The following is a 57,671-nucleotide window of genomic DNA, read 5'->3' as shown; positions in this document are numbered from 1 at the left end:
TCAGGATACGGACGACCCGCAACGGGTGTGCCGATGACAATATCATCCTGACCACTGAGCCGGGCAAGGACAATGCCCCAGCCAGCCAGTACGGTCATAAACAGGGTCGTATTATGGCGCTTTCCAAGGGTTTTCAGTGAAGACAACACGCGGTTATCGAGGTGGAAAGCAACCTGACTACCAACATAGGTTTGTACTTTTGGGCGAGGCCGGTCAGTCGGTAGTGTCAGTAAAACGGGAGCATCTTTAAGTTGCCTACGCCAGAAATCACGTTGTTCAGCAAGGACAGTTTCCTGCAATAATTGATGTTGCCAGACGGCGTAGTCAGCGTATTGAATGGGAAGTGCAGGCAAAACGGCAGTCTGTCCATTGAGCGCTGTACGGTAGAAAACCCCTAATTCCCGCACCAGTATTCCGATTGACCAGCCATCGGTAATAATATGGTGCAGGGTGATCAGCAAGATGTGTTCTTCATCTGCCAGTTGCAGCAATTGACCACGGATAAGTGGTCCACAGGCAAAATCGAAAGGCGTCTGAGCTTCCCGTTCAGCAATTTCGGCAACCCGCTGGTTCTTCTCGGCTGTATCAAGCAGGCGCAGATCATGGCTGGATAAGTTAAAGCCGATATCAGCAGCATCAATATGCTGATAAGGCTGGTTTCCATTTGAGACAAACCGAGTGCGTAATCCCTCATGACGGGCTACAAGATTATCAAGCGCGGAGCATAACGCCTGACGATGCAGTCTGCCGGTCAGGCGTAATGCTGCCGGAAGATGGTAAGCAAGGCTGGCGGCAGGATCGAGCTGACCAAGAAACCATAACCGTTGTTGTGCAAAGGATAAAGGTAGCCTCTGGCTGCGATCTGCCACGGCTATCATAGTTTGGTTAGTCGTATCAGCCTCAGCAATAGCCTGCGCTAAATCCATCAGGACTGGCTGGGCAAATAATTGTTGCAGAGGTAACTCGCGTTTCAGCATTTGACGCACGCGGGCAGCCAGTTGAACGGCCAGCAGAGAATGCCCGCCCAGCTCAAAAAAGTGATCATATCGTCCAACTTGTTCCAGCCCGAGTAACTCCTGCCAGATTTTCGCCAGAACAGTTTCTGTTTCACCAACCGGAGCCGCATAATCACGGGTAGCAATAGCCGATGAATCCGGAGCAGGGAGTGCCTTGCGATCCAGTTTGCCGTTAGGCGTTAACGGAAGCGCATCTAATATCACAAAAGCCGTGGGCAGCATATATTCAGCAAGATGTCGGGCTAGCTGCTGGCGTAATTCAGCAGGGCTCAGACTCACGCCTTCTTGTGGGCACAGATAAGCGACCAGCCGTTTCTGGCTATTTTCATTAATAACTTTTTCACGGGCGATAACGACGGCTTCCCGTACGCCGTGGCACAACATTAGCTGAGCCTCAATTTCACCCAGTTCGATACGGAAACCACGTATTTTCACCTGAAAATCATTACGGTTGAGATATTCAATATTGCCGTCGGGTAACCAGCGGGCAAGATCGCCGGTTTTATACATGCGGGTATGGGATTCCGTTGAGAACGGATCAATCAGGAAGCGTTCGGCGGTAAGTTCCGGACGATTCAGATAACCCCGGGCAATGCTGATGCCCGCAATATAAAGCTCACCGGCGACACCAAGAGGCACTGGACGGCAATATTCATCAAGAATATAGATCTGAGCATTGGCGATCGGGCGACCGATAGGCGGCAGAACCGGCCAGTGTTCAATTTCCTTGTCTAAGGTATAGGACGTGACAACGTGACTTTCCGTCGGGCCATAATGATTATGTAACCGACAATGCCCCGCACGTTGCAGAAAACGACGGATGGCCGGGGTGATACGTAATTGTTCCCCGGCAGTAATAATATGGGCCAGACAGGATATATCGCTCTCATGACTATTGCCTGCGCGATGGCTGTCGGCTTCGGCAAGGTGCTGAAGGGCAATAAAAGGAAGAAAAACGCGGTTAATCTGTTTTTGCTGAATCAGCCGCAGGAGTTGCAGAGGCTCCCGACGCAGGGTTTCATCAATCAGCACCAGACAACCGCCTTCACTTAGCGTAGTGAAGATTTCCTGAAAAGCGACATCAAATCCCAGTGCCGCAAATTGCAGGGTTTTACCGTTTCTGGTGAGGCCTGAATCAGCCTGACGCTGCCATTGTAGTAAATTTGACAGAGTCATCAGTGGCATTTCCACCCCTTTAGGTAATCCGGTTGATCCCGAGGTGTAAATCACATAAGCCAGATGGTGAGGCTTCAACCCCATTGCTTGTGTATCTGGATTATGATCCGGCTGCCCAGCCAGATAAGGCTGCGGCTCGTCAAGCAACACGATAGTACACTCAGGGTTTAATGTCTCCACCAGTGCCGTTCGGGTGAGTAAAACTGTTCGGGTGAGTAAAACCACCGAAGCTGAATCTTTCAGCATATAGGCCAGCCGTTCAGCCGGATAAGTCGGGTCAAGGGGGACATAAGCACCGCCGGCCTTGAGAATAGCGAGTAATCCCACTACCATCTCCGGGCTGCGTTCAAGATAGATTGCTACGCGTGTATCAGGGCGAACACCTTGTGTCATCAGATAGTGCGCCAGCTGATTGGCACGGCGATTCAGTTCTCCATAACTCAGGGTTTGATCTTCGAATTCCACTGCGATTGCATCAGGGAATTGTTCTGCCTGAGTCTCAACCAGCGGATGAATTAACGCATTTTGTGGGTAACTTACCTGTGTGGCGTTAAAATCCACCAGTAACTGCCGTTTTTCCGGTTCCGATATGATCGGCAGGGTAGCGATGGTTCTGCTTTCATCGCTTACCATCGCTGCCAGTATATTGGTGAAATAACCCGTCATACGTTCAGCCGTGGTGTGATCAAACAAATCAGAGGCATAGATTAAAGCGCCTGCCAGACCGGATTCAGTTTCTGTCAGCGACAGGGTTAAATCAAAATAAGCGCCATGATGAGACTGCTCAACCGATGAAAGCTGTAAACCGGGCAATACCAGTTTCTGAGGAGGCGTATTATTCAGTGTCAGCATTACCTGAAAGATCGGGCTGTAACTGAGGCTGCGCTCCGGCTGTAAGGTCTCCACAACCTGTTCGAACGGCAGGTTCTGATTGGCATAGGCTGCAAGCGATTGTTCACGAACCTGCGCCAGCAAATCTGTCACTTTGAGTTCGCGACTGAATTTGACACGCAATGCCAGTGTATTCGCAAAGAAACCAATCAGGCCTTCCAGTTCTTTATGCGGGCGGTTGGCAACCGGTGTGCCGATAACAATATCATCCTGCCCGCTCAGGCGGGCGAGTACGATGCTCCATGCGCTCAGCAGGGTCATAAACAGTGTGGTATTGTGACGCTGACCTAATTCCTTAAGCAATGTCAGTAAGCGGGCATCAAGATGGAGAGGAACCTGCCCGCCCACATAGGATTGTACTGCCGGACGCGGGTAATCAGCAGGCAGTGTCAATAAAGCCGGAATGTCAGCAAGCTGGCGACACCAGAAGTCGCGTTGTGCATTCAGGGCCACTTGTTGCTGCTGATCGCGCTGCCAGACAGCATAGTCAGCATACTGAGTAGGCAATGGCAGTAAGGGGTTATCACTACCGTCAAGAGCAGACAGGTAAAAATCTCCCAGCTCACGCACGAGTATACCCAGTGACCAGCCGTCAGTAATGATGTGATGCAGGGTGAGTAACAATACATGCTCGTCATCAGCCAGCTGAAGTAACTGCCCACGCATCAGAGAACCCTGTGCAAAATCAAAAGGTGTCCGGGCTTCGAGATCGACAAGTTCAGTGACCCGGCGGGTCTGTAAAGCCGGATCAAGCTGGCGCAGGTCATGGCAGGGCAGGGAAAAACCGATATCAGCGGGATCGATATGCTGGTAAGGATGCCCGTCGATGGAGATAAAGCGGGTACGCAGACTTTCATGGCGGGCAATCAGATGGTTGAGTGCGCTAGTCAGTGCCTGCCGATTAAGTAAGCCAGTAAGACGCAGTGCCGCCGGAAGATGGTAGGCGAGGCTGGCAGCCGGATCGAGTTGCCCCAGAAACCACAGCCGTTGTTGAGCAAAGGAGAGCGGCAGAAGCTGATTGCTGTTAGCGCTGGGGATAATGACTTGCGCTGTCGTTGCCGCATCAGCAAGGGTATGTGCTAATGCCACCAGTACTGGCTGGTCAAAGATTTTCTGTATGGGTAACTCACGCCCAAGCATCTGACGAATGCGGCCAGCAAGCTGAATTGCCAGCAGGGAATGACCACCGAGTTCAAAAAAGTGGTCATAGCGACCGACTCTTTCCAGCCCCAGCAGTTCCTGCCAGATTTGTGCCAGAACAATTTCAGTTTCACCAACCGGAGCCACGTAATTCTGAGTCACAATCGCGGAACTATCCGGTGCAGGAAAGGCTTTGCGATCCAGTTTACCATTTGGTGTCAGCGGGAATGCCTCTAACGTGACAAAAGCACCGGGCAACATATACTCAGCAAGATGCAGGGAAAGTTGCTGGCGTAGTTCAGCCGGGATCAGTTCAGTTCCCTCATGTGCACGCAGATAGGCAACCAGACGTTGCTGATTGGGTTCATCTTCACGTACCAGAACGACGGCTTCCCGTACACCGTGGCACTGTAATAACTGTGTTTCGATCTCACCCAGTTCAATGCGGAAACCACGCAGCTTAACCTGAAAATCATTGCGCCCGAGGTACTGGATATTTCCGTCCGGCAGCCAGCGAGCCAGATCACCGGTTTTATACATCAGCCCGTTCGGCTGGGAAGAAAAGGGGTCGGGCAGGAAACGCTCATCCGTCAGTTCCGGGCGATTCAGATAACCACGGGCTAACCCGGCACCGGCGATATAGATTTCGCCAGTGACACCTAACGGAACCAGTTGCCTGTCAGGGTTCAGAATATAGCAGCGGGTGTTGGCGATTGGACGCCCGATGATTGATACATCCGGTACGCCACGCTCAGCGTTATATTCATACCAGGTTGCGTCACCATTAATTTCAGATGAACCATAAAAATTGAACAATCGGAGCCACGGATAATTTGTCACTACCTGCTGTGCCAGTTCGGGTGCCAGTTGTTCTCCGCTGCAAATCAGTATCCTGACTGATTTCAGGGCATGCTCATTACTATCCTGTATTAGGAGTCTTAGCAGGGAAGGAACGACAACCAGTAAATTCACCTCAGCATGCTGTAAACCAGCACAGAAGCGGACAGGATCTTTGACCATATGGCTGTCGAAAACCACCAGCCGTCCTCCAGCCAGTAATGTTCCCAGTGTTTCTGTTACCGAATCCACAAAGCTGATACTGGTTTTCAGCGCGGTGATAAGCGGGAAGGTGACTATATCGTCCACAAACCATATATCGCGTACAAACCACAACAGCCGGTTACTCAGGGCATGGTGGCTGTTCATGACACCTTTAGGCACACCTGTTGAACCGGACGTGTAAACAACATAGGCCAGATGCTGATCCGTCATACCGGATATTTCCGGATTATGCTCTGGTTGTTCTTCCATAAATGGCGTCTGGATATCGAGCAGGACTTTCGGCAAAGATTCCGCAGAATTGGGTAGGATATCGGCGTGAATAACCTGACAGGTCGATAGCTGAAACAGTAATGCGACCGGAGCAGAGTCTTTGAGCATATAAGCCAGTCGTTCAGACGGATAGGTCGGATCAAGCGGCACATAAGCTCCACCCGCTTTGAGAATAGCCAGTAATCCCACCACCATTTCCAGCCCCCGTTCGACACAGATAGCAACCCGGTCATCAGGGCGAACACCCAATGCAATTAAATGATGCGCTAAGCGGTTAGCGTGGCGATTCAGCTCGCCATAACTGAGTGATTGCTGACCGTGTACCACCGCAATGTCATCGGGGTGATGCATGGCTTTGGTTTCAAATAGCTGGTGGATAAGTGCACTTTGTGGGCTGTCTGTTGGCAGGAAAAGCGCCTGAGTCTGATTGAAATCCAGCAATAATTGCTGTTGTTCCGAAGCCGGAATGACCGGCAACGATAAAATCGGTTGCTGAGGGTTATGAGACAGGGCATCAGCCAGACCACTGACCGCGGTGAGCAGGTACTGGAGTATACGGTCAGAATCGATTCCGGTTACGGTCTGTGCCTTCAACCGGAAATCTTCGCCTAAATCATCCACGGTGAGTGTGACAGGGTAGTTAGTCTGCTCTTCTGCTGCCAGAACCCGTATGCCTTCCCAGGTTGTACTGACTGTTTCTGTTTCATTACTCTGGCTATGCCGGTAATTCAGTAAGGCGCTGAACAGGGGCATCGGCTGAGCCACGCCACTGCATTGTTGTGCCAGTGATAGCGGAGCCTGTTCATGTTCCAGCAGATTAGTCAGATTGCGATAAGTGGCCTGTACGACTTCCTGAACACTTGCTGTTTTCTGCAAATTGCGGTCAGTCAGGGAAATCCGGACTGGTAGGGTATTGATAAACATGCCCAGTATGCGCTTAACCCCGGATATTCCCTGTAAACGGCCCAGTAATACAGAGCCAAAGACAACATCGTCATGACCGCTGGTATGTGCCAGCACCTGAGCCCATGCGACGTGGAACAGTACGCTGGGGCTGACACCCAGATGGCGGGCCTGAGTACGGATATGCTTTGCCAGAGCCGGATCAACCGCTAGATGAGACTGATGAATAACACGGTTATCGTTTGGTATTCTGACGATGCCGAATGGCGCAGTGGGTTCAGTAAAATCAGCAAGCTGGGTGCGGAAATAGTTCTCATGTACTGAAACCGGCACATTTAGAATTCGGGCGATAAAATCCCGGTAAGGTAGAGCCACTGGCAGTAATTCCGACTGCCCCTGCAATACCTGAGCGATTTCGGCAAAAATCAGCTCCAGTGTCATATGGTCGCTGACCAGATGGTGAAAACGCAGAGACAGCAGCCATTCATCCTGTGCTGCATCATAAGCAATATCAGCAGAGAATAACGGGGCGAGGTTCAGATTGAGGCGATTATGGTGCGGGTCAGTGTGAGCACTTAGCTGTGATAGCACTTCGTTTTCAGTTGTCGGTATGAAGTGATGAATATGCAGTGGTGCCCGACGCCAGACTACCTGAACAGGCTGAGCCAGATCCTGCCAGTAAGCAGAGGTGCGCAGAATATCATGACGATCGATGATGTGCTGCAATGCGGCCAGAAAGGTATCAAGGCGTTCACGGCTGTCAAAGGCCAGCAGGCTTTGCAGCAGGTAATCATCCCCATGAGTCTGCAATAAATGATGAAACAGAACCCCTTCCTGTAGCGGTGCCAGTGGGTAAATATCCTGTATATTGCTGACTCCGCCGGGAATGGTTGCGGCAATGGCATCTATCTCTGATTGTGACAGCGTCACCAACGGTAGCATATCCGGAGTAAGCGTCGTGCAGTCTGCGGTAATGAGGTTAGGGGGTACTACAAAAGCGGGAGTATCGCGCTGATAGACTAAAATCGCCTGCGCCAGTTCGCTCAGGATAGGGGCTGCAAATACATTCCGTACATCAAGCCGTAACCCAATATTGTGCAACCGGTCAATCATGCTGACAATCATCAGGGAATGCCCGCCGAGTTCGAAGAAGTGATCATGCCGACCAACTTTTTCCAGCCCCAGCAACGTCTGCCAGATCCGGGCTAACGCGATTTCCATTTCGCCTGCGGGGGCTTCATAGCCTCGGCTGATTACCGCTGACTGATCCGGAACGGGAAGCGCCTGACGATCCAGCTTGCCATTGGGCGTCAGCGGGAAGGCATCAAGGATGACAAAGGCACTGGGCAGCATATAATCAGCAAGGCGCTGAGCGAGTTGCTGACGTAATTGTGCAGGAGCCAGTTCAATGCCATCCTGAGCCAGCAGATAAGCAACTAATTGTTTCTGGCTGCCTGTTTTTTCCGCCGTAGATGCTTTTTCGCGTGCGATAACCACGGCTTCGCGCACGCCGTGACACAGCATCAGTTGTGTTTCGATTTCTCCCGGCTCGATGCGAAAACCACGTACTTTCACCTGAAAGTCATTACGACCGAGATACTCAATGTTGCCATCTGACAGCCAGCGACCCAGATCACCGGTTTTATACATACGCGCATTCGGAACAGGGGAGAATGGATCGGCAAGGAAACGTTCCGCCGTCAGTTCAGGGAGATTCAGGTATCCACGAGCGACTCCGGCTCCGGCAATATAAATTTCGCCAGTGACACCAGACGGAACCAGTTGCCTGTCAGGATCCAGAATATAGCAGCGGGTATTAGCAATTGGGCGTCCGATGACGGAGACATCCGGCACACCACGCGCTGCATCGTATTCATAACAGGTTGCGTCACCATTAATTTCTGCTGAACCATAGAAATTAAACAGCCGGAGCCACGGATAATTGGTGACGACCTGCTGTGCCAGTTCGGGTGCCAGCCGCTCTCCGCTGCAAATCAGTATCCTGACTGATTTCAGGGCCTGTTCATTACGAACCTGCATTAAGAGCTGTAAAAAGGAAGGAACAACGACCAGTGAATTCACACCATAATGCTGTAGACCTGTACAGAAGCGGGCAGGATCTTTCACTTCGTGGTTGTCGAACACCACCAGCCGTCCTCCCGCCAGTAATGTACTCAGAGTTTCTGTTACCGAATCCACAAAGCTGATACTGGTTTTCAGTGCTGTGATAAGCGGGAAGGTCACTATATCGTCCACAAACCACATATCGCGTACAAACCACAACAGCCGGTTACCCAGTGCATGGTGGCTGCTCATTACGCCTTTGGGAACGCCCGTTGAACCGGAGGTGTAAACGATATAAGCCAGATGCTGATCCGTTATGCCGGGTATCTCTGGATTATGCTCTGGTTGCTCCTCCATAAACGGCGTCTGGATATCAAGCATGATGACGGGCACTGTATTGGAATGAATGGCCTGACAGGTTGACGGCTGAACCAGTAATGCGACCGGAGCGGAATCTTTGAGCATATAAACCAGTCGTTCGGCCGGATACGCCGGGTCAAGCGGCACATAAGCACCACCCGCCTTAAGAATACCCAGTAATCCCACTACCATTTCCGGACCCCGTTCGACACAGATAGCAACCCGGTCATCCGGGCGTACACCTAAGGCAATCAGATGATGAGCCAGCCGGTTGGCGTATTGATTCAGTTCTGCATAGCTGATTACCTGATCCCCGTGGATGATGGCTGTAGTATCAGGGTGCTGTGCTGCCTGAGCTTCAAAAAGCGTGTGGATGAGAACATTTTGAGGGTTTTCTGTTTGGGGTGTTTGTGTTGCATTAAACTCCACTAACAATCGCTGTTGCTCTGAAGCTGACAGCATCGGTAATCTGGCAACGGGTTGCATGGCATCTGCTGTCATTGCCATCAGTACTTGTTTCAGATAACCGATCATACGTTCAATGGTGGCAGCATCGAACAGATCAGTGGCATATTCCAGTTCACCCAATAACCCGGCTTTGGTTTCAGTCAGCGATAAAGTCAGATCAAAATGAGTACTGTAACGTACCTGTTCCACCGGCGTCAGTTGCAGGCCGGGCAGGGTTAATGTTTTTGCCGGTGTATTATTCAAGGCCAGCATAACCTGAAAGATTGGGTTATAACTCAGGCTACGTTCGGGTTGTACTATTTCGACCACCTGCTCGAAGGGCAATTCCTGATGGGCATAGGCAGCAAGTGACCGTTCACGGATTTGTGTGAGTAACTCTGCAACTGTCGGGGATTCACTGAATGTGACCCGCAACGCCAGTGTATTGACGAAGAACCCAATTAAACTCTCAAGCTCATTTCCCGGCCGATTGGCGACGGGGGTGCCGATAACGATATCATCCTGTCCGCTCATTCGGGAGAGAACGATACTCCAGCCTGCCAACAGTGTCATAAACAGAGTAGCCTGATGGCGTTGTCCGAATAATTTCAGTGCCTCTGACAAGGATGCATCAAACTGAATTGGTATTTGTCCGGCGGTATAACCCGGACTGGCAGGACGAGGGCGATCGGTGGGGAGTGTCAGTAAAGCCGGTGCATCTTTAAGCTGACGGCTCCAGAAATCACGTTGTTCCGCGAGAACATCACCCTGTAACCAATTCCGCTGCCAGAGCGCATAATCGGCGTACTGAATAGGCAGTGGCGGGAGTGATGTATCACTATTATTTTCGGAGTCATTATTATCGGAGTCATTATTATCTGGGCCGCATTCCACGCGGTAAAGGGTGCTCAGTTCATGTGCCAGTACACCAATTGACCAGCCATCGAAAATAATATGGTGCTGAGTGAACAACAAGACATGATCGTCATCAGCTAATTGTAATAACTGACCCCGGATCAGCGGGCCTTGGGTCAGGTCGAAGGGGGTTCGGGCTTCAAGTGCGGCAATGTCGGCGATATGCTGCATATGCGTTTCTGAATCCAGCGTACGCAGATCCTGATAAGTCAGGGTAAAGCCCGTGTCAGCAGGGTCAATATGCTGGTATGGCTGACCTTCGGTAAGCATAAAACGGGTACGGAGAATTTCATGGCGGGCAACCAGCCGATTGAGGGTGGCTATCAGGGCATGGTGATTCAGTTGTCCGGTCAGGCGCAGTGACATGGGAATATGATAAGCCAGACTGGCCGCTGGTTCGAGCTGGTGAAGAAACCACAGACGTTGCTGTGCAAAAGATAATGGCAGGGGCAGATCACGGTCAGCGTGCTGAACAGGCGGTCGTTTCTGGTGCTGCTGAGTTTGTAATTGCTCTTTAAGTTTCTTTTTCAAAACAGCCCGTTTCAGATCCTCAAGATTCATATCGCTCTTTATCATTTGTCGCTGTCTCCACCTAACATTGCCATTAATTCCTCTGCGGACATTGAATCCAGTGTGTCCTGAAGGGAGTCAATATTGTTTTGTCCCACCGCTTCCTTTTGTGCTGCGAAAATGATTTCTGCCTGATCCGCCAGTCTGGGGGAAAGAAACAGTGAAGCGATGGGGATCTCAACCAAAAATTCATTCTGAATGCGGGTTGCAAGCTGACCTACCATCAGTGAGTGACCGCCCAGTTCAAAAAAATGATCAAAGCGGCCTACACGCTCCAGCCCCAGCAGGCTTTGCCAGATTTTCGCCAGTGTTGCCTCTTCTTCATCGTTCGGCGCTTCATACTGGCGCGTGACAATAGCTGACATATCAGGCGCAGGCAGTGCCTGACGATCCAGTTTGCCATTGGGGGTCAGCGGGAAAGATTCAAGCGTGACAAAAGCGCTGGGCAGCATATAGTCGGCAAGGTGTCGGGAAAGCTGCCGGCGCAGTTCAGTTGGAGTCAGTTCAATGCCATCCTGAGCAATCAGATAGGCAACCAGTTGTTTCTGTCCTGCCCCGTCTTCGCGACTCAGAACAATCGCCTCACGCACACCATGACACTGCATCAGTCCGGCTTCAATTTCGCCCGGCTCAATGCGGAAACCACGCAGTTTGATCTGTTTATCAGTGCGACCGAGGTAATCGATATTGCCATCGGCAAGCCAGCGCCCTAAATCACCGGTTTTGTACATACGGGCATCAGGGTCAGAAGAGAATGGATCAGTAATAAAGCGTTCCGCAGTCAGTTCGGGGCGATTCAGATAACCACGGGCAACGCCGGAACCCGTAATATAAATCTCACCGGCAACCCCGACAGGAACAGGCTGGAGCTGTTTGTCCAGAATATAGATTTGCCTGTTGGCGATGGGTTTCCCGATAGGGATGTTGATTTCATCTTCACTGGCTTTTTCTGCCATGAACGGTATTTCATAAGTAGTGGCAATCGTTGTGGTCTCTGTTGGCCCATAGGCATTAATTAAATGCAGTGAAGGATATTTCGCGCGGAAACGCATGGTAGTACGGGGGTTTGCTTGTTCTCCTCCGAACAGGAGATAGCGTAAACCTGATAATGCAGGTGTAATCAGGTTGGCATACTGATTAAATAACGCCGTAGTCAGGAGCAGAGCACTCACTCTCTCTGATGACAGGCGTTGACCAAACTGATCGGGCTGTAATAGGGCTTTTTCCGGAAATAGCAGAATACGTGCCCCATAAGCCAGACCTGCCCAAACTTCCCATATTGCCGCATCAAATGACACGTTGGCACAATGTCCAATGCAGTCATCCGGCCCGATATCGGTAAAACCATTGTTGATAACCAGAGAAACGACATTCCGGTGTTCGACCATGACGCCTTTCGGTTGACCCGTTGATCCTGATGTATAAATGATATAGGCCAACTGGCGGGATGTTAATTCCGCTGACTGAACATCAGGGTTTTGGTGTGGTAACAATGCAGTGGTGTCTGATTCATTGTCCAGCAGGATCACCGGTAGGGTGCTGTTAAGTTTGTTATGCCACGGAGCCTGAGTCAGTAAGGCAATTGGCGAAGCATCTTCAAGCATATAGGTCAGCCGTTCAGCCGGATAGTTCGGATCAAGGGGAACGCAGGCCCCACCCGCTTTAAGAATAGCGAGCAGGCCGACTATCAGTTCCGGGCTGCGTTCGGCACAAACCGCCACTCGATCATCCGGACGCACACCCTGCGCAATCAGATAATGTGCCAGACGGTTAGCACGCTGGTTCAGTTCCTCATAGCTGAGTGTTTGATCTTCATAAGTCAGCGCAACAGCATCAGGGCGCTGTAATACCTGAGCTTCAAACAGCTGGTGGATCAACTTATCCTGCGGGAAGTCCGCCTGTCCGGTTTTACCACGGGTCGCGTTAAAATCTATTAACAGCTGTTGCCGTTCGGTTTCCGGCAGAATCGGCACATGCAGGATTAATTGCTGAGGATGATGTGTCATAGCATCAACCAAACCCGTGATGGCGGTTTGCAGATAGCGAGCAATCCGAACAGGGTCGATACCCGCTACCGCGTGGACAGACAAGCGGAAGTCTGAGCCTAAATCATCTACTGACAGAGTGATGGGATAGTTAGTGCCTTCTTTAGCCGCGATAACCCGCATACCTGACCAGCTGTTTTTGGGCGTTTTTTCTTCACTGGCCTGAGAGTGGCGATAATTCAGCAAGGTACTGAATAGCGGTATGGCGTGTTCTACACCGCTGCAACTTTGTGCCAGTGTTAACGGTGCCTGTTCATGTTCCAGCAGTCTGATTAAATCCTGATAAGTATCCTGTACCACAGCCTGTACGCTGCGCTCTGCGAGGGAAATCCGGATCGGCAGGGTGTTGATAAACATGCCCAGTATATGGTCAGCTCCAGCTCCGCCTTGCAGACGGCCTGACAAAACGGAACCAAAAACTACATCATCTCGACTGCTGGTCTGTGCCAGTACCTGCGCCCATGCGACATGAAACAGGACACTCGGGCTGACTTTCAGTTGTCGTGCCAGTGCACGGATGGAACCCGATAACTCAGGAGAAAGCGGGAGGTGTGCTTCCGTAATAGCGTTATTCTGTTCTGCTTCTGGATCTTCGTTATTCGGTATTGAAAGCACACCAAATGGTGCAGTTGGCGCATCAATATCAGCCAGCCGGGAACGGAAATAATCTTCGTGTTCTGAGGTAGTCTCACTCAGCGTTCGGGCAATAAAATTGCGGTAAGGCAATACGGCGGGCAAGGCAGTTTCCTGCTTGTGTAAGATAAGTGCAATTTCATCGAAAATCAGTTCCAGTGTGACATGATCGCTGACCAGATGATGAAAACGTAATACCAGCAGCCATTCATTTTGTATCGTATCATGAGCGATATCAGCAGTGAATAACGGAGCACGGGTCAGATCGATACGATGCTGGCGTGGATCGGTGTGAGCCAGCAGTTGTACCTGAATATTATTTTCCGTATCTGGAGTGAAGACGTTAATTTCCAGTGGTGCCTGACGCCAGACGATCTGAACCGGATGCTCCAGCCCTTGCCAGAAAACACTGCTGCGCAGGATATCGTGACGGTTGATAACTAGCTGTAAAGCAGATAAAAACTGGTCAAGGCGTTCGCGGTTATCAAAAGCCAGCAAACTCTGTAACAGGTAGGTATCCCCCTGAGTCTGCATCAGATGGTGGAACAGAATTCCTTCCTGCAAGGGGGATAACGGATAAATATCCTGTACATTGCCAGCGCCACCGGACACAGTTCCGACAATGGCATCAATCTGAGCCTGAGATAATGTCACCAATGGCAGCATCTCAGGAACAATCGCAGTGCAATCTTCAGGGATCAGGTTCTCAGGCACAGCAAAAGAGTCAGTATCCAGGCGGAGAGCCTGCGCCATATCAGCGAGAACCGGCGTGGAGAATACGCTGCGGATATCAAGGTGCCAGCCAATACGGCGTAGCTCTTCGATCAGGCTGACAATCATCAGTGAATGACCACCCAGCTCAAAAAAATGGTCATGACGACTGATCTGCTCCAGTCTCAGCAGTTGTTGCCAGATTTGTGCCAGCGCCGTTTCTGTTTCCCCTGTCGGAGATTCATAGTGGCGAGCCGCGAAAGCGGAAGCCTCTGGAGCAGGAAGCGCATCACGGTCAATTTTTCCGTTAGCGGTCAGCGGGAAATTATCCAGCATGATAAAAGCACTGGGTAGCATATAATCAGCAAGGTGTCTGGCAAGCTGCTGACGCAATTCTGCCGGTTCCGGTATCACTCCCGGCTGAGGCTGTATATAGGCAATCAGCCGTTTCTGACTTCCTGTTTTAGCGCCTGTTTTCTCATCACCGGTTTCTTCACGGGCGAGAACCAGTGCTTTTTGCACACCATGACACTGGGAGAGACGGCTTTCAATTTCGCCCAACTCAATGCGGAAACCGCGTATTTTGACCTGAAAATCATTGCGACCACAGTATTCAATAGTGCCATCCGGCAGCCAGCGTCCCAGATCGCCGGTCTTATACATTCGTGCATCAGGCTCTGAAGAAAACGGATTAGCCAGAAAGCGCTCAGCGTTGAGCTGCGGACGGTTAAGATAACCACGGGCAACTCCTTCACCGGCAATATAAATTTCGCCCGTTACCCCAAGAGGAACAGGCTGTTTGCCGGAGTCAAGAATATAGATCTGAGTATTGGCAATCGGGCCACCTATCGGCATTTTTCTTTCATTTTCAGTATGACCGCTTTCGATAAAGGGGATTTCATAAGCGGTGGAAAAAGTAGTGGTTTCCGTTGGCCCGTACATGTGTAATAAATGTTGTGGCGGATGTTCAGCCCATAACTGAATAGCAGGGCGGCTATCGGCCTGTTCGCCGCCAAACAGAACATAACGCAGGCCTGACAATATTGGGGCGATGAAGTCGGCATACTGGTTAAACAGGGCGGTAGTCAGAAATAAAGCGGTGACACCTTCTGATGACAGACACTGGCCAAAACAGGTCGGTTGTAACAGCGTATTTTCCGGTATTAACAGAAGTCTGGCGCCATGTACCAGCGCAGACCAGACTTCCCACGCTGCCGCATCAAATGAAATATTGGCGCAATGGGCAACACAATCATCGGGAGTAATATCGGCAACGTTATTATTGATAAGTAAGCGAATTACGTTGCGGTGCTCAATCATCACACCTTTAGGCTGGCCCGTTGAGCCTGACGTATAAATGATATATGCCAGATGATGCGAGGTCAGACCTGATGTCTGAATATCCGGATTGTGAGTGGGATAGCCAGCCAGAGGTGCTTCCTGCTCACTCAATAAATTATCCAGCAAAACGACAGGCACAAAGGTGTCCAGTTTGTCGTACCATGCTATCTGCGTCAGCAGAGCTACAGGTCTGGCATCCTCCAGCATATAGCTCAGCCGTTCAGCAGGGTAATGAGGATCGAGTGGCACATAGGCACCCCCCGCTTTCAGTATGGCAAGCAGACCGACTATCAGCTCCGGGCTGCGTTCGGCACAGATTGCAACCGGATCGTCCGGGCGTATACCCAGTGCCAGCAGGTGATGAGCCAGACGATTGGCATGGCAGTTAAGCTCAGCATAACTCAGTGTCTGCCCCTCGTAGCTTATAGCGATAGCATCCGGGCGCTGTAACACCTGCGCTTCAACTAACTGGTGAATGAGCGCATCTTGCGGGAACGCTGTCTGAGTGGCATTGAAATCCACTAATAATTGTTGCCGCTCTGAATCTGGCAACATCGGCAATGTGTTTACGGGCTGGTTATCATCAAACACCATTGCAGCTAATACATGGGTTAAATAACCCACCATACGCTCAGCAGTTGGGTGATCGAACAGATCGGCGGCATATTCTAAATCCCCGGCTAAACCTGTTCCGATTTCGTTCAGTGATAGGGTTAAATCAAAATGCGCCCCCCGATGCTTCTGCTCAATCGGCGTGAGTTGCAGTTCCGGCAGCGTGAGCTCCTGAGACGGCGTGTTATTTAAGGTCATCATCACCTGAAAAATCGGGCTGTAGCTGAGACTACGTTCAGGTTGCAGAGCTTCCACCACCTGTTCAAAGGACAAATCCTGATGGGCATAGGCCGCCAGTGACTGTTCCCGGATTTGAGTGAGGAGATCAGCCACACTCAGATCGTTATTGAAGGTGATACGTAAAGCCAGTGTATTGACGAAGAAGCCTATCAACCCTTCAAGCTCACGGAGTGGACGGTTAGCAACAGGGGTGCCGATAATAATATCATCCTGCCCACTAAGGCGGCTCAGTACAATACTCCACGCGGTCAGGAGGGTCATAAAAAGCGTACTGTTATGACGTTTCCCAAGTTCTTTCAGTGATGCCAGTAAAGAGGCATCAAGATGAAAGGAGACTTTGCCGCCGATATAGCTCTGTACTGCCGGTCGTGGATGATCAATGGGGAGTGTCAGCAGCGGCGGGGCATCTTTGAGTTGTTCACACCAGAAATCACGCTGTTTCGCAAGGCTATTTCCCTGCGCCTGTTCATGTAGCCAGACCGCATAGTCAGCATATTGAACAGGTAATGGTGATAAAGAGATATCATGACCCTCAAGGGCAGCTCGATAGAAATCCCCTAACTCCCGTATCAGCACACCAATAGACCAGCCGTCGGTAATAATATGATGCAGGGTCAGTAATAAAATATGCTCTTTATCGCTGAGACGAAGTAGCTGGCCGCGAATCAGCCGTTCCTGAGTAAAATCGAACGGGGTTTGCGCTTCGGTATCAATAAACTCGGTAATGCGCTCGGCGTGCAAAACCAGCGCCAGCTGGCTCAGGTCATGATAAGACAGAGTACAGCCGATATCGGCCGGATCAATGTGTTGACAGGGTTTTCCCTCCACTGACACAAAACGGGTTCTCAGGCTTTCATGGCGCTCAACCAGACGGTCGAGTGATGCGCTCAGCGCATGGCGGTCAAGCTGACCGCTAAGGCGGAGTATTACCGGCAGATGATAGGCCAGACTGGCAGCCGGTTCGAACTGGCAGAGAAACCACAGCCGCTGTTGAGCAAAAGATAATGGCAGTGGCTGGTTACGATCCGCGGGTTTTATCATTGACTGCTGCTGTTGATAACCCCGTGCTTTCAGTTGCTCTTCAAGCCTTTTCTCCATAACAGCACGTTTCAGATCATCGAGATTCATAGTAGTCCTTGTCATTATTTGTTATCTCCGCCGGTATCGTTTTTCCGGGTATCGTTTTCACCTAAAATTGCCATTAACTCTTCGGCTGACATCGCATCAAGATCGCTCTGAATTGATTCAATATCGTTGTCGCCGATTTCACTCATTTGTGCTGCAAAGATAATGTCTGCCTGTTCCATTAATTTGGGTGAAACAAACAGGGAAGTCAGAGGAACACTGACCATAAACTGGCTTTTTATGTGGGTTATCAGACGGATAACCATCAGTGAATGACCGCCCAGTTCAAAGAAATTGTCATGACGACTAATACGTGTCAGCCCTAACAGTTCCTGCCAGATTTGTGCCAGTGCTGTTTCTATCCTTCCCTGTGGCGCTTCATATTCATGTGTCACCACCGCAGAGAGTTCAGGCTCCGGCAACGCTCGGCTGTCCAGTTTGCCATTCGGTGTGAGAGGGAAAGCGGTTAGCACGACATAGGCACTGGGCAGCATATATTCCGCCAGATGTTCTGCCAGCTGGCGGCGCAGAACCGCCGGATCAAGTTCAGCGCCGTTTTGGGGCAGCAGATAGGCAACGAGGCGTTTATTCTCAGGTTTATCTTCACGAAGGATAACCACCGCTTCACGTACACCGTGACACTGTTCAAGCCTTGTCTCGATTTCACCCAGCTCAATACGGAAGCCCCGTATCTTGACCTGAAAGTCATTGCGGCCGAGATATTCGATATTGCCATCCGATGACCAGCGGCCTAAATCGCCGGTTTTATACATGCGCATACCGGGTTTACCGGCGAACGGATCGGGCAGGAAACGTTCGGTAGTCAGCTCAGGGCGGTTCAGATAGCCACGGGCAACGCCAGCACCTGAAATATAGAGTTCGCCTGCAACGCCTATTGGTACAGGCTGACCATAAGCATCAAGGATATAGATGCGTAAATCATCCAGAGGCTGCCCAATCAGGCTGCCATGCCTTGCGTGGATGTCTGCTTCCGTCAGTTCACGATAGGTAGCGTGTACGGTAATTTCCGTGATGCCATACATATTCACCAGACGGGTCTGTTCGGTAGGATTGCGGTCAACCCACGGGGCAAGGGTATGCAGCTCTAATGCTTCACCGCCGAATATGATACAGCGCAGTGTGTGCTGTTCATGCGGCATCATCTCCTGAGCGGCTATGAGCTGGCGGAAGGCACTTGGAGTCTGGTTCAGAATAGTGACTTGCTCACGGCAAAGCAGCTCATAGAACACCTGAGGCGAGCGGGCACATTCAGTCGGAATAACCACCAGCTTGCCACCGTAAGCCAGCGCTCCCCATAATTCCCATACCGAGAAGTCGAAAGCAAAGGAGTGAAACATTGTCCAGACATCGTTGTTATCAAACCGGAACCGTGTCTGTGTCGCCGTCAGCAGACGGGTAACATTAGCGTGTTCAACCATCACGCCTTTGGGTTTACCGGTAGAGCCGGAGGTATAAATCACATACGCCAGATGGTGTGGCATCACTCCCAGTGCTCGGGCATCAGGGTTATCGGCTGGCTGTTCCGCCAGTAACGATGCCTGAGTATCCAGTTCCATAATCGGAACAGCTATCACCGGCGCAGAGCGGAATAATTTTTCCGCTTGTGCTGCCTGAGTCAGCAGGATCTGCGGGGATGAATTTTCTAGCATGTAGGTCAGTCGTTCGGTCGGGTAAGCAGGGTCCAGTGGGACATAACCCCCGCCAGCCTTGAGAATAGCGAGCAGGCTGATAATCAGCTCCGGGCCGCGTTCGAGGCAGACGGCTATCCGATCATCCGGTTGTACTCCCTGCTTAATCAGATAATGAGCGAGCTGATTAGCGCGACAGTTCAGCTCGTTATAACTCAGTGTTTGTTCCGCAAATATAATGGCAGTGGCGTCAGGCGCACTGGCTGATTGTTCCTCAAACAACTGGTGTATCAGGATGTTGTGCGGGAATTCCACCTGATTAGCATTGAAATCGGTCAGCAACTGCTTGCGTTCTGTTGCAGGCAGGATTGAGATATCCCTCAGTAAATGTTGTGGGTTATGTGTCAGCGCATCAATCAGGCCATTAATTGCGGTGACCAGATAAGTGGCTATTCTGTTCGGATCAATGCCGGTTATTGTTTGTGAAATTAGCCTGAATCCGGTGCCTAAATCGTCCACTGACAACGTGACCGGGTAATTGGTACGCTCTTCTGCGGTCAGAATGCGAATGCCCGTCCATGCAGTGTCAACCGATTCAGCAGTCTGACTATGGCGATAATTCAGCAGGGTGCTGAACAACGGCATTGACTGCGGTACACCGCTGCATTGCTGTGCCAGAACCAGCGGTGCCTGCTCATGCTCCAGCAGCAGCATTAAATTGTGGAAGGTATCCTGAACCGCTTCCTGAACGGTGCAATCACCGACAGAAATCCGCATTGGCAGGGTGTTGATAAACATTCCTAGTACCTGCTCGGCTCCTGCTCCTCCCTGAAGCCGCCCCAACAGGACGGAGCCGAAAACCACATCATCACGACCGCTGGTTTTTGCCAGCACCTGCGCCCATGCCACATGGAACAGGACACTCGGGCTGACTCCCAGATGTCGCGCCTGAGTGCGGATCGCCGCTGCCAGTTCTGGGGCAATAGTGAGACAGGATTCAGTCACAGTTTCGCCGTCAGTCTGAACTTTCAGGATACCAAACGGCGCGGTTGGCTCGTCGATATCAGCAAGTCGGCTGCGGAAATAAGTTTCGTGTTCCGATTGCGGCACGTTCAGTGTCCGGGCGATAAAGTTGCGATAGGGCAGAACAGCAGGCAGTATTTTCGTATTCCCTGTCAGGAACAGCGCAATCTCTGCAAAAATCAGCTCCAGCGTCATATGGTCACTGACCAGATGATGGAAGCGCAGTGCCATTAGCCATTCATTGTGTTCCGGATCGTGAGCAATATCTGCGGTAAACAGCGGTGCACGATCCAGATTGATATGGTATCGGCGTGGATCGGTATGCTCTCTGAGTTGGGTAACAATATCGATGTCAGTGGCTGGCGTGAAAGTATTGATACTCAGAGACGCCTGACGCCAGACAACCTGAACCGGCTGAACTAAATCCTGCCAGTATGCCGCTGTTCGCAGAATATCATGGCGATCGATAACCTGTTGCAGTGCGTCCAGAAACGCATCAAGACGTTCGCGGGAATCAAAAGCGAGCAGGCTTTGCAGCAGGTAATTGTCACCCTGTATCTGTAACAGATGATGGAACAGGATCCCTTCCTGCAACGGTGACAACGGATAGATATCCTGTACATTGGCAGCTCCGCCGGGCACGGTAGCGACAATGGCATCTATTTCTGTCTGGGACAGTGCAACCAAAGGCAGCATGTCTGGTGTGATCAGCCGGCAATTTTCAGGAATGCCGTTAGGCGGCACGATAAATGTATCGTCAGTATCACGCTGAATAGTCTGTGCCATATCAGCAAGGACAGGAGAAATAAATACGCTGCGCACATCCAGTTGCCAGCCGATGAGACGTAACTCCTCGATCAGGCTGACAATCATCAGGGAATGTCCGCCTAATTCAAAGAAATGGTCGTGACGACCCACACGCTCCAGCTTTAACAGGCGTTGCCAGATTTGTGCCAGTGCGATTTCTGTTTCACCTATTGGCGACACATAGCGATGTGATACCACGGCTGATGAATCAGGGGCAGGCAATGCCCGCTGGTCGAGTTTTCCATTTGCTGTCAACGGGAAAGCATCCAGTGTGACAAACGCACTGGGCAGCATATAGTCGGCAAGGTGTTGTGCCAGTTGCTGACGCAATTCTGTCGGATTCAGTATGGCATCAGGCTGTGGCAGCAGATAGGCCACCAGCTGTTTTTGATGTGTTCCGTCTTCACGGGCGATCACAACAGCTTCACGGACTCCGGCGCACTGTTCAAGTCTGGCTTCAATTTCCCCCAGTTCAATGCGGAAACCGCGTATTTTGACCTGAAAATCATTACGGCCGAGATATTCGATATTGCCATCAGGTAGCCAGCGCCCTAAATCACCGGTTTTATACATGCGTGTATCGGGTTTATCGGAGAAGGGATCAGACAGGAAACGCTCTGCGGTCAGCTCAGGGCGGTTCAGATAGCCACGGGCAATACCTGCTCCTGCAATATAGAGTTCGCCTGCAACGCCCAGTGGCACAGGCTGACCATAAGCATCAAGAATATAGATGCGTAAATCATCCAGAGGCTGCCCAATCAGGCTGCCACGTCTTGCGTGGATATCCGCTTCCGTCAGTTCACGATAGGTAGCATGTACGGTAATTTCCGTGATGCCATACATATTCACCAGACGGGTCTGTTTAGTAGGATTACGTTCAATCCACGGGGCAAGGGTATGCAGTTCTAATGCTTCACCGCCGAATATAATGCAGCGCAGTGTGTGCTGCTCATGTGGCATCATCTCCTGAGCGGCTATGAGCTGGCGGAAGGCACTTGGAGTCTGGTTCAGAATAGTGACCTGTTCACGGCAAAGCAACTCATAGAACATCTGGGGCGAGCGGGTACATTCAGTCGGGATCACCACCAGCTTGCCACCGTAAGCCAGCGCTCCCCATAATTCCCATACCGAGAAGTCGAAAGCAAAGGAGTGAAACAGCGTCCAGACATCATGGCTATCAAACCGGAACCGCGCCTGTGTCGCCGCCAGCAGGCGGGTAACATTGGCATGTTCAACCATCACACCTTTTGGTTTTCCGGTAGAGCCGGAGGTATAAATCACATACGCCAGATGATGGGGGTTCAGCGCTGACTTTTGCACATCGGGATTTTCGAACTGTGCATTATCGGGTAATAAGTCGCCGGATAATAAATTATCCAACATAACATTATCCAACATAACTACAGGCAGGGGACTGGTGAATTTTTCGGCCAGTGTTGCCTGAGTCACTATCACCACCGGATTTGAATCCTCCAGCATATAGGCCAGTCGTTCGGCAGGATAAGCCGGGTCAAGCGGGATATAGGCTCCTCCGGCCTTGAGGATAGCCAGCAGACCGACTACCATTTCCAGACTCCGCTCGACACAAATTGCTACCCGATCATCCGGATGTACACCCTGCGCAATCAGTTGATGAGCCAGATAATTGGCGCGTTGGTTTAGTTCACCATAGCTGAGTGTCTGCCCTTCAAATACCACGGCAACTGCATCAGGATATTGCTCTGCCTGAGCCTCAAACAGCTGGTGGAGCAACGCATTATCGGGGAAATCAGCCTGATGCGCATTGAAATCCATCAGTAATTGTTGCCGCTCTGATTGCGACAACATAGGCACAGTGGCAACCAGTTGTGATTCATCTGCCACCATTGCGTTCAGTACATTGGTGAGATAGTCCAACATGCGTTCAATGGTTGCTGCATCAAATAATGCACTGGCATAGGTCAGTTCGCCTGTCAGACCGGCATCGGTTTCGGTTAATGACAGGGTTAAATCGAAGTGGGCACTGTGGTGTATCGGTTCCATCACAGTGAATTGTAAATCCGGTAATGTCAGTGTCTGTGCTGGTGTGTTATTTAATGCCAGCATAACCTGAAATATCGGGCTGTAACTCAGGCTGCGCTCAGGTTGTAACGCTTCCACTACCTGCTCGAAGGGCAGATCCTGATTGGCATAGGCCGCCAGTGTCTGTTCCCGAATCTGTCTGAACAAATCGGAAACACGGGTGGAATCATTCAGCCTGACACGCAGGGCAAGCGTATTTACAAAGAAGCCGATCAGCTCTTCCAGTTCGCGATGCTGACGGTTGGCAACCGGTGTACCGATGACAATATCATCCTGTCCACTCAGTCGCGCCAGCACGATACTCCATGCTGTCAGCAGAGTCATAAACAGGGTGTTGTTATGGCGTTGTCCGAGTGTTTTCAGCGAAGCCAGTAATTCCGCATCAAAGTGAACGGGAACTCTTCCTCCGGTAAAGGTTTGTGACGCGGGACGTGGCCGGTCTGTTGGAAGTGTCAGCAAAGCAGGCGCATCGCGGAGCTGGTGACACCAGAATTCCCGTTGTTTGTTAAGCGTGGCTTCATGCAGTTTGTCACGCTGCCAGACAGCATAATCGGCATACTGAATGGGTAGGGGTAGTAATGGGTTTTCTTGATTTTCAAGAGCTGCCCGATAGAGAACGCTCAGCTCACGTATTAGCACACCGACAGACCAGCCATCGGAGATAATATGGTGCTGGGTGATCAGTAATACATGTTCATCATCAGACAGTTGCAGTAATTGACCACGGATCAGTGAACCTTGAGTAAAATCAAACGGTATTCCGGTTTCGGTGGTAGCAATTTCTGTAATTCGCTGGGTTTGTTCATCGGCAGTTAATGAGCGCAGATCCTGATAAGACAACGCAAATCTGCTGTCAGCCGTTGCAATTTGCTGGCGGGGCTGTCCGGAGACCAGTACAAAACGGGTACGCAGGATCTCGTGTCGGTCAACCAGATTGTCGAATGTTTGGCGCAGGGCATGGTGACTGAGTTGCCCGCTCAAATGTAATGCCAGCGGAATATGATAAGCCAGACTGGCAGCCGGATCGAGCCGGTCTAAGAACCACAGCCTCTGTTGAGCAAAGGAAAGCGGCAGGGGCTGGCTACGGTCAGTGACCGGTATTGTCATTTGAGAGGTTGCTGCAACATCAGTCAGAACCTGAGCTAAATCCATCAGACATGGCTGATCAAATAGTTGTTGCAGCGGTAATTCCCGCTTCAGTACCTGACGGACACGGGCTGTAAGCTGAATAGCCAGCAGTGAATGCCCGCCCAGTTCAAAGAAGTGGTCATAGCGGCCGACTCGCTCCAGTCCCAGCAGATCCTGCCAGATCCGGGCTAATGCGGTTTCCGTTTCACCGACAGGTGCTACATAGTCACGGGTTACTACTGCCGATGAATCCGGCGCAGGAAGTGCCTGACGATCTAATTTGCCATTAGGGGTCAGCGGGAAAGTTTCCAGCATAATAAACGCACCGGGCAGCATATAATCAGCAAGATGTTGAGCAAGCTGGCGACGTAGTTCTGCTGGATCGAGTTCAGCGTCTTCCTCTGGTCGCAGATAGGCTACCATCCGTTTCTGATTGGGTTCGTCCTCCCGTATCAGAACTACCGCCTCACGTACCCCATCGCACTGTACCAGTCTGGCTTCGATTTCCCCCAGTTCGATACGAAAGCCTCGCAGTTTGACCTGAAAGTCATTGCGTCCGAGGTATTCAATATTGCCATCCGGCAGCCAGCGCCCCAGATCCCCGGATTTGTACATACGTGCATCAGGTTCTGAAGAGAACGGATCGGGCAGAAAACGTTCTGCATTCAGTTCCGGGCGATTCAGATAACCACGGGCAATACCTGCACCGGCGATATAGATCTCACCGGAAACTCCGACAGGAACAGGTTGAGCCTGTTTATCCAGAATATAAATTCTCCGGTTACCGATAGGGCGACCAATCGGAATTTTGATTTCACCTTCACCGGCTTTTTCTGGCATGAGCGGCATTTCATAAACAGTGGCAATTGTTGTGGCCTCTGTTGGCCCATAGGCATGCAGCAAATGCTGAGGAGGATATTCCGCCCGGAAACGAATGGCTGTATGGGCGTTGGCTTGCTCACCGCCGAACAGAAGGTAACGCAGACCCGATAACGCAGGAGCAATCAGGCTAACGTATTGATTAAACAGCGCCGTAGTCAGGAACAGCGCGCTGACTTTCTCCGATGACAGAGCCTGGCCAAATTTGTCAGGCTGTAACAGGGTTTTTTCGGGTATCAGCAGAATACGCGCACCATGTGTCAGAGCAGCCCAAACTTCCCATGTTGCCGCATCAAATGAGACGTTGGCACAATGGGCTATGCAGTCATCCGGGCCGATATCAGCAAAGCCGTTATTGATAAGCAGGGAAATGACATTCCAGTGTTCAACCATGACACCTTTCGGCTGACCGGTTGAACCTGACGTATAAATAACATGGGCCAGATGGCGGGATGTCAGCCCTGAAGCCTGAATATCAGGGTTACGAGTTGGGAACGATGCGTAGCTGTCTGACTCATCATCCAGCAAGATAACAGGTAAGGCGCTGTTTAGTTTTTCATGCCACTGAGCCTGTGTCAGTAAGACAACCGGCGAAGCATCCTCAAGCATAAAGTTAAGCCGTTCAGCCGGATAGTTAGGATCAAGTGGCAGATAAGCGCCACCGGCCTTGAGAATGGCCAGCAATCCAATGATCATTTCCGGACTGCGTTCAATACAAATAGCGACCCGATCATCCGGGCGTATGCCGAGTGTCAGGAGGTGATGTGCCAGACGATTGGCACGCTGATTCAGTTCACGATAGCTCAGCGTCTGATTTTCATAGGTGACGGCAATAGCATCAGGACGCTGTAATGCCTGAATTTCGACTAGCTGGTGGATTAGCGCATGTTCCGGGAATGTGCTTTGTGTTTCAGGAGCATTAAACTCCACCAACAGCCGTTGCCGCTCTGATCCCGGTAAAATCGGAATATCCAGAATCGGTTGCTGCGGATGATCAACTAAAGCTTCAACCAGCCCTTTAATCGCAGTTATCAGATAGCTTGTGACCTGATCAGGTGAAATTTCAGTAACCGTCAGCGCTGTGAGCTGAAAACCGTCACCTAAGTCATCCACGGACAGAGTAATGGGATAGTTAGTCCGCTCTTCGGCTGCGACCACACGCATACCCGCCCAGATGGTATCCATTTCAGCCTGAGTCATCTGACTATGACGATAATTCAGTAAGGCTCCGAACAACGGCATCGGCTGTGCCACACCACTGCACTGTTGTGCCAGTGCCAGCGGAGCCTGCTCGTGTTCTAATAGTGCGGTCAGACGGTGGTAGGTCTCCAGCACGGTTTCCTGCACACGACGACCGGCCAGAGAAATGCGGATTGGCAGCGTATTAACAAACATTCCCAGCATTTGCTCTGCCCCGGTGATGCCCTGCAAACGACCCAGCAGCACGGAGCCAAAAACCACATCATCGCGACCGCTGGTGTGTGCCAGCACTTGTGCCCAGGCAACATGGAACAGGATCCCGGGACTGACTTCCAGACGGCGGGCTTGTGAGCGGATAGCTTCTGCCAGATCGTTATCAAGTAAAATGCGGGCTTTGGCGACGGGATTACTGTTATCCCGTGATTTATTATTATCAGGTGATGCACTGAGCTTCGGCATTTTAAGCACACCAAACGGTGTCGTAGGCTCGTCGATATCAGCTAGTTGTTCGCGGAAATAACTTTCGTATACTGAAACAGGCACATTCAACGTTTGAGCGATAAAATTACGGTAAGGCACAGAGGTAGGCAGAACATTGGCATTTCCCTGTCGTATGCGGGCAATTTCGGCGAATATCAGATCGAGTGTCACATGGTCGCTGACCAGATGATGGAAACGTAGCGCCAGTAACCACTCATTCTGGGGGGTATCGTGTGCTATATCAGCAGCGAATAACGGGGCACAGCTCAGGTCAATGCGATGCCAGCGCGGATCAGTATAGGCTTGTAATTGAGCAGCTATATCACCCTTTGTTTCTGGTGCTAACTCGTTTATATTCCATTCTTTAATACACAATTTCGCCTGACGCCAGACTACCTGAACGGGCTGTGTCAGATCCTGCCAATAAACAGAAGTGCGCAGAATATCGTGACGATCAATCACCTGTTGCATGGCGTTCAGGAAGCTATCAAGAGAAGTGCGGCTATCAAAAGCAATCATGATATGTAATAAGTAGTCATCACCCTGTGTCTGTAACAGATGATGGAACAGAATACCTTCCTGTAACGATGCCAGCGGATAGATATCCTGCACATTACCCGCTCCGCCGGAAACACTGGCGGTGATAGCGTCAATTTCTGACTGGGACAGTGAAACCAGCGGCAACATATCCGGTGTAATAGCCTTACAGTCATTTGGAATAAGGTTAGGTGGCACAACAAAAACTTCCGCATCACGCTGAGTGGCTGCTGCCATATCTGCAAGCACAGGAGTCGTGAACACACTGCGGACATCAAGTTGCCAGCCGTGGTTGTGCAGTTCTGCAATCAGGTTGATAATCATCAGCGAATGGCCGCCCAGCGCAAAGAAATTGTCATGGCGGCTGACCTTCTCCAGACCTAATAGCTGTTGCCAGATCTGAGCCAGAGTTATTTCTACTTCGCCAATGGGCATTTGGTAGTCTTGTACTGCCAGAGCAGACAGATCAGGGGCAGGCAGTGCCTGACGATCCAGTTTGCCATTGGGCGTTAGCGGGAATGTCTCAAGGATAATAAAAGCACTGGGCAGCATATATTCAGCAAGATGCTGAGCAAGTTGCTGACGGAGTTCAGCCGGAACCAATTCAGCTTTCGTTTCTGGTAACAATTTGGGTAACAAATAGGCGACGAGACGTTGCTGATGAGTCTCATCCATGTGGATCAGAACTACGGCTTCACGCACACCGGAACACTGTCTGAGCCGTGCTTCAATTTCCCCCAGTTCAATGCGGAAGCCCCGCAGTTTGATTTGAAAATCATTGCGACCAAGATATTCGATATTGCCGTCTGGCAACCAGCGCCCGAGATCGCCGGATTTGTACATACGCGCATCAGGTTCCGGAGAGAACCAATCAGGCAGGAAACGCTCAGCCGTCAGCTCAGGGCGATTCAGATAACCACGGGCAACGCCGGAGCCGGCAATGTAAATCTCACCAGAAACCCCGACAGGAACAGGCTGGCCCTGTTTGTCCAGAATATAGATTTGTCTGTTAGCAATAGGGTGACCAATCGGGATTTTTATTTCACCCTCACCGGCTTTTTCTGCCATGAGTGGTATTTCATAGGCGGTAGCAAATGTGGTGGTTTCCGTTGGCCCATAGGCATTAACTAAATGCTGAGGCTGATATTTCTCCCGGAAATGAATGGCAGTACGGCTGTCCGCTTGTTCACCACCGAACAGGAGATAGCGCAAACCTGATAAAGCAGGGGCAATCAGGCTGGCATACTGATTAAACAGTGTTGTAGTCAGGAACACGGCACTGGCTTTACCTGATGACAGGTATTGACCAAACAGATCGGGCTGTAACAGGATTTTTTTCGGAATAAGCAGAAGACGTGCCCCGTTAGCTAATCCTGACCAAACTTCCCATGTTACCGCATCAAATGACACGTTGGCACAGTGCGCAATGCAGTCACTTGGTCCGATATCAGCAACACCATTATTGAGAATCAGAGAAGTTACATTCCGGTGTTCGACCATGACGCCTTTCGGTTGACCCGTTGAACCCGACGTATAAATGACGTAAGCCAGATGGCGGGATGTCAGTCCTGATCCCTGAGCATCAGGGTTGTGGACTGGAAACAAGGCTGAGCGGCCTGATTTATCATCCAGCAGGATCACGGGTAAAGTACTGTTAAGTTTGTCACACCACTGGATCTGGGTCAGCAAGGCGACCGGAGAAGCTTCCTCAAGCATATAGGCCAGCCGTTCAGCCGGAGAGTCCGGATCGAGTGGCAGATAAGCACCACCCGCTTTAAGAATAGCAAGCAGGGCGATAATCATCTCCGGGCTGCGTTCAGCACACAGGGCAACCCGATCATCCGGACGTACTCCCAGCGCCAGTAAATGATGAGCCAATTGATTAGCTCGCTGGTTCAGTTCGTGATAACTCAGCGTCTGGTTTTCATAAACCACCGCAATAGCATCAGGGCGCTGCAATACCTGTGCTTCAACAAGCTGGTGGATAAGTGCATTTTGTGGGAAACCGGATTGGGTAGAACCGATCTGAATAGCATTGAAATCCACCAACAGTTGATGTCGTTCCGATTCTGGCAGCATGGGCAGAGTGGCAATACATTGTGTATCATCAGTGACCATTGCTGTGAGCACATTGACTAAATAGCCAGTCATGCGCTCAATGGTTGCGGAATCGAACAAATCCGCTGCATAAGTCAGTTCACCTGTCAGACCGCTTTCGTTTTCGGTCAGAGACAGGGTTAAATCAAAATGTGCGCTGGGGTGTGCCTGTTCTATTGGCGTACAGCGGATATCGGGCAGGTTTAATACCTGCGCAGGGGTGTTGTTTAAAGCCAGCATCACCTGAAATATTGGGCTGTAACTGAGATTGCGTGCCGGCTGCAAGGTTTCCACCACTTGTTCAAAAGGCAGATCCTGATTGGCATAGTCATCCAGCATCTGTTCACGGATCTGAACCAGCAGGTCAGTAACACTGTCGGAACCGCTTATTTTGGTACGCAGGGCTAATGTATTGACAAAAAAGCCGATTAATCCTTCCAGTGTATGGTGAGGCCGGTTGGCAACCGGTGTACCGATGACAATATCATCCTGCCCACTCAGCCGGGCGAGGACAATACTCCATGCCGCCAGCAGGGTCATAAACAGGGTGCTGTTATGGCGCTGCCCCAGCTTCTTCAATGAAGCCAGTAGTTCGGCATCAAAATAAACAGGAACCCGCCCGCCGACGAACGATTGTACCGTCGGGCGGGGTCTGTCAGTCGGCAACGTTAATAAAGACGGAGCATCTTTAAGCCGGGAAGACCAGAAATCACGTTGTGCAGCTAGAGCCGATCCCTGCAACCAACCACGTTGCCAGACGGCATAATCGGCATACTGAATAGGTAATGGCAGTAACGGGATTGACTGATTTTCAAGAGCCGCACGATAGAGAACGCTCAGCTCACGCATTAGCACACCGACAGACCAGCCATCGGAAATAATATGGTGTTGGGTGAGCAGAAAGATATGTTCTTCATCAGCCAGTTGCAGCAAGTGAGCACGAATCAATGGCCCCTGTGTGAAATCAAATGGCGTCAGGGTTTCAAAAGCGGTCAGTTCAGTAATACGGTCAGTTCTTTCTTCAGGCGCTAACGGGCGTAGATCATGGTAAGAGAGCGTGAAACCGGTATCAGACTGATCAATGTATTGGCAGGGATGACCTGCTACAGAGATAAAACGGGTGCGCAGGCTTTCTTGCCGAGCCACCAGATTATTCAGTGCCTGACTCAGTGCGTGGTGACTGAGTTGCCCGCTGAGACGTAATGCAGCGGGAATATGATAGGCCAGACTGGCGGTCTGATCGATTTGTGTCAGGAACCATAACCGTTGTTGTGCAAAAGAGAGTGGCAATGGCTGGTTTCTGTCAGCAACAGGGATCTCGATTTGGCTGGCTGTTGTAGTTTCAGTGAGCAGTTGTGCCAACTCAGCCAGAATTGGCTGATCAAAGAGTTGTTTTAATGACAGTGTTTTTGCCAGTTCCTGACGAACGTATGCGACAAACTGAACTGCCAGCAGGGAATGCCCCCCCAGTTCAAAGAAATGGTCATAACGCCCGACTTGCTGTACGCCGAGTAATTTCTGCCAAATCTGAACCAGAGCGGTTTCCATTTCACTGATCGGTGCTTCATAACCACGGGTCACTATTGCTGTCAGATCAGGTACCGGAAGCGCCTGACGATCCAGTTTACCATTGGATGTCAGCGGGAAAGTTTCCAGCATGACAAAAGCACTGGGCAGCATATAGTCAGCAAGGTGTTGTGAGAGTTGCTGACGCAATTCAGCGGGTACTAACGATAGGCCATTGTGTGGCTGCAAATAAGCGACCAACTGTTTTTGCTTTGATTCGTCCTCACGGGCAATCACGACAGCTTCACGTACACCGTCACACTGTATCAGTTGTGCTTCAATTTCCCCCGGTTCAATGCGGAAGCCACGGATTTTGACCTGAAAATCATTGCGACCGAGGTATTCGATATTACCATCAGCCAGCCAGCGTCCCAGATCCCCTGTTTTGTACATGCGCGCATCAGGCTCTGAGGAGAAAGGGCACTCAAGAAAACGTTCAGTAGTCAGCTCAGGCAGATTCAAATAACCGCGGGCAACACCGGCACCGGCAATATAAATTTCTCCGGCAACGCCAACAGGAACAGGCAGTCCTTTGGGATCAAGAATATAGATTTGGGTATTGGCAATCGGGCGGCCAATAGGAATAGAGCGAGTGATATCAATAGGGGATGTTATTACATAGGTAGCCGCAAACGTGGTGGTTTCCGTCGGGCCATAGCCGTTAATCAGATAGGCAGGCTGAGATTCAGACGAGAATACCTGCCGGATCTTACCGGGATCGAGAACATCACCACCGACAAGCAGATAGCGTAACTGCCCGAACATCGGCATAAGGATATCAAGGTAGGCATTGAACAAACCGGCAGTCAGCCAGAGCGCGGTCACTTTTCCTTCAATGAGTGCATGACTGAAACGCACCGGATCCAGCAATACAGTCTGGGGAATGATATGTAAACATCCGCCATTCAGCAGGGCTGACCAGATTTCCCATGTTGAGGCGTCAAATGCAATATTGGCACAATGAGCAACACGGTCGTCAGGGCCGATATCCGCAAAACTGTTATTGATAATAAGGTGAAGCACACTCCGATGCTCAACCATGACCCCTTTGGGCTGTCCGGTAGAGCCGGAAGTGTAAATCACATAGGCCAGATTTTTTGATGTCAGATGAACAGTGGGATTATCGATCTGTTGTGTTGTCAGGACGGTTTCCTGTTCATCCAGTAACACAGTCGGAATGTGGTTTTCCGGCAATTTATCCGCATGAGCGATATGAGTCAGTATGGCGACGGGAGCAGCATCCCTAAGCATATACTGCAATCTTTCCGTCGGATAAGCCGGATCAAGGGGTAAATATGCACCTCCGGCCTTAAGAATGGCGAGCAAGCCAATAATCAGCAGAGGGCTGCGCTCGACACAAATCGCGACCCGATCATCGGGGCGTACACCTTGCGCAATCAGATGATGCGCCAGATAGTTAGCACGTTGATTAAGTTCACCATAGCTAAAGGCATTGCCTTCAAACTCTATAGCGATAATGTCGGGGCGATGTGCGGCCTGCTCCTCAAATAATTGGTGGATCAAACCCGGCTGGGTACTTTCTGTGGTCTGAGCTGAGTTAAAATCCACCAGTAATTGTTGCCGCTCAGTGGCGGGCAGGATGGATAACTCCTGAATCAGCTGCTGCGGATTGCGAGCCAGTGAGTCAGTCAAGCCACGAAGGGCTGTTTCCAGATAAGTGGTAATGCGTGCCGGATCAATGCCTGCTCCCGCCAGAGCTGTCAGACGGAACCCTGCTCCCGTATCATCCACGGATAGGGTGATTGGGTAGTTTGTCCGTTCCTCCGCCGTGAGAATACGCATACCCAATTCAGGCATTTCAAAAATATCAGCTTCATTGAGCCGGGTATGGCGATAATTAAGTAGAGTACTGAACAGTGGCACTGGCTGTGCCACACCGCTGCATTGCTGTGCTAGTGCCAGCGGTGCCTGTTCGTGCTCCAGTAAGGTGGTCAGATTGCGATAGGTAGCCTGCACGGTATCCAGCACACTCTGGCCTGTCAGGGAAACCCGCACCGGCAGGGTATTGATAAACATACCCAGTGTTCGGGCTGTTCCTTTGCCACTTTGTAATCGGCCTAATAGCACTGAGCCGAATACAACATCATTACAGCCGCTGGTTTGTGCCAGTACCTGTGCCCAGGCAACATGAAACAGTACTCCCGGGCTGACGCCCAGACGACGAGCCTGATGGCGGACATTCTCCGACAGAACCGGATCGAAGGAAAGGCGCGCTTCAGCAACAGGTTCATCATCCGATAGGGAGAGCACACCAAAAGGTGCGGTGGGTGTGTCGATATCAGCAAGTTGTTCACGGAAATAGGCTTCATGTACCGATGTTGGTACGCTTAATGTCTGGGCGATAAAGTTACGATAAGGCAGGGCAGCAGGTAATGTTTCAGGTTGCCCTTGTTGTTTCTGGATAAACTGTATCTGGGCAATTTCGTCGAAAATCAGCTCCAGTGTCATATGATCAGCGATCATATGATGAAAGTGCAGTGCCAGCAGCCAGTTATCCTGAACCGGATCATAAGCGATATCTACCAAAAATAGTGGTGCATGGTTTAGCTTAAGACGGTGTTCACGCGGATTATTGAGCGCTCTGAGCTGAGCGGGAATATCATCTGTTGTGGACGGAATGAACTCATTGATCGTCAGCCGTGCCTGACGCCAGACAACCTGAACCGGTTTGACCAGCCCCTGCCAGCAGGCGGCTGTACGCAGGATGTCGTGGCGGTCGATAACATACTGAAAACCGGACAGGAAATCATCAAGGTATGCTCGGTTACTGAAAGTGAGCATACAATGGAGCAAATAAATATCGCCCTTTTCCTGTAATAGGTGGTGAAACAGAACGCCTTCCTGTAACGGTGCCAGTGGATAGATATCCTGTATATTGCTGGCTCCGCCGGGAGTGACTTCGACAATCGCATCAATTTCGGCCTGTGAAAGTGAAACCAGCGGTAGCATATCCGGTGTAATGGCTGTGCAATCATCCGGGATAAGGTTAGGCGGAACAACAAAAGTATCGGCATCTCCCTCAATCGCCTGAGCCATTACCATCAGGACAGGCGCTGAGAACACACTGCGAACATCCAGTTTCCAGCCAGATTTGTACAGCCGTTCAATCAGGCTGACAATCATCAGCGAATGACCGCCCAGTTCAAAGAAGTGATCATGGCGGCTGATCTGCTCTAATCCCAGCAGCTCCTGCCAGATGTGCGCCAGTGCGGTTTCTTTCTCCCCTATGGGAGCTTGATAACTGCGGGTTATCACTGTCGAAACATCAGGCTCAGGCAGTGCCTGACGATCAAGTTTTCCGTTAGGGGTTAACGGGAAGGTTTCCAACACAACAAAAGCACTGGGCAACATATATTCAGCAAGGTGTTGAGCGAGTTGCTGGCGCAGTTCTGCAGGGGAGAGTTCAACATCCTCCTGTGGACGTAAATAGGCGATCAGCCGTTTCTGTTCACCGGTTTTTTCCTCAATAGCCCGTTGATTAAAAGTATCTTCACGGGCGATAACCACGGCTTCACTCACGCCGTGACACTGCATCAGCTGTGCTTCAATTTCCCCCAGTTCAATGCGGAAGCCGCGAATTTTGACCTGAAAATCATTACGTCCGAGGTATTCGATATTACCATCGGGCAGCCAGCGACCGAGATCTCCGGTTTTGTACATGCGGGCATCGGGTTCTGAGGAGAAAGGGTCGGCGGGGAAACGTTCCATTGTCAGTTCAGGACGATTCAGATATCCCCGCGCTACACCCGCTCCGGCAATGTGGATTTCACCAACGGCCCCTAATGGTGCAGGCTGACCAGATGGTTCGAGGATGTAAATCCGGGTATTGGCGATCGGTCGTCCGATATGGTTGTGGAAACCCGTTGTCCGATCCATACGTGTCCATGTTGAATAAACGGTCGTTTCAGAAGGGCCATACAGGTTGCATATGTGCGGAATATGGGTGTGGGCAAATAACTGTTTAACTATATGTGGTTTCAACGCTTCACCGCCTAGATTGACGGTTGCGATATTTACAGGTATCGCATTGGCTTCAATCAGTTGCGGGATAGCCGAGGGCACGGTATTGATCAGGCTGAGGTTCTGTTTTGTAGCGATAGACCTTGTATTGATCAGCGATAGCACATCAGGGACAAGATGCACCGTACCGCCAGAAATCAGAGGTGTGAAACATTCGTATACAGATAGATCAAAATTCAGTGACGTGGAAAAAAGGGTGTGTGCCAGCTCTTGCTGGCTGAATGTTTTCCGCGCCCAGTTCAGGAAGTTGACGGTATTGCTGTGTTCGATTGCCACACCTTTTGGCAGACCGGTTGAACCGGAGGTGTAGATAACATAGGCCAGATGGCGTGAAGTCAGCTCCAGTGACTGTGCGTCAAGGTTGTGATCGGGCAGTTCTGTCAGAGAGGAGGAGCTGATATCGAATATATTGTCGAGCAGAACAATTGGTACAGAGCTGTGTAGCGTGCCAGCCAGTGTTGTCTGAGTCAGAATGGCTGTCGGGGCTGAGTCTTCCAGCATATAGGCCAGCCGTTCGGCAGGGTAAGCCGGATCGAGAGGGACATAAGCTCCGCCCGCTTTCAGGATAGCCAGTAAGCCCACAATCATTTCGGGGCTGCGTTCGACGCAAATGGCAATTCGATCATCCGGTTTTATTCCCAGCTTAACCAGATAATGAGCCAGTTGGTTGGCATGACGGTTAAGTGCGTCATAGCTCAGGGTTTGTTGTTCGAAAACGACAGCGATAGCATCCGGAGTTTGTGTCACCTGTTGTTCAAACAGTTCATGAATTAGGGCGGATTGTGGGCTGTTTATTTCTGGAAAAGTGTCTTGTGTGGCGTTGAAATCCACCAGCAACTGCTGCCGTTCTGCTGCGGGCAGCATGGGCAGGTGCGTAATGGCTTGTGTTTCATCTTCTGCCATTGCTGTCAGTACATTGATGAGATAACCCACCATGCGTTCAGCGGTTGTGGCATCAAACAGATCAACGGCATATTCCAGCCCGCCAGTCAGACCTGTATCACTTTCGGTCAGTAACAGCATTAAATCGAAGTGGGCACTATGACCCGCCTGCTCAAGCCGGCTGATTTGCAACGCGTGGGATGTCTGATCCTGAACCGGCGTATTATCCAGTGCCAGCATAACCTGAAAGATAGGGCTATAGCTGAGACTGCGTTCAGGCTGTAAGGCTTCAACGACTTGTTCAAAAGGCAGATCCTGATGAGCGTAAGCAGCCAGTGCCTGCTCCCGCACCTGAGCCAGCAGGTCAGCGACAGAGAAATGATTATTGAGCCTGATCCGCAGGGCCAGTGTATTAACAAAAAATCCCATCAATCCTTCAAGCTCAGAGAGTGATCGATTGGCGATGGGGGTGCCGATGACGATATCATCCTGACCACTCAGCCGCGACAGCACGATACTCCAGCCAGCCAGAAGCGTCATAAAAAGGGTGGTATCGTGGCGTTTTCCGAGAGCCTGAAGTGATGCCAGCACCGTGTTATCAAGCTGAAAAGGTACCTGACTGCCGATATAGGACTGGATTGCCGGACGTGGACGATCTGTCGGGAGTGACAGGAGTGCCGGTGCATTCTCAAGCTGTATACGCCAGAAATTTTGTTGGGCCGTGAAGATATTTTCCTGTAACCATTCACGCTGCCAGACAGCATAGTCGGCGTATTGAATGGATAAGGGTGACAAAGATATATCATGACCGTTAAGCAATGCATGATAGATAATATTCAGTTCACGCATGAATACACCGATAGACCAGCCATCAGTGATTATATGATGCAAAGTGATCAGTAACAGATGCTCTTCATCGGTCAGTTGCAGCAGATGACCACGAACTAGTGGCCCGTGGATAAAATCAAAGGTCGTCTGAGCTTCAAGTGCTGTAATCTCTTCAATTCGTTCAGCTTGTCGCGCCGGATCTAAGTTGCGTAACTCATGGCAGGACAAGGTAAAGCCGGTATCAGCAGGATCGATATGTTGATAAGGCTGGCTTTCAACCAGAATAAACCGAGTGCGCAGGCTTTCATGGCGGGTAACCAGATAATTGAGTGTACTGGTCAGGGCATGATGGTTAAGCCGACCTGTCAGGCGCAGTGCTACCGGAATATGGTAGGCGCGGCTGGCAGCCGAATCGAGCTGGTTCAGGAACCATAAGCGCTGCTGGGCAAATGACAGCGGTAGTGGCTGACTGCGATCAGCCGAGGGGATAACAGCCTGCGTGGATACCGCTGCTTCAGTAATAACCTGAGCTAACTCCATCAGGACAGGTCGGCTAAAAATCTGTTGCAGAGGGAGTTCTCGTCCCATGATCCGGCGTATACGGGCCGCCAGCTGGACAGCCAGCAGGGAGTCACCGCCCAATTCAAAGAAATGGTCATGGCGACCAACCTGTTCTAATCCTAATAAATTCTGCCAGATTTGCGCTAAAGCCGTTTCTATCCTTCCTTGTGGTATTTCATACTCATGCGTGACTACCGCGGAGTGTTCAGGCAACGGCAAGGCACGCCTGTCCAGTTTGCCATTCGGTGTGAGAGGAAAAGCGGCAAGTACCACAAACGCACTGGGCAGCATATATTCTGTCAGATGTTCTGCCAGATGACGGCGCAGAACCGCCGGATCAAGTTCAGCGCCGTTTTGGGGCAGCAGATAGGCAACGAGGCGTTTATTCTCAGGTTTATCTTCACGAAGGATAACCACCGCTTCACGTACACCGTGACACTGTTCAAGCCTTGTCTCGATTTCACCCAGCTCAATGCGGAAGCCCCGTATCTTGTACTGAAAATCATTGCGACCAAGATATTCAATATTGCCATCCGGCAACCAGCGACCTACATCCCCGGTTTTATACATGCGCGCATCCGGATTACCGGCGAACGGATCGGGCAGGAAACGTTCAGTAGTCAGCTCAGGCCGGTTCAGATAGCCACGGGCAACGCCAGCACCTGAAATATAGAGTTCGCCAGCAACGCCTATTGGTACAGGCTGACCATAAGCATCAAGGATATAGATGCGTAAATCATCCAGAGGCTGCCCAATCAGGCTGCCATGCCTTGCATGGATATCCGCTTCTGTCAGTTCACGGTAGGTAGCATGTACGGTAATTTCCGTGATGCCATACATATTCACCAGACGGGTCTGTGCGGTAGGATTGCGTTCAACCCACGGGGCGAGGGTGTGCAACTCTAATGCTTCACCGCCGAATATAATGCAGCGCAGTGTGTGCTGCTCATGTGGCATCATATCCTGAGCCGCAATCAACTGACGGAAGGCACTTGGGGTCTGGTTCAGAATAGTGACCTGCTTCCGGCAAAGCAGCTCATAGAACATCTGGGGCGAGCGGGCACATTCAAGTGGAACAACGATGAGCTTGCCCCCGTAAGCCAGCGCTCCCCACAATTCCCACACTGAAAAATCGAAAGCAAAGGAGTGAAACAGCGTCCAGACATCGTTGTTATCAAACCGGAAACGCGAGTGTGTCGCCGCCAGCAGGCGAGTGATATTGGTATGTTCAACCATCACGCCTTTGGGAAGACCGGTTGAACCGGAGGTATAGATAATATAGGCCAGATGGTGAGGCATCAGCCCTAATGCCTGTGTATCCGGGTTTTCAGCCGGTTGTGCTGCCAGAAATGAAGGGGCGGTATCGAGTATATTATCGAGCAGAATTATTGGTACGGAGCTGGTCAGTTTGTCAGCCAGTGTTGTTCGGGTCAGTATGATCACTGGTTCTGAATCTTCCAGCATATAGGCCAGTCGTTCGGTAGGGTAAGCCGGATCGAGTGGCACATAGGCTCCGCCCGCTTTCAGAATAGCCAGTAAACCCACAACCATCTCCAGACTGCGCTCAATACAAATCGCGACTCGTTTATCTGGTCTTACACCCCGTGCAATCAGATAATGAGCCAGACGATTGGCGCGGCGATTGAGTTCGTCATAACTCAATTTTTGCCCGTTAAACTCGACGGCAATGGTATCGGGGGACAGCTCTGTCTGAGTTTCAAAAAGCTGATGAATTAAGACATGTTGCGTAAAGCTCTTCTGAGTGGCATTAAAATCCACCAATATTTTTTGCTGTTCAGTCGGCGATAGCACCGGCAAGTATCGGGTCAGGGTTTCCGGAGCAGAGATCGCGGCTTCTATCAGGGTGATTAAACGAGATTGAAGCGCTGTAACCTCAGTATGATTCAGGTAATTGGGAGAGTAATTAAACTCCAGTGTCACCGGTTTTCGGATATCTTCACTGTTCGTTGTAAAGGCATAATGATGGATTGCAACAATCAGAGGAAACGGGTTACCGCGCTGCATTTTGACACATGTGAGTGAAGCCTCCGGCAGACTGGCACTCATTTCGATCTTCTCATATGACAGTATGATATCGAACAACTGATTCTGGCCTGTTTTCTGACGGGTTTGTAAATGTCGGTTTAATTCTGCAATGGGTAAGCGTTGGCGCTTATAACAACGTCGCAACTCGGTTGCTACTTTTCTCATAACATCAAGAAAAGAATCATGTGGGTCTACGCTAATACCAACGGGGATCACTGAGGTAAACATCCCAACCATACGTTTTTGTTTGATGTTTTTACGGTTGTGTACGGGGATGCCAAAAACAATTTCCTCAGAGCTGTCAGTGCGTGAAAAATGCGTTGTCCGGAAAAAATAACAGGCCAGAATGGCATACATAAAATGCAGCACGGATAACCCGTTTGCCGCAACCAGCTCTTCGATCCGCTGAAAAAGCGTCCGGTCAAATTGATAAACTAAAGGTTCAGGGGGCTGGTGTTCTGTGGCTTTATCTGAATTTGATGGTTTGAGTAATGCAGGGGGAAAATTTTCATAGCGTTCCAGCCAGAATTGCAGATCCTGTATATAGCGTTTTGAATCCAGATAGGCGATATCTTCATCTACAAAATCAATATAAGAGGGGGCGCTTTCAGTGATTGCTTCACCTCTGGCCAATTGACTGTAAGTGTTGGCTATTTCTTCGGTAATCAACCCTAAGGTGGTTCCATCCCCGATAAGATGGTGACAGAAGAACTGCCAGTTCCAGCGTTTATTACCCAGCCGGAACAGCTCAAAACGGAATAACTCATTATTTAAATCGAATGGGCGTAAAAAGGTTGTGTGGAAATGCTGTTCAGTCAGCTCTTCTGGGTTGTCATGCCCGGAAAAATCATTCACTGTTACGGAAACAGGTAAAGTATTATCAATTTTTTGCAGGGGTAACTCTTGCGTATCAATCAATCGTAGACGGAGTGCATCATGACGCTCAACAACATTTTTAAAAGCCTGAATTAACAGCGCTTCATCTAATTCTCCCTCAATAAGAATCACTGAACCGATATTGTAACAGGTATTATCAGGGCGAAGGATTTGATCAAGCCAGACAACCTGTTGCGGAGAACTGAGCGAGAATGTGCAAGAGGAAGATTCAGAAGTATTCTCATATGAAGGCTGGGCTTCGTTGTTGATACGATTGCACGACATAGGCATTACTTAACTCCTGCTTGTTAGGCTTATTGATTAGCCTAATGATTGAATATGATTTACTTAACCCAAAATAATGAATAAAAATTAATGTGTTATAGTTAAACTTCTTTCAATACTCTCTGAGCGAGGGCAATTAAACTGGGGCTGTAGCATGGGGATGGGATGGAGGATTTGAGCCAAACCAGATAATCTGCTGTAGAGAGTTGATCGAAAATTTGCAGTCAGAAGATAGGAATACGTAATTTACCTCATATGCAGGCTGATTTTCGTTATTGAGACGAGAGCACGACATAAACATTACTTAACTCCTGCTTGTTAGACTAATAATGAGTCAAATATTAAATACTTTTTATTCGATACAGTTTCTCGGGAAGGAAATTGAACAGATAACCTTTATAAGGTAGATACTTTATTTTTTTAATCCCCTTTCTAAAAGGGGTAAGGCTTATCTATTTTTTGATAGGCAGTATTAAAATTACTGATGAACTATTCGTAAATACAGGCGTTATTAAATTTGATGATGGGCCATTTATATTGATTATCCCATTATGAAATTATAAAAATTTTTATTTTGATGGTTATAAATATTGATTTTCTGTTTTATTGTTAATGCTATTGTGGATGATGCTAGATTATTCCTAATTGAATTATTTAAATAAATCATCGAGATAATTAATGTATGTTCCGTGTTTTTTATTAAGTGAATATGACGTGGGAATAGTTGATTAATGATGAATGGGTAAAATGAAAATAATGTAACTTTATTAAGTTATGGCACGCTTATGACAGTTGTATAGGGTGCTAAAGAAAGAGAATGTAATATAGAGGTTGTAGAGTGAAAAAAACCTATTTGTCTTTAGTTATATCTGCGTTTGTTTTCGGTGTGTCAGGTTACGCTATTGCTGACTCGAACTCTGGTGTTTTTGATGATAGAAGTTTTGATCCTTTTAGTACGAATAATAAGCTAACCTATTTTGTTGATAACATCCCTTCAGATACTGTATTCAATGAATCCATAATTTTTTTGCGTGATGATAAAAAAATAAAAAATATAACTTTGAATCAAAATTCAACTTTAAGAATAGAGGATGCAGGAACAGCGATTAACTCTATTGTTAATAAAGGTTCATCAATATTTATGTTAAATCGTAAAGGAAAAAGTCAAGGGAAGCCGATAATTCAGGATACAACTATTAACACTGGTGGTGAACTTGATATGGAAGCACACTCTATATCAAGAGGAAGACTTTATATTGCTAAAGGTGCAGAGTTAACAATTGATAATGTTGATGATAATTTTGTCAACGTGAAGGTAAATACTCCCGTGCCAGCAGCTAATGTTTCAATTGAAAACTTAAAATTAGCTGGAGTCGTAGTGATTACTCCATCATGGAATGAAGATGATGGAGAAGATGGCGATGCCCCATTCCCTGAAAAGCCAGGACCATATTTAGTGACGCAGATCCATAATCTCGAAATGCTGCCAGATAGTAAAATAATAATGGATGGGTATGAGTCAGGGGCACAATATAATAAATTGGAGATAAATAACTTATCGGGTACCGGTAATTTTGAATTATCTACCAGCCTTGCTGATAATATTGGTGATCTGATTTATGTGACAGGCCATGCGTCTGGTAATTTTGGCATCCTAGTCCAAGATAGGGGGCGGGAAATTGTTCACCCAGAAAATATCCGTCTTGTTTATATCAATGCAGGTGATGCTCAGTTTGATTTACTGAACAAAGAAGGCATCGTAGATATTGGTATTCATAAATATCGTTATCGGTTAGAGAGTAAAAAAGATGGCGAACATACGGAATGGTATCTGGTAAATGAGGAAAAAGCGCTGCCTCAGGAACCAAAACAAGATCCGACAAAAATGACTAAGCCGACTAAGACTGATAATAAGAGTACACTTGTTCCAATTGGTTTTAGTTCCAGTGCCCGAAATATAATGAGCATGTCTGCTTCTTCACAACATATTCTGAACACTGAGTTAAATACTTTACACCAGCGGCAGGGCAATTTGCGTAGCAGTGATGGTGAAATGGAGATTTGGGTACGCCATCTTAGCGATAATAGCCGCCTGAATACTCATCACTATGCCGCATTTAAAAATACCATGCATGGGCTGCAAATCGGGGTAGGTAAGCAATTTGAGTTGGGAAGAGGTAAATTATTAGCCGGTGCCTTCACGTCATACAGCAAATCTAATGTTAAATTCAATATCGGTGGTAATGGCGATGTTGAGAGTTACAGTAGTGGTCTGTATGCGACCTATCTGGATCAATCAGGTTTGTATTTTGATGCAGTGTTGAAAGGTAATCGTCTGAAAAACCAAATTAGAGCCAGAATGAATAGCGGTGATATCGGACGGGCTGATTATAATCAGAGTGCTTTCACGGCTTCACTGGAAACGGGCTATACCTTGCCAATATCTCAACTTGTTACTTTTGATCCCTATGTAAGAGTCAGTTATTCTCGCATCAGCAGTGCTGATTATACACTCAGTAATGGCATGCAGACTGATATTCAAGGAGCAAATAGCTTACAAAGTGAAGCTGGGGCACGTTTTGGTACTCATCTGACATTAGGCAGTATGGAGATTATGCCATATGTTAAGCTGGCTGTTTCCCATGAATTTAGTGGCAGCAATAAAGTCAATATTAACAAAGTGACTTTTGATAATAATTACTCCGGTAATACCGGCAAATATGGTTTGGGTATAAATACTAATGTGAATAAAAATATCTCTGTTTACGCTGAGGTAAATTACCTTCATGGTAATAGAGTAGAAACGCCGATACATTCAACAGCAGGGTTTAAGGTATTGTTCTAAGCATTAAATAGTTTTTGTCAGGAAAGTAGTTCAAGCTTAGTGCATTCTTTTGTCAGTTATGCTTGAACTACCTATTGTAACTTACGGGATTATCGCAAATGAACGTACCGGGAACCCTGTTGCCTTTTCTGGTTTAGCGACAATATTAAAAATAATCGCGCCACGAGTAGGAACTTTATCTAAATTTTTCATGATTTCTATTTGATACGTATCCTGTGCTAAAACGTAATGCTCGCCGAGGAAGTTATTATTATTTCTGGCATCTTTTGAGGAGTCAGTATCAAATGTTTCGTGCCCGATGGCTTTTATTTTCCTTTCCTCAAACAGAAACTTTAGTGCATCTAATCCCCAGCCGGGTGTCTGATTATTTCCATTGATATCTTTATTTTCCATTTTCTCCTGAGAAGGCCAGCGTTTACTCCAGTCTGTTCTTAATGCAACAAAAGTATCGGCTTCAATAATGCCATGCTCGGCTTCAAAAGAAAGAATATCTTCTTTGGACAGCGAAAAATCAGGCTCTTGTTCTGCCCGTTCTGATTTGTCAATAACTATTAATGGTAATACCAGCTCTTTTAATTCAATCCCATTCAGGAAACGTCCATCAGGAATAAAATGGCAGGGGGCATCAATATGCGTGCCATATTGCCCGACAAAAGTAAATTGTTGGGTGAAAAAGCCATCCTGATAACTAAATAATGTTTTAATTTGAGCAGGGGGAAACATAGAGAAATGAGGAGAATGTTGATCAAAGCTGTGAGTCAGATCGACCCATTTTTTGGACTTTAATAAAGTGAGTGCCTGTAAAATATTATTCGTCATAAAAACCTCATCTTTTTTAATTTTTTGAGGATGACAGGTTATATATTCAATCGCCGGTGACTGATGACAGCCACCGAGACTCGTTTGTTAGTGGATATTAATAACTTTTCGGGGTGATATCAACATAGGTGGGATCGGAAAAAGAACATTCCTCTTCAGAAATAATCGATGAAGCAATAATAATCACCGGTGATTTATTCTTATCAATATAAGGAATGGTAACTTCTATTGTCTGGGAATAAAGTTCGCCCCAGGCTGAATAAGTTATCGGTAACTTATTTTTTTCCAGAAGGTGTCTGTTAATTAATATTGAATTTGCCTGATGCTTATCCAGCTGGTTATTTTTCCTGACTGCGGCGTTTATAACCTGATAAGCTGCCCAAGATTCTGTCGTAGCGCAGTAATCTAAATTTTCATTTGTCGAAGCGATGCCTATCGCTGGGATAAATAACATCGTAAAAGTGAGAAATTTTTTCATATCATTCCATTGAATATATTATTTTAAATAATAATAAAATTTGATTGTTCTTCCGTATTCTCTTTGCAAGAAACAGCCGTTATTATCATCTTTGCGTTAATTTTTTGTGTTGAAAATGTTTGTATTTTTATATTGATTGTTTGCAAATTATGCATAAAATATAATGCCGAATCAGGATCCCCGAAAAAGGGATGGTGACTAAATGACACCACCTGAAATAAAATCAATAAACGATACCATTCATTATTATTATATTAATAAAATATTATGATGCCGCTGTTATTTTTATGTTTTCTCTGTCGTAGGCGTTAACTCCATTTCATAATCACTGACAGGGAATTGCCCATAAGTATCATGCAATAATTGTTTGCAGCTTTCCTGTTTAATCAGGTCGCTGAGTTCATCTAAGCGTTTTTGTAATAACCGCTTAGTTTCATTTTCATTATCCAAGACAGTCTGCAAAATTTTGGTTAATTTCTGCTGCAATGAAATAGGCGCATCTGAATCTTCTGATATTAAGGTAACCACTTCTACTGCTTTCAGATAGGTGATTTCCATATCGACAAGTACATCCCATTTTTCATTTTTAGCTAAATCAAGCATCTGCTCACTTAAACTAAGGATCTGCTGGTAAGCTGACAAAAGATCCAGATCATTTTTCATCAAACAATATCCTGACTGGCGTTGTAATGAGGACCTATCTGCCGCCAAGAATCTGAAATCTCGGTAAGTAAATCAATCACTTCGGTAATAGCCTTCTCATCGTTGCGTAAATTAGCATGGAGTAAACGACGACTCATATAATCATATAAAGCAGAAAGATTCTGAGCAATCTCTCCGCCTTTTTCGAAATCAAGTCCTTCTTTCAGACCATTATCAATGATATTTATCGCCTTTGAAATAGCTAAACCTTTTTCCGGGATATTTCCCTGTTGCATCAGAATAATTGCACGACGTAGGGCGCTGAGCGCCCCATTGAACAATATCTGAATCAACTGATAGGGAGAAGCATTCATAATTTCGCTCTCAAGATCTACCTGAGCGTATAACTGGCTTGCCGAACGTTGATACATATTATCCTTTAATTATCTTAAAAGCTGGAATAGGGATGAACTTGTGTTATTCAGGGAATTCATCAGTTTATCCAATTCTGTGAATTGACGTTTATAACGCTCCATTGTGGCATCAATAGTGTCATTTGTCCGCTCCACTTGTTTCTCAAGGGTTTTAAGACTTTTATTAATGCCTTCGGTTGCGGTTGCGATAGTCCCTTCATGGCTATCTAACGTTTTCTTTAATAGGTTATAAGTCTGGGTTGCAAAGCCGGTTTTTTCACCATCGCCCATAAAGAAAGCCTTAACATTGGCGGGTTTCTCTTTCAGGTTCTTTTCCAGTTTATCTTTATTGATTTCCAGTGTGCCATCCAATTTCTGTTTAATACCCAATTTATTTAAGGTAGCGATATCAGCAACATTCTGGGCGGCAAATAATTGATGTCTTAATTGGTTCTGGATATTTTTCAGTGTTCCGTCACCCAGCAAAGCACCATTATCTTTTGAAGCCGCTTCACCTTTTCCGACCGCTTTAAATTTGGTCAGTGAATCAAAAGTAGACTGTAAGTCATTATAAGCATCAACCCACTTTTTAATTGCTTCCTGCATTGGTTCAATATCACGGGAAACAACCAGTGTTTCTGATTTGAACTGCTCTACTTCTTTCAGTTCGCCATCGTCCCCTTTAACTTTTACAGTCTCTTTTTCTGAAACTTTTTTCAGATTCAGGGTAATACCTTCCGGCGCATCTTTTATTTCGTTAGTTTGGCGCTCAATTTTGACACCATTAACGTGTAATACTGCATTTTTTGCGGGAACTTTTTCTTGCATTACACCAGCGCGGTTTTTATCGCTTGGTGGGTATTCCAGCAATTCGTTCAGTTTATTATCACCTTCGACCTTAATCTTCATCATCGATTTTGTTCCCGCTTTTTTAGCGGTCAGAATCAGATAATTATTCTTATCGTCGGCTTTAATAATGCTGGCGTTAACATTACCTTCCTGCTTATTAATTGCATCACGGATCTCAACCAGAGAAGTTTGCTCACCGGTCAGAGCAATCTTCATGAGTTCTGTTTTACCGTCTTTACCTTCCTGTTCAATAACGATAGTACGGCTTGTTGCCGAAGTTTCTCCCAACTGTTCTTTTACACTGGGAACAGATGCAGTTTGCAAAGATTGCGCTACGGCAAGCTGCTCAACTTCAATCTTATAGTTACCCGGGCTGGCTTTGGAATCCGTGCTTGGAGTAAATAATTTATGGTCTTCGCTTGTTTTAGTTGTATTAAGCTTATCGAATTTTTTTAGTTCTTCCGAAGCGGTCTGAAGTTTTTCCAGACTGCCTTTTAATGTGCCAAAACCGGTCAGCTTTGCTTTATAGCTTGTTTGTTGCTGTGCTAATGGTTCTAAACGTTTTCTTTCTGCTGCCTGAAGTTTATCCAGCAAAGAACCCAAATCCATCCCGGACCCGGCCCCTAATGAGGAAATGCTAGCCATATTGACTCCTTTATTTGTAAAGCATCACTGGAGTTGTTATCGGATTAATTTGCGAAAAGTTTACTGAGAAAACGATTTTTTTGATGGATGGAATAGTTGATGAGAACAGGCGCTGTTTGGGTTATCGGTATATTCTTCGTCTTTCAGGCTGTCTATTTATTGGCTGCGCTCGCTCACTCCAGTCACCGATTTTATAAATATAGGGTTACCTATGCTCCTGGAGATTAATGAAAGGCTCCTGCTTTTCTTCACCGTAAGCCAGCCTTTGGTTGGGTAAATTCGTTTCTTTGCAGCCACGATGTGACTTGAAATCCATAGGAGATACAAGGAGTAAGAAAAAAATGAAAAACTTTTTTCAAGAAATATTAAAGGTTCTTTTTAAGTAGCCGATAAAACTGTTGGCGGTGATGAACACCGTGAGCAAACAGGCTCAGACTAATTATATCGACTTGATTTTAAAAAGGAACTCTACTATGGCATCAGTAATCAATACTAACTACTCATCTCTGCTGGCTCAAAACAACCTGACTAAATCTCAGGGTACTTTAGGTTCTGCGATTGAGCGTCTGTCCTCTGGTTTACGTATTAACAGCGCGAAGGATGATGCTGCTGGTCAAGCGATTGCTAACCGTTTCACTGCTAACGTTAAAGGCCTGACTCAGGCTGCACGTAACGCAAACGACGGTATCTCTATTGCTCAGACTACCGAAGGTGCTCTGAACGAAATCAATAACAACCTGCAACGTATCCGTGAACTGACTGTTCAGGCACAGAACGGCAGCAACTCTAAAAGTGATATCACTTCTATTCAGGATGAAGTTACACAACGCCTGAGCGAAATTGACCGTATCTCTGAACAAACTCAGTTCAACGGTGTACGTGTTCTGAGCCAAGACAACAAAATGACTGTTCAGGTTGGTGCAAACGACAACGAAACTATCACTATTGACCTGAAAAAAATCGACAGTACTGTTTTGAAACTGAATGAATTTGATGCGACTAAATCTTCTGCATTTGGTGAACAAAAAACTGAAGTTATAGGCAAAGTAGATGATGGAAAAGGCGGGAAAGTTGACGGAAAAGTGAAACTTGATACTTCTGGTATTGCAGATATCTCTGACGCTAAAGTCTTCCAGAAAATGACAGAAGCTGGTGAAGCCGATGGAAATAAATTGTTGATGTCTTACAAAGATAAAGCAGGTGAGACTAAATATGCTGAAGTGAAAACTGATGAGTCAGGAAAAGTAACAATTGATAAAGAATATACTACAAAAGTAAATGACCGTCCTCTGGATGCACTGGACAGCGCTCTGGCAAAAGTTGACAGCCTGCGTAGCTCCCTAGGTGCGGTACAAAACCGTCTGGAATCCACTGTTAACAACCTGAACAACACTGTTAACAACCTGAGCGCTGCTCGTAGCCGTATCGAAGACGCTGACTACGCGGTTGAAGTTTCTAACATGAGCCGTGGCCAGATCCTGCAACAAGCTGGTACTTCTGTTCTGGCTCAGGCGAACCAGGTTCCACAGACCGTTCTGTCTCTGCTGCGTTAATTTTTATTACCCAGCTAAAGGCTTATGCAGGGCAACCTGCATAGCCTCTGCTTATATGATAAGGATCGGCTTGCCGATCCTTATTTTTTAAGTGCTATTTAAAGGAAATACTCTAAGTATTTCGCATTGTATCGCGGCGGCAAGGGGTGAGCGAGCGCAGCCAACAAAGAGACAGCGTGAAAGACGATGGGTATTGTCAGGGACAGCCTGAAACTTGCGATACAAGGCGGACAACAAAAATTTCGCATAGGTGAAAAAGAAGCGCTTTTACTTCATTGTTCAAACGATTGTACCCGTTAGGGGATTGGATAATGGTATCCAGTCTCTTATCCAAAGGTGTCTGTTGTTGTGAGCGATTTGTATACCGCCGAAGGCGTGATGGACAAAAATAGCCTCTGGAAGCGCTATGTACCACTGGTTCGCCATGAAGCACTGAGGCTACAGGTGAGGTTGCCTGCCAGTGTCGAGCTTGATGATCTGCTTCAGGCTGGTGGCATAGGGTTGCTGAACGCAGTGGAACGTTACGATTCCCTACAGGGAACGGCTTTTACCACTTATGCAGTGCAGCGCATCAGAGGCGCAATGTTGGATGAGTTGAGGAGCCGTGATTGGGCGCCACGCAGTGTGCGACGCAATGCACGGGAAGTCACGCAAACCATCCGTAAACTTGAGCAAGAGTTAGGCCGTCCAGCCAGTGAGCAGGAAGTTGCTAAAGAATTAAAGATTAATCTGATAGAATATCGTCAAATACTGTTAGAAACCAATAACAGTCAGCTATTTTCTTATGACGAATGGCACGAAATTTACGGCGAAAGCTGTGAGCCAGTAATTGAGGAAGAGCATGAGACAAATCCTCTCCAACAGTTATTGGAAGGTGATCTCCGTCAGCGGGTTATCGATGTTATTGAGTCGTTACCTGAAAGGGAAAAAATGGTTCTGACGCTGTACTATCAGGAAGAACTGAATCTTAAAGAGATTGGCGCGGTGCTTAATGTGGGGGAATCTCGCGTGAGTCAGCTCCACAGCCAGGCAATAAAAAGGCTGCGGGCGCGTTTGAATCCAGAGAAGTAACTTTTTGCTTATTTGTTTTTTGTTAAGACTACACACAGGGCTTTATCTCTTATGTCTGTTACAACACAAAAGAAACGGCCTCTTAGCCGTTATATTAAGGACTATAAACATAGTCAGACTCATTGTTTGCATTGTCATAAGACTCTTGACCGTATTTCCCTTGTTTTTAACGGTCAGGTTATCAATAAAGAAGCAATTTCCGAGATGACCGAATTGGTTGATGACAAAACATGGAATGAGTTACAGGGTAAATTTGTAGCGCTGTGCCGCTTCTGTAGTGAAATTTATTGCAATAGCCAGACTGATTATTTCGACATTATGTCATTTAAACAGTATCTGTTTGAACAAACCGAGATGAGCCACAGCACAGTGCGTGAATACGTGGTTCGTCTGCGCAGATTGGATGAGTTACTGACCTCAGACAATTATCCTGAAGAAGAGTTTACACCAGAAAAAATTCAGGAAAAATTGAGTGAGAAGCTGTCCGAATCTGCTTTCAGTAATTACAATATCGCGCTGCGTAAATACGAACAATATCTGAGCTGGCAACAGAACGGGCATTGATTAATTCGGCGAAAACATAGCGTCTGTTTGGCTGAACAATTTGGTCAGTTTTAGAGGGGAATGTACAAATAGTGCATTCCCCTTTATTTTTAATAAATCATGTTTTATATGTCTATTTGGTTATAAATATATAACCAAATAGAACTAATCGGGTTATTTTAATCATCTGATTTAATCGTTTGATTTAATCAAATGATTATAAATAAATTGGCTAATCTATTTTTTAATTCCGCCTTTTTAACCAATGGTCATTAAGCTGGCATTTCCTCCTGCCGCTGCGGTGTTAACACTCAATGAACGTTCATGCAGCAGGCGCTCCAGCAACAGATTAGTTTCGCCCCGGGCAAAACCCTGCACTGAAACAATCGGCCCTTTACGTTGTGCAACGGTTTCACATACCTGCCGTAACTGATCGCAATCACCGTGATAAATAACTGCTTCCATAACCGTGTCTTCACTCTGCCAGTCATTCACTAAATAAATGGCGTGACGAACTTCTCTTGGTAACTGTTTCAGTAACTGCTGGTGAAGTTCATCCTTTTCCCAGACCGCCTGACAACCAACTGAAAGCACCGCGGCTAACTGAATCAGCGTATCCTGCTCATTATCTGCAAGACAGAGAACCTGACCGCGTGGCAACAGGGTGTAGGTATTACGTTCGCCCGTTGGCCCCGGCAGCAGGCGTGTTGTCCCGCCCTGAGCAAGTAAAGCGTATTCCTGAATGATGTGGTTCAGTTCCGAGTGATTATTTGATGTAGCCCATTCAGCCAATTTGTTGAAAGGAGAGTGCAGGGCAGTGCGGATAGTGGCATCCAGTGAATATTCCTCGTCCTGACGCGCTAATGTCTGAGTTGCAGCATTGACAGGGCGCTGGGACAACAGACGATAAAGATAGAGCGGCCCACCAGCTTTAGGCCCGGTGCCGGATAATCCTTCACCACCAAATGGCTGTACACCAACAACGGCACCGACCATATTGCGGTTAACATATAAATTACCGACTGTTGCCTTACCCGTGACCTGAGAGATGGTTTCATCAATACGGGTGTGAACGCCTAATGTTAATCCATAGCCGGAAGCGTTAATTTGCTCAAGCAGTTGATCCAACTCGTCCCGTTTGAAACGGACAACGTGCAGAACCGGGCCGAAAATCTCTTTTTTCAGCTCGTCAAAACTTTCCAGTTCAATAAGGGTAGGTTTGACGAACATTCCCTGTGGCCATTCCTGACTGTCTGCCGCATTTTCATGTGTCGCCTGATAAACCGTTCTGCCTTTAGTACGCATAGTCTGAATATGTCGCTCGATATTCGCTTTTGCTTCGGCATCAATCACCGGGCCGATATCGATGAACAGATGTTCAGGATTCCCCATCCGGCATTCCGCCATTGCGCCTTTCAGCATGGTGAGTGTTCTGTCTGCAACATCATCCTGTATACACAGAATACGCAGGGCAGAGCAGCGTTGGCCCGCACTGTCAAAAGCAGAGGCAACCACATCAGTGACAACCTGCTCAGTCAGGGCGGAAGAATCGACAATCATCGCATTCATCCCACCGGTTTCTGCGATCAGTGGCGTCGGTCGGCCCTGAGAATCAAGACGTCCGGCGATATTACGCTGTAACAGGCTGGCAACTTCGGTGGAGCCGGTGAACATCACGCCACGCACACGCTCATCGCCTACCAGCATAGAACCGACAGTTTCCCCTTGCCCCGGCAATAATTGCAGTACTTCACGTGGAATGCCTGCCTGATGCAGCATTTTAACGGCGACCGCCGCAATCAGTGGTGTTTGCTCTGCGGGTTTCGCCAGAACGCTGTTACCAGCCGCTAATGCAGCGGCAATCTGACCGGTGAAAATAGCCAGAGGGAAGTTCCACGGGCTGATACAGACCACAGGCCCAAGTGGGCGATGGGTATCATTGGCGAAATCCTGACGCACCTGATCGGCGTAGTAATAGAGAAAATCCACCGCTTCACGAACTTCGGCAATGGCATTGTTGAACGTTTTACCTGCTTCACGAACCAGAATACCGAGCAGGGATTGCAGGTTATCTTCCATCAGTTCCGCAGCACGTACCAAAATAGCTGCACGTTCTGATGGTGGCGTGGCAAACCAGATGGTTTCGGCATTGGTGGCGACTTCCAGCGCGTGTCTGACTTCCTGCTCTGTAGTTTCCCGCACATAGCCGACGATATCAGAAGATTTGGCCGGGTTATTAACCGGGCTGGCAACCGGTAATTCCTCAGTATGGGTATAATCACCACCTAATAATGGTTCGCTGTTCCATATTTCCATTGAAGAACTCAACAGTGCGCTGGAAAGAGAAGCCAAACGGTGTTCGCTGGAAAGATCTAATCCTGACGAATTGGTGCGGTTTTTACCGTACAAGTCAATGGGTAATGGAATTTTTGGATGAGGCAGGCCGATTTGCCCTTCAGATTTAGCCAGTTCCTGCACCACTTTTACCGGATCGGCAACCAGTTCATCGATCGGTAGGTTGGTATCAGCGATACGGTTAACGAACGAGGTATTCGCTCCATTTTCCAACAGACGTCGAACCAGATAGGCCAGTAAAGTTTCATGGGTTCCGACCGGTGCATAGATTCGACACGGGCGATTCAGTTTGCCGTCTGCAATTTTACCGACCACCTGTTCATAAAGCGGTTCACCCATTCCGTGCAGACACTGGAATTCATACTGTCCCGGATAATAATTCTGCCCTGCGATATGGTAAATGGCAGACAGAGTATGGGCGTTATGAGTTGCAAACTGAGGGTAAATAAGATTAGGCACAGATAGCAACTTACGGGCGCAGGCAATATAAGAAACATCGGTATACACTTTGCGGGTATAAACCGGATAGCCTTCCAGACCGTCAATCTGGGCACGCTTGATCTCACTATCCCAATAAGCCCCTTTTACCAGACGGATCATCAGTCTGTGACGGCTGCGCTGGGCTAAATCGATAATGCTGTCAATGACGAAAGGACAACGTTTCTGGTAGGCCTGAATAACAAAACCAATCCCGTTCCAGCCTTCCAGTTGTGGTTCAAAGCAGAGTTTTTCCAGCAAATCGAGGGAAATTTCCAGTCTATCTGCTTCTTCTGCATCGATATTGATACCGATATCATACTGGCGCGCCTGTAAAGTCAGGCTAAGCAGGCGAGGGTAGAGTTCGGTCATCACGCGCTCATACTGGGCACGGCTATAGCGGGGATGCAGGGCGGAAAGTTTGATAGAAATACCCGGCCCTTCATAAATGCCCCGACCGTTCGATGCCTTACCAATTGCATGAATAGCCTGCTGATAAGAGACCATATAAGCCTGTGCATCTTCTTCAGTCAGTGCTGCTTCACCAAGCATGTCATAGGAGTAACGGAAGCCTTTCTCCTCCAGCTTGCGGGCGTTGGCAAGGGCCTGAGCAATAGTCTCGCCAGTGACGAATTGCTCTCCCATCAGACGCATTGCCATATCTACACCTTTTCGCACCAACGGTTCACCGCTCTTGCCGATGATTCGGGTCAGCGATTTGGATAACTTGGCTTCGTTATGGGTAGAGACTAATTTACCGGTAAACAGCAATCCCCATGTCGCAGCATTAACGAACATGGACGGGCTTTGCCCCAGATGGGAGTGCCAATTACCGTTACTGATTTTGTCGCGGATTAGTGCATCGCGGGTGGCTTTATCAGGAATGCGAAGCAGGGCTTCGGCAAGGCACATCAGTGCGACACCTTCCTGTGAAGAGAGTGAAAATTCCTGTAGTAGCCCCTGAACCAGACCGGCGCGCCCAATACCCTGTTTTTGCTGGCGTAATTTCTCTGCGATGGAATATGCAAGTTTATGTGCCGCTTTGGATTGTTCTTCTGGTAACTGAGCTTGTTGCAGTAACATCGGAACAGCCTGTGTTTCAGGCAACCGATATGCCGCAGTAATTGCAGAACGTTTCACCGATTGGGGCAAAATGTGCTCGGCAAAGTCCAGAAACGGCTGATAACGGGCTTCAATTGGTGATTCTTCTTCGGAAATCTTTTCTTCTTTGTTATCCTGAGCGGCTGATATTTCCGGGATCTTTTCCTCATTTTCAAGACGTTCGAGATAATTAAAAATGGCTTGCTTAATCAGCCAGTGTGGTGTGCGCTCAATTCGTTGTGCAGCAGCTTTGATGCGGTTACGCGTTGCTTCATCGAGCTTCACGCCCATAGTGGTACTACCCATTCTCACTCCTTAATAGGAAGACTAATCAAGTTACGGAACAATATCTTCCATGTTGCAACTTTGTGCAACTTTGTTAAAAGCCATTATTCAGAATTTGTGAAATCAATCTGATTTTGAACATATAATTTGTGGCTCATGATTATTAACCTATTATCTACATGATAGATAAGTATTTATTTTCATTTGGCTACATAGGGTTTTTTATGAAAGGTGCAACTTTATGGGTGATAAATGTGACTTGGTGAGCGTTTCTTGTAAAAAATGCCGTTAATCAGTTGTTAAAAATGTTTTAGCTAATTTAGGATAGAAAGTGATTTTTAAATAATTACAAATATAAATTACATATCGGAACAACGCCACCTTCAGGTGAAATAATCTTCAGGTACAACTCTGGCCTACCCAGTAAACTTTGAGTTGCATACAGCCAGCAAAAGGCAGTCTGAAAGTAAGATGGGTAAAACCTGACAACAGAACACCTTGTCCTGAGAGAGATATTGCGCTGAAAGAAGTGGGAAATCTATACCCAATGAATTTCAAGCCGCATCGCGGCGGCAAGGGAGTTCATCCCCGGGAGCATAGATAACTATGTGACTGGGGTGAGCGAGCGCAGCCAACAAAGAGGCAGTTTGAAAGACGACGGGTATAAGTACAGAACACATCATTGACGCAAATCAAGTAGTCTGAATAAACAGGATTTGCAAAAAATACTATGGAGAAGAACCTGCATGACAGTAAATTCACCAATGCTAATTACCTTCATTGTCTATATAGCCGGGATGCTACTGATAGGCTTCATGGCATACCGTGCCACCAAGAATTTCGATGACTATATTCTGGGTGGCCGGCGATTAGGCAGTGTAGTAACAGCACTATCTGCTGGCGCTTCTGATATGAGTGGCTGGTTATTAATGGGGTTGCCGGGGGCGATTTTTTTATCCGGTGTATCAGAAATCTGGATCGCGCTGGGCTTATTACTGGGCGCCTATCTGAACTGGCGGTGGGTTGCAGGCAGATTACGTGTTCATACAGAAATCAATAATAATGCACTGACTTTACCGGATTATTTCACCAACCGCTTTGATGATAGCAGTAAAATTCTCCGTATTATCTCTGCCGTTGTTATCCTGATTTTCTTTACTATCTACTGTGCATCCGGGGTTGTAGCGGGTGGATTGCTGTTTGAAAATACATTTGGCATCAGCTACGAACACGCGATCTGGCTGGGTGCGTTAGCTACGATTGCTTACACGTTCCTCGGCGGATTCTTGGCGGTGAGCTGGACTGATACCGTGCAAGCAACCTTAATGATTTTTGCTTTGATTCTGGTGCCTGTGCTGATTTTACTCAATGTGGGCGGTGTTGAAAAAGCCATTACCATTATTGAGGCGAAAAATCCTGTCTATATGGATATATTTAAGAACCTGAATTTTGTTGCCATCATCTCACTGTTGGGCTGGGGGTTAGGTTACTTTGGTCAGCCTCATATTCTGGCCCGTTTTATGGCGGCTGATTCTCATCAGACTATCCATAAAGCGCGCCGTATCAGTATGACATGGATGCTTTTATGTCTTGCGGGTACGTCAGCGGTAGGTTTCTTTGGTATTGCGTATTTTTCAATCCATACGGATCAGGCTGGCCCGGTATTACAAAACCATGAGCGTATTTTCATGGAGCTGGGCATACTTTTATTCAATCCGTGGATCACGGGCATTTTGCTGTCTGCGGTTTTAGCAGCGGTCATGAGTACACTGAGCTGCCAGTTGCTGGTGTGTTCCAGTGCACTGACAGAAGATTTTTATAAGGCTTTTATCCGTACGAAAGCCAGCCAGAAAGAACTGGTATGGGTCGGACGGATGATGGTGCTGTTGGTCGCGGCTATTGCCATTGTGATTGCTACTAACCCAAATAATAAAGTGCTGGCCTTAGTCAGTAATGCCTGGGCGGGGTTTGGCGCCGCATTTGGCCCAGTTATTCTGATTTCGGTGATTTGGCAACGCATGACACGCAATGGTGCATTAGCGGGTATGCTGGTGGGTGCAGTAACTGTACTGGTATGGATGAAGTTTCATTGGTTTGGTTTGTATGAAATCATCCCCGGATTTATTCTGGCCTCGCTTGCCATTGTGGTGGTGAGCCTGTTAGGCAAAGCACCAAATAAGACGATCCAGCAGCGTTTTGTTGAAGCCGAAGCTCAGTATAATACTAAATAAAGATATATTCAGAGCCTCTGAAGTAGCAGAGGCTCATTAATAATAGTTAATTCCAACATGTCCATCGGCTGGGATCTCCGGCATATTCAAGTTTTGTCCCTTCTGGTGGTTGAAGAAGAGTAATAGTCCATCCTTGATCTGAATTTTCAAAATCACCGATTTTGTTATGATACACATCATAGAGAGAGTCTATTTTTATTGGTTCTGAATTAAAATAAGCGCGTATATAACTTGGTGGAGGCGCTCCATCGGTTTTTTCACTTATTTCATTCAGACGTGCTGGGCAATATTGTTTAGAGTAAAAAATTGTCCAATAATAATCAGATAAAATAGTGGGGGATACTTCTATCATTCCTATACGGCCGGACCATAATAATTTATTATCCTGAGTAATAAATTTAAACCCTGTTATTTTTTCGGAGAGAAAACAGCTGAGAGAGTTTTTATCTTCCCAAGTAAAAGTTCCTTTCTTTCCCGGCCCCACTGTTATTACTACAGGATTGCCTTCTGTTGGCTGATATGTGCAAACAGAATAGACAGATGGTGCATAGACAGTGATTGTATAATTTGTTCTATTATCAATGGTTATTGGGTGATAGCCAGAAGAGAACACTGAAATTGATGTGGCAGTAAATAACATCATAATAATAAAATTAAGCATTCTATGATAAGTTAACTTTATGATTTTCATAACCGCTCCTTGCTCATTAATGAGCAAATAAAAATTAACCTTTCTAAAGGAAACATTTCATTAGCTAATAGTAGTGTGTTTGTTTTAGTATATTTTAAATAATAGTCTATATTTTTGAATGTTCTAATTATTAATGTTTAATAAAAATTATATTAATTTATTTTTGTTTTTAATGATGAATGAAATGAACTGTAATTTTCAATTTA

14 protein-coding genes and 1 pseudogene (1 of these 15 running past the window's edge) are annotated in these 57,671 nt (G+C 47.9%); 5 read left to right on the top strand and 10 right to left on the bottom strand.

Going from position 1 to position 57,671, the window contains the following annotated elements:
- From AACX68_RS02510 to AACX68_RS02500, 3 genes and pseudogenes are all read right to left on the bottom strand, one after another.
- Positions 1-10,820, bottom strand: the 5' portion of a protein-coding gene (locus AACX68_RS02510; RefSeq protein ID WP_228858342.1) for a non-ribosomal peptide synthetase. It extends 4,039 nt beyond the left edge of the window; 10,820 of the gene's 14,859 nt are visible here — the first part of the coding sequence; its start codon is at positions 10,818-10,820; the stop codon falls past the left edge of the window.
- A pseudogene (locus tag AACX68_RS02505) lies at positions 10,817-17,539 on the bottom strand (non-ribosomal peptide synthetase); the annotation flags it as partial. The gene AACX68_RS02510 and the pseudogene AACX68_RS02505, both read right to left, overlap by 4 nt.
- A complete protein-coding gene (locus AACX68_RS02500; RefSeq protein ID WP_228858340.1) occupies positions 17,539-40,473 on the bottom strand; it encodes a non-ribosomal peptide synthetase in 22,935 nt (7,644 codons plus the stop codon). The gene AACX68_RS02500 and the pseudogene AACX68_RS02505, both read right to left, overlap by 1 nt.
- Before the next feature lie 832 nt (positions 40,474-41,305).
- Here AACX68_RS02500 and AACX68_RS02495 point away from each other — a divergent pair.
- Positions 41,306-43,312, top strand: a complete 2,007-nt coding sequence (locus tag AACX68_RS02495) for an autotransporter outer membrane beta-barrel domain-containing protein (protein WP_228858339.1) — start codon at positions 41,306-41,308, stop codon at positions 43,310-43,312.
- Positions 43,313-43,393: 81 nt separating this feature from the next.
- On the opposite strand, the gene AACX68_RS02490 is transcribed toward AACX68_RS02495, so the two are convergent.
- From AACX68_RS02490 to fliD, 5 genes are all read right to left on the bottom strand, one after another.
- Positions 43,394-44,131 (bottom strand): cyclase family protein, encoded by a 738-nt coding sequence (locus tag AACX68_RS02490; protein WP_228858338.1) that lies wholly within the window; start codon positions 44,129-44,131, stop codon positions 43,394-43,396.
- 97 nt (positions 44,132-44,228) lie between these two features.
- On the bottom strand, positions 44,229-44,609 hold the full coding sequence (locus AACX68_RS02485) for a hypothetical protein (protein ID WP_099108241.1): 381 nt from the start codon (positions 44,607-44,609) through the stop codon (positions 44,229-44,231).
- A 285-nt stretch (positions 44,610-44,894) separates the two neighbouring features.
- The gene (fliT, locus tag AACX68_RS02480; RefSeq protein WP_099108240.1) at positions 44,895-45,272 is read right to left on the bottom strand and encodes a flagella biosynthesis regulatory protein FliT; all 378 of its coding nucleotides are present in this window, start codon (positions 45,270-45,272) and stop codon (positions 44,895-44,897) included.
- Positions 45,272-45,682, bottom strand: a complete 411-nt coding sequence (gene fliS / locus AACX68_RS02475; protein WP_086956342.1) for a flagellar export chaperone FliS — start codon at positions 45,680-45,682, stop codon at positions 45,272-45,274. The genes fliT and fliS overlap by 1 nt, the downstream gene beginning before the upstream one ends.
- A 12-nt stretch (positions 45,683-45,694) precedes the next feature.
- Positions 45,695-47,158, bottom strand: coding sequence for a flagellar filament capping protein FliD (fliD, locus tag AACX68_RS02470; RefSeq protein WP_228858337.1), 1,464 nt, complete (start codon positions 47,156-47,158; stop codon positions 45,695-45,697).
- 473 nt (positions 47,159-47,631) lie between these two features.
- Between fliD and AACX68_RS02465 the strand changes: the two genes are divergently transcribed.
- From AACX68_RS02465 to fliZ, 3 genes are all read left to right on the top strand, one after another.
- Positions 47,632-48,711, top strand: coding sequence for a FliC/FljB family flagellin (locus AACX68_RS02465; protein WP_228858336.1), 1,080 nt, complete (start codon positions 47,632-47,634; stop codon positions 48,709-48,711).
- Positions 48,712-49,059: 348 nt separating this feature from the next.
- Complete coding sequence (locus AACX68_RS02460) at positions 49,060-49,782, top strand: RNA polymerase sigma factor FliA (RefSeq protein ID WP_099108236.1); 723 nt, start codon at positions 49,060-49,062, stop codon at positions 49,780-49,782.
- Positions 49,783-49,833: 51 nt separating this feature from the next.
- Entirely contained in the window at positions 49,834-50,346 is a 513-nt protein-coding gene (fliZ, locus tag AACX68_RS02455; RefSeq protein WP_086956345.1) for a flagella biosynthesis regulatory protein FliZ, read from the top strand.
- A 237-nt stretch (positions 50,347-50,583) separates the two neighbouring features.
- Here fliZ and putA read toward each other — a convergent pair whose 3' ends face one another.
- A complete protein-coding gene (gene putA, locus AACX68_RS02450; protein WP_228858335.1) occupies positions 50,584-54,564 on the bottom strand; it encodes a trifunctional transcriptional regulator/proline dehydrogenase/L-glutamate gamma-semialdehyde dehydrogenase in 3,981 nt (1,326 codons plus the stop codon).
- 725 nt (positions 54,565-55,289) lie between these two features.
- Between putA and putP the strand changes: the two genes are divergently transcribed.
- Positions 55,290-56,774, top strand: coding sequence for a sodium/proline symporter PutP (gene putP, locus AACX68_RS02445; RefSeq protein ID WP_228858334.1), 1,485 nt, complete (start codon positions 55,290-55,292; stop codon positions 56,772-56,774).
- A 46-nt stretch (positions 56,775-56,820) separates the two neighbouring features.
- Here the strand turns inward: putP and AACX68_RS02440 are convergent, their stop codons facing one another.
- The gene (locus AACX68_RS02440) at positions 56,821-57,465 is read right to left on the bottom strand and encodes a hypothetical protein (RefSeq protein WP_228858333.1); all 645 of its coding nucleotides are present in this window, start codon (positions 57,463-57,465) and stop codon (positions 56,821-56,823) included.
- Positions 57,466-57,671 lie beyond the last annotated feature (206 nt).

Source organism: Xenorhabdus sp. PB61.4, from assembly GCF_963894935.1.
Taxonomy (GTDB): domain Bacteria; phylum Pseudomonadota; class Gammaproteobacteria; order Enterobacterales; family Enterobacteriaceae; genus Xenorhabdus; species Xenorhabdus stockiae.
This window is presented reverse-complemented; position numbering and strand designations above follow the sequence as displayed.

What these genes read in the sequence shown, in the direction of transcription:
- AACX68_RS02500 (WP_228858340.1), bottom strand. Translation starts at nt 40,473, where the DNA reads ATGCCTATGTCGTGCAATCGTATCAACAACGAAGCCCAGCCTTCATAT.
- AACX68_RS02490 (WP_228858338.1), bottom strand. Translation starts at nt 44,131, where the DNA reads ATGACGAATAATATTTTACAGGCACTCACTTTATTAAAGTCCAAAAAA.
- AACX68_RS02485 (WP_099108241.1), bottom strand. Translation starts at nt 44,609, where the DNA reads ATGAAAAAATTTCTCACTTTTACGATGTTATTTATCCCAGCGATAGGC.
- fliT (WP_099108240.1), bottom strand. Translation starts at nt 45,272, where the DNA reads ATGAAAAATGATCTGGATCTTTTGTCAGCTTACCAGCAGATCCTTAGT.
- fliS (WP_086956342.1), bottom strand. Translation starts at nt 45,682, where the DNA reads ATGTATCAACGTTCGGCAAGCCAGTTATACGCTCAGGTAGATCTTGAG.
- fliD (WP_228858337.1), bottom strand. Translation starts at nt 47,158, where the DNA reads ATGGCTAGCATTTCCTCATTAGGGGCCGGGTCCGGGATGGATTTGGGT.
- AACX68_RS02465 (WP_228858336.1), top strand. Translation starts at nt 47,632, where the DNA reads ATGGCATCAGTAATCAATACTAACTACTCATCTCTGCTGGCTCAAAAC.
- fliZ (WP_086956345.1), top strand. Translation starts at nt 49,834, where the DNA reads ATGTCTGTTACAACACAAAAGAAACGGCCTCTTAGCCGTTATATTAAG.
- putA (WP_228858335.1), bottom strand. Translation starts at nt 54,564, where the DNA reads ATGGGTAGTACCACTATGGGCGTGAAGCTCGATGAAGCAACGCGTAAC.
- putP (WP_228858334.1), top strand. Translation starts at nt 55,290, where the DNA reads ATGACAGTAAATTCACCAATGCTAATTACCTTCATTGTCTATATAGCC.
- AACX68_RS02440 (WP_228858333.1), bottom strand. Translation starts at nt 57,465, where the DNA reads ATGAAAATCATAAAGTTAACTTATCATAGAATGCTTAATTTTATTATT.